This is a genomic window from Antribacter gilvus (genome assembly GCF_003946865.1).
GTDB classification, from domain to species: domain Bacteria; phylum Actinomycetota; class Actinomycetes; order Actinomycetales; family Cellulomonadaceae; genus Antribacter; species Antribacter gilvus.
In genome coordinates, this window is sequence record NZ_QXTH01000003.1 from 113,585 (window position 1) to 171,255 (window position 57,671).

The following is a 57,671-nucleotide window of genomic DNA, read 5'->3' on the forward strand; positions in this document are numbered from 1 at the left end:
GTCGAACGTGCGCGGCTCGTCCAGCACGCCGCGGAACAGGTCGTCCAGGCTGCCGAGGTTCTTCGCCGACTGCGTCCGGTGGAGAAGCACCAGGGCGTTCTCACCCTCGATCCCGAGCGCCTGCGTGAACGCGGCCGCGAACGACCGGTGCCGGTCCGTCACGCCCGCTCCGGGCCACCGCGAGGCGATCCCCGCGGCGTCCAGCCCGGACCGGGCGAACGGCTCGAGGTCGAGCAGGCCCAGGTCGTCGGCGAGCAGGACGTGCAGCTGCTCGACCTCCGTCGCCGTGCGACCGACGCGGAAGAGGGTCACGAGCGTGACCACGCCCGTGCCGTCCTCGCCCGCAGGCGTGCCCTGCTCGTAGCGGAGCAGGACGCCGCTCCAGGTGGAGCCGGGGCGGAGGTGGTCGGCCACGACCTCGCCGGTGGCCTCGTCGGTCCGGTGCCGCCATGCGCCGCGGACGTACCCGAGCACGTCGCGGTCGGCAGCCTTCGCCTCACCGCCCGCAGCCCCGCCGGCGCCCGCCGCGGCCGCGTTGAACCGCAGGCGGGCCGGGGGAGTGAGCACCGCCGCGACGGCGTCCACCAGCGACGACTTGCCCGAGCCCGAGTGGCCCGTGACCAGGAACCCCTCGCGGGCGACGTCGACCCGGTGGTGGCCGGAGAACGTTCCCCAGTTGACGACCTCGACCCGTGCGAGCCGCCACTGTCCCGGGTGCGTCGTGGTGGTCATGCGCCCTCCTTGGCAAGTCGTGCGTACTCGGCCTGGACGGCCGCCACCTCGTCGGCACCGAACAGCACGCGCAGCACCGGCGAGACCTCGTAGCGGTCCGCGCCGGACGGTTCGAGCAGCCCCCGCTCGACCAGCCGCGACCAGGAGGCGTCGAGCAGCCCCACGAAGTCGGTGGCATCGACGCCCGAGCGTTTCCGCAGGCCGGCGAGCGCGTCGCCCACGTCCGCGCGCGACACGACGGCGCGCTCGCCCGCCGTGTCCAGCAGGCAGCCGCGCAGGTGGAGGAGCACCGCCGTGTCGAGGAAGGTCAGCGGCTGCTCGCGCACCGCAGACACGGCGCCACCACGGGCCGTCCGGACGAACGCCACCTGGGTGTCGACGTCGAGCACCAGGTCGAGGTACAGGTCCGCGAGCCGCGACCGGACCTGGTCCTCGTCGGCCAGCAGCGCACGCCAGGCGGCAGCATCGCGGTCGGCGGAGAGGTAGGGCCCGCGCACCAGCAGAGCGAGCGCGCTCCGGGTCGGGGCCCGGAGCGTCCCGGTGTCACCGGTCCAGAGGGCGGTCACCTCGTCGTGGCCAGACGCCGGCGGCTCGGCCCCCGCGTCCGGCCCGCCGGAGGTGGTGGCCGCCCAGGCGCCGCCCCCCGCAGGAGGTGGGGCGCTCGCGGAAGGTGAGCGACCGGCGTCGGGCACCGGCGGGAAGGTGCCTGTGCGGACCGTGGCGAGGCGGCCGGTGGGCGGGCTGCCCGGGCGCTGGGCGCTGAGTGGGGCCTCCCGCGAGGGTCCTGTGGACCCGTCGCCGGCGGAAGCCAGATGGACACCGAGTGGGGCCTCCCGCGAGGGTCCTGTGGAACCATCGCCGGCGGAAGCCAGATTGGCGAGTTCGGTCATGGGACGAGCTCCTCGAAGAGGTGGCGGGGCACGGTGGCGCGACGAGGTCCGGCGGGCGTCTTCCAGGTGACGTCCTCGTTGCCGGCGGCGCGACGGCCGTGCCGCTCGGCGAGCACGAGGAGGCCCACCACGCTGGCGAGCCCCTGGCTGGGCGGGTGCTGGGCGAGGACCTGGGCGACGGAGACCTCCCCGGAGCGCGTGACCGCGTCGTTGACATGGGCACGCAGCTCGGTCACGTCGATCTCGGAGGCGCGGGCCAGCTCGCGCAGGACGGCGGGGTCGACGCCGGTGCCACGCCCGGCGTGGCTCACGACCGGCGGCGCAGGCTCGGCGTCCTCCGGGTGATGGAGCGCGAGCCCGGCGGGGGTCGACGGGTCGGCGGCGCCGAGGGAGAGCGTGAGCGCCGTGGGGGTTCCGAGCGGGATCGTCTCCGCCGTGCCGAGGGAGGCCTGCACCGTGTCCCGGAGGAGGCCGTGCAGGGCCTGCTCGGCCGCGGGAGCGTCGGCCCGGAGGCGTCGGACCAGCCCTCGCCGGAGGGCGGCCAGAGTAGCGGCGGCGTCGTCCGTGGCGGCCTCGAGGGCGGGGACGAGGCGGCGCAGGGCTGCCGACTCTGCGGGGGAGAGGCCGACGCGTCCGGCGTCGAGCAGCGGCGTCGGGTCCAGGTCGGCGGCACGTTCGCGCAGGGCCTTGCCGACCGCGGCCACCGCCTTGCCGGCCGCCGACTCCGCAAGGTGGTCCACGCCGCGGAACAGGTCGTCGAGTACGGCGTCGCGGCGGACGGCTTCCGTTGCGGCGCCCGACTGGGCCTCGGTGAGGCGACTGCGGAGGTCGTCGTCGGCGCGCTCCAGCTCGGCGACGGCACGGGCAAGGCCGGCGGGGACCTCGGCCGCGACGGCGAGCAGCTCGCGCACCTGCTGGGCGGCCTCCTCGGGCGTCAGCATCGGGGCGTCGCCGTCGCGCACGCGGGCGATCTCGGCGTCGATACGTCCGCGCTCCGCCTGCAGGACGGCGAGCCGGGCGTCCCGGTCCGGCTCGGTGCCCGCGAGCACGCGCCGCAGCCCGTCGGCGACGAGGGCGACGCGCGTCGGCGTCGCACGTGGTGGAGGGGCGTCCAGGGCGGCGGCGAACCTCAGGGCCACCAGGGCGCCCTCCGACGGCTCGACCACCTCAGCGGCTCCGCCGCGGGTGCCCCGCGTGACCGTGCGTCGCACCAGGACGCCGTCGGTCAACCACTCGTGGACCAGCTCGCCGGCGCTGGGGAGGTCGGCGTCCTGGTGCCGAAGCTGGTCGAGCTCGTCGTCCAGGAGGGCGACAAGCTCGCGCTCGGGCAGGCGCCGCGCCTGGTCGTCGAGGCAGCGCGCCAGCAGCGTGACCGCCACCGGTGCGTGGCGCGACCGCAGGAGCACCCAGGCGGGGTGCTCCTGTGCCAGGCGTCGTGCGTCGCGCGCCGCGGTCAGCGTGCTCATGACCGCAGAGAGTATCGGCCCCGGATGGACGTTCTTGACCGCATCCTGGACTCGGGCGGGCCGGGAGCGGGTGAACCGGGGCATTCGGGGCGGGCTTTCGGCGTGTCGAGGATGCCCCAGGGCTACGATCACTCACCCATCCGGCCGGGTGCGGCGAGTGGACGAACCCTGGAGGCGATGTGTCGCAGGCGCCGGACAACCTGCTTGCACGGCTGGTCAGACACCTGTCCCGGCGTGGCTGGAGCGAGGTGCTGCAGTTCGCAGGCGTCCTGGTGCTCTTCGTCGCCGGGGTGCTCGGGTACAGCGGGTACGCCGACCAGCGTGACATCGGGACGGCCCACAGATTGAAGGCCACCGGTATCTCCGCCGTCGCGTACGACGCGGAGCTGACGACGACGCGGAAGGCGCCTCGCACCATGCATGTCAGGCCGAGGGAAGACATCGCCCGCGATGCCCAGCGGGACGTGAGCGAGGTGAGCGCGACCGTCTACCTCAGGGACGGCACGCACGAGGAGATCCACCTGACACATCCGCAGCTCCATGGGAGGGACGACGCCGAGGACCGTGCGCTGCGCGCCAACTACGACGGCACCTTCGACGTGCTCTTCGACCCCGAGGACGAGAACATGGTCATGGCCGAGGCTGACGTCGAGCGGCTGCTCGCGGGCTCCCCGGCAGCGACCGGGAAGTTCGTTACCGGCGTGGTCGGCATCGTGGTCGGCGTCGGGATCTTTGCGTTGGGCAGGGCGACGCGCAGGTCGCAAGGGCGTCGATGAGGCAGGCTGGTTGCCCTGGCCCGGGCAGCTGCCGCCCGGATGGTCGTGGCCCTGAGCAGGGCGGATGCCCGACCCTTCCGGTGGACGCGCGGATCTCCTCCTAGAGGAATAGAGTGCTAGCCATTACAGGGTCTGCCGGGATAACGCCCACCCGGCGGGCCCTGTTGTGCGCTCAGGACCTCTTCGGACGGAGCCCTACGTGTCCAAGACCGCTCTCTCCCGTCAGCCCGTCGGCCCACCAGGGACCACCGGCGAGCTCATCACCCGTCTGCGCCTCTCGCGCGGGCTCAGCATGAGCACGCTCGCCCGCAACGCGGGCGTGCCCACCTCCACGATCAGCCGCATCGAGACCGGACGCATGCAGCCCAGCCTCGCGATGCTGCGCCGGATCGCTGCGGCGGCAGGCTTCCGGCTCGTGGTCCGCGTGACCGACGTGCCCGACGGCAACCACTGGGAGGTGTGCCTGTGACGTCCCTGCGTGTCCGGACGAGGGCCCAGGGTGCGCTAACTTGTCGAAGCATGCGCCACCCACACGCGATCCCGGGCCGGGTGAATGTTCGCCCCGCCCAGGGATCCGGGCTCCTGGCGAGCGGTCACGTACGTCCCCTCGTGCCAGCCAGTGCTTTGAGCCGTATGGTCCCCATATGCCGACCGTCATGATCCCTGGCGAGGTGCGGGCCGAGGTCGAGGTGCTGTGGGACTACCACGACCTCGGTCACGAGCCGCGGCCCGTCGACGTCTGCATCGGCCTCGGCGGACACGACCTCGGCGTCGCGGAACGCGCGGCCGAGCTGTTTCACCGGGGCTACTTCCCGCGGATCGTGTTCACCGGAGCGAACGCCCCCACCACTCTCGACGCCTTCCCGTCGGGGGAGGCCGTGGGGTACCGGGACCACGCGGTGGCCCACGGGGTCCCCGCGGGCGCCGTGATCGTCGAGCCCCGGGCGCGGAACACGAGCGAGAACCTCGAGTACAGCCGCAAGAAGCTGGCCGAGGAGCAGATCGAGGTGGGCTCGGTGCTCCTCGTGACGCGGCCGTACCAGCAGCGCCGCGCCTATGCCACGTGCCGCATGGTGTGGCCCGAGGTGGAGGTCTTCTGCGCCTCCCAACGGTTGCCGCTCGACCAGTACGTGGCCTACATCGGGGACGTCACGCGCGTCATCGACATGATCGTGGGCGACACCCAGCGGCTCAGCCTCTACGCCGAGAAGGGCTTCATCGCGCAACCCGAGGAAGAGGTGCCGGACCGCGTGCTGCTGGCGTTCGACCGCCTCGTCGCCGCCGGCTACACGAGCCGGCTGGTCCCCGAGGCGTGCGACACGGTCGCTGTCTGACCTCGGGGCTCCTGGCGGGGCATCGAGGTATCGGATAGTTTCACGTCATGGCACAGGACCCGGCGACGCGCGGCAAGTCCCCGCTGTCGTGGAAGCAGGTCGTGACGCTCGTCGGGTCGCTCGGCTATGTGGCCAGCCCCGTCGACCTGATCCCGGACGTCCTCGCCCCCTTCGGTCTCGGCGACGACGCCGTGGCGGTGGTGATCGCCTCCATCACGCTCGTGACCGCCGTGCGACGGTTCCGGGCGGGCCGGCCCAAGCGGGTCGCCGGGGGCACGCAGGCGCCGCAGGTGACGGCGAAGCCGCGGTCCAAGCGGTAGCGCCACCACATCTGCCCTGATCACAGCGCCGGGCGATTTCACCCGGCCGACCCGGGCGTACCACGGTCGTGTTATCGCCTCACTCGCGAAAGCCCCATAACCTCTGAGCGTCCCTGCTCATCGCTCCGGAGGTTCTCTGTGCCCGCATCCCCTGGTCCCCACCCGACCCGTGACGGCACGACGGACGAGACGTCGACGGGGAAGCACGATCCTGGCCGGCCAGGACGCTCGGCTGTCGTGGTCCAGGTCGTCGCGGTGGTGATCTCGCTCGGGATCCTCATCGGGATCCTGCTGTACGTGTTCTGACCGCCCTCCGCGGGTCTTCGCGGGGTCCCGCCCGGCCGCGTCACCAGAGGTCAGGTCGGGCGGGTTCCCGCACTTCACCGTCACCGGTGGCGGGGAGCAGGATGCGCTGCGAATCTGCCCCTATGGGACAGAACGCGACAGACGAGCACGTCGAGACGTTGACCCTCCCGGCCGGCGGGATCCCCGCGCTCCGGCCCTTCGGCAGGACCGTCCCGGCTGCGCCGGCCGCTGCGGCTGCGCCGGCCGCGTCCGCGTCGACCCGTTCGGCTCCTGCGGCCGCTCCTGCCGCACCTGTTTCCGGGCTCGCGATCCCGAAGGTTCCCGCGACGGTGCTCCCGGCGCCGCGCCGCGGACGGCACTTCGCGGACACCGGGCCCGCACCCGCGACCGGGCCCGCACCTGGACCCGCACCCGCGCTTCCGCGCCGGGGCGGCACGGGGCAGGCACCCGGACGCGTGGTGGCGCGGGTGGCTCTGCCCGACGACGGACGCTGGGGTCGCCTCGGGCGCGCACCGCTGACCGCCCGCGAGGCCGAGGAGGCCTGCCGGTACCGGGTCGCCGTCATGTACGGCACCGACGGCACCGTGCTGGAGCTGCGCGCGGTGCGGACCGCGACCGGTCAGGCCACCGTGCACCTTGCGGAGCCGGACGGCACGGCCGAGTACCACATGCTCGCGGAACAGGTGCCGGGCGGCGTGCGCATCACGCGCTGCAGCCAGGTCTTCGCCTGAAGGGTCAGGGCGCTAGAAAGCGCCCTTGAGATTGCCGCGTCTGCGCCAGCTGCGGACCACGAGGATGATGCACGCCACGAGGCCGAGCAGCAGCGGGATGACGAGGATGGGCAGCAGGACGGCGAGGAACGACATGCCGACCGAGCCCACGTCCTCCGCCGTGCTGACGAAGGGCGCTGCGGTGCCGCCGGTGGCGGTGTTCGCAAGGACCCGTGCCCCGGACTTGGTGGCATGGACGCCCAGCGCGAGGACGATGCCGAGCACGACCGGCATCCACTGCCCTGACTGGAGGAACGACTGGGGGTCGGTGACCGTGACGGTCTCCGAGCCGGCGCCCGCCCCGAACGCGATGCCGCCCGCAGTAGGCCGGATCACGGTCTGGATCACGTCGTTGACGGTGTCGACCACGGGGATCTTGTCGGCGACGAACTCGACCACGAGCAGGACCACGAGGATGCCCAGCACCCACGGGTTCTCCAGCCACGCCCACGAGCCGGGCAGCTCCAGCAGGTCGGTGAACCGCGAGAGAAGTCCCAGCAGGATGAGCGGGATCCAGGCGTTGAGGCCGGCAGCCAGGGCGAGGCCGCTGCCAGTGGCAAGCTCGAGCATGCCCACAGTGTGGCACGCACCACCCACACTCCCGGTGAAGCCTCCACCGCCGTCTCCGAACCGTGACGTGCGACGGGACCGCCTTACCGCAGCGGCGTGTGCTCCGCCTCGACGACCTCGCCCGGCCGGACCGGGCCGGGCGGTGTGCCGTCGCCGAACGGGCGCCCGCCGAGCTCCTCGCGGCCGTGGGGCGTGACCCAGCCCGCCAGGTCAGGGCCCCGCGGGATGATCTGCGTGGGGTTGAGGTCCGTGTGGACCACGTAGTAGTGCTGCTTGATCTGCCGGAAGTCCACGGTGTCGCCGAACCCCGGGGTCTGGAACAGGTCCCGTGCGTAGCCCCACAGGGCCGGCATCTCCGTCAGGCGGTTCCGGTTGCACTTGAAGTGCCCGTGGTAGACAGGGTCGAACCGCACCAGCGTGGTGAACAGCCGTACGTCGGCCTCGGTGATCGTGTCGCCGACGAGGTACCGCCGCTCGGACAGCCGCTCCTCGAGCCAGTCCAGGGCGGTCCACAGCCGGTCGTAGGCCTTCTCGTACGCCGCCTGCGAACCCGCGAAACCGCAGCGGTACACGCCGTTGTTCACCTCGGTGAAGACGCGGCGCATCACGGAGTCGAGCTCGTCGCGGTGGGCAGCGGGCAGCAGGTCCGGCGCGCCCTCCCGGTGGTGGGAGCGCCACTCCGTGGACAGGTCCAGCGTGATCTGCGCGAAGTCGTTCGTCACGACCGCCCCGTCCCCGGTGTCCACGATCGCCGGCACCGTGATGCCGCGCGGGTAGTCCGGGTCGCGCGCGAAGTAGGCCTCCTGAAGCCGCTCGATCCCCAGCACAGGGTCCCGGCCGCCCGGGTCGAGGTCGAACGTCCACGACCGCGCATCGTGCGTAGGTCCCGGCAGGCCGAGCGAGATCGCGTCCTCCAGGCCCAGCAGCCGGCGCACGATGATCGACCGGTTCGCCCACGGGCACGCCCGTGCCGCGACGAGCCGGTACCGGCCCGGCTCCACGGCGTAGCCGTCCCGCCCGTCCGCCGTGATCCTCGTGGAGATGTAGTTCTGGTCGCGCGTGTACTCCTTGCCGGGCACCGAGTATGTGCCCCCGACCGAGTGCTCGGGGTTCTCCGGGTTCGACGTCGACTCGCTCATGGGTCCGAGCCTAGGCCGAGCTGCTGACAGGGCGACCGGCGCGCCCGAGGCGAGCGACCGGCGTCGGGCAGCAGACTGGGCGCAGGAGGTGGCGAGATGTTCGATGTGCTGGCGGTCCTTTCCGCCGTGATGCTCGGCCTGTCGGCCGGGGTGTTCTACGGGTTCTCCGCGTTCGTGATCCGTGGGCTGCGCCGCGCCGAGGACGGCGAGGCAGGAGCCGTGATGAACGGGATCAACGCCGAGGCGGTACGGCCGCCGTTCATGGTGGTGTTCATGGGCGCGCTGCTGCTGCCGCTCATCACCAGCGTGTGGGCGTTCGCGGCGGGCCTGCCCGGCGCGGGCTGGTTCCTCGCCGCGACGATCGTCTACGCCGTCGGGACGTTCGGTGTGACCGTCGGGCTCAACGTGCCGCTGAACAACGGGCTGCTCGCCGCGCCCGACCTCGCCGAGGGCTGGCGCGACTACCACGGGCCCTGGACACGGTGGAACCACGTGCGCGCGGCGTCGGCCGCGGTGGCCTCGGCGCTCGCGGTGGTGGGGCTGCTCTGACCGGGACAGGCCCGTCCCGGAGGACCGGGGGTCAGGGGCCGAGCAGGGCGAGCGGAACGGCTGCGACGCCGTCCCGTCGGCGGTAAGCATGCTCGCCCGAGTAGACGACGACGACGTCGATCAGGTCACCCGCGATCTTGTTCCTCAGCCAGCCAAGATGCTTCACATCTGCGTCTCCTACCCGGTCCGCGAGCTTGACCTCGATGGCCAGGACGCGACCGTCTGCACGGGATCTACTCTACTGATCGCAGGGGTTCTAGTCTTCTGATCGCAGCGCTTGTGGTCTTCCGATCGCAGGGTCTCGATCGGGGCGGACCTCCCCGGTGCGGGGCTCGCTCAGCAGGGTGGAACTGCTCTGACCTGACTGCTCACTGTCGCACCGCGCTTTCCGGTTCGACCAGGGCCGACGGCGCGGTCGGGTACCAGCCTCGGACGAGGAGCAGCAGGCCGAAGGTGATCTCGAACAGTCCGCCCGGGACGGCGAGCGCGACGCTCGCTCCCGCGAGGACGGGTTCGAGGAGGACGCCGACGGCGAGCAGTGCATACCCCGCCGCGCCCCACAGCCCGAACCACCGGGGTGCCGTCCCCGCGGCGGGCAGCGCCAGGCAGAACGGGATGCTGCCCAGGCCGAGGAGGACCATCGCGGCCGTGTACGCGACGTGGTGTGCCGAGGCGTTCCCGCCCGCGAGGAGCAGGACGCCTCCAGCGAGGACGACGGCCTCCGTGATCCTGGTGAGGAGGTAGACCAGCGCCGCCCGTGGGGCAGCGACCCGCAGGGGGTGGTACAGGAGAACGCCGATGACAACGACGGCGGCCGAGTTCAGGAGCACCAGGACCAGGCCCGCAGGTCGCGGTGCGAGCGCGTCGCCGACGCCGTAGAGGACGAACACCGCGAGGAAGAGGGCGCCGGCGAGCCTGCCGGCCAGACGATGGGACATGATGCCTCCAGTCGTACAAAGTAAGGGTACTTAGTACGGTAGCACTGCCTGGTAACCCGTCGAGCAACCGAGAGGATGTCTTCGTGACCCATCACGACTCCGCAGGCGTCGAGCCCAAGCTGCCCCTCTCGCGTGAGCGAGTCCTCCGTGCGGCCGTCGCGCTCGCTGACGCCCGCGGGCTCGCCGCCGTGACCATCCGGTCGCTGGCGGACTCCCTCGGCCTCAAGCCGATGTCCCTGTACCACTACGTCCGAGGCAAGGACGACGTGCTGCACGGCATGACTGACCAGGTCTTCGCCGAGATCGACCTGCCCGATCCCAGCGCGCCGTGGCGGGACGCGCTCCGCGCCCGTGCCGTGTCCGCGCGCACCGTCCTGTCTCGCCATCCGTGGGCGCTGACGATCCTCGACCTCCAGCCGGCGACCGGGGCAGCGACGCTCCGGCACCACGACGCCGTGCTCGGCGTCCTACTCAGGGCAGGGTTCTCGCTGCGGGTGACCGCGCGCGCCTATACCCTCCTCGACGCGTACGTCTACGGCTTCGTGCTCCAGGAGGCCGTGCTGCCGACCGACGCCGGGCCGCCGGGCGACGCGGCCGCAGCCACCCTCGACGCCGACAGGTATCCCCACCTGGCTGCATTCGCCGCCGGGCTCGTCGGGCAGCCCGGCTACTCGTTCGGTGACGAGTTCGAGCCGGTGCTCGACCGCGTGCTGGACGCGATCGGCGCGCTGCGAGAGGACGGTTGACCACGGCCGTGTCGCCGTGACGCCAGAGGCCGTAAGGGTGCCGGGGGAGGCGCTTCCCCGGTAGGTGAACGACCAGAGCGGGGGCGGGGGCGCCCGGGCCCCTGGCGTGCGGCCTTGTTATCGCAAACATCCACCCTTGACCCGCTGGTCGGCTGGGAACATAATGGATATGTTAGCGCTCACATCGCGCCCCTGAGCGGGTGCAAAGTCGCGCCCTGCTGTCCCTCGATCGCAAAGGAGCGAACGTGCACAGCCGTCACACCCTGAGCAAGAGCAGTTCCGGTTTCGGTGACGCCGTGGGTCGCGCCACCACCCGTACCGCGCGCCGCCTCGCGGCGCTGCTCGCCCTGGTGCTCCTGCCGGTCGTCCTGGTGGCGCCGGCGGAGGCAGCACCCACCACCGTCACCCTCGGGCGTGCGTCGTTCGAGCCGGTCAACTATGCCGGGCGGTTCGTCCGGCACCAGGACTACCTGGGCCGGATCGACCCGGTCACGTCGTCCAGCGCGGCGCAGCTCAAGAGCGACGCGACGTTCACGGTGGTGCCGGGCCTGGCGTCGTCGTCGTGCTACTCGTTCCAGGCCACGAACGGCCGGTTCCTGCGGCACAAGGACTACCGCGTGCGGCTCGACACGAACGACGGGTCGGCCACGTTCCGGGCCGACGCGACGTTCTGCGCGCAGACGGGCTCGGTCACCGGCTCGGTGTCCTTCACGTCGTACAACTTCCCGTCGCGCACGCTGCGGCACAAGCGCTCCGAGCTGTGGATCGACCCGACCCAGGACACCGCGCAGTTCCGGGCCGACAGCTCGTTCTACCGGCGCACGCCGTGGACCCCGCGGACGACCGCCAACCCGGTGCTGCCGGGCCTGTTCGCCGACCCGCACCTGACGTACCTGAACGGGCGGTACTACCTGTACCCGACCACCGACGGGTACGCGGGCTGGTCCGGTCCCGCCTACTCGGCGTGGTCGTCGGCGGACCTGACGACCTGGACGTTCTACGGGAACGTCCTCGACCTGGGACCCGACGTGTCCTGGGCGGACAACTCGGCCTGGGCGCCCGCCGTCGTCGCGAAGAACGGGAGGTACTACCTGTACTTCAGCGGCGGGGCCGCGTCCGGGAACACGGCCAAGCAGCTCGGGGTCGCGGTCGCGGACTCGCCCACCGGCCCGTTCCGCGACGCGCTCGGCCGGCCGCTGGTCGCCGCCGGGGCGTACTCGGGCCAGGCCATCGACCCGATGGTCTTCACGGACGACGACGGCACGTCGTACCTCTACTGGGGTCAGGGTGCGCTGCGGGTCGTGCCGCTGAACGCGGACCTGACGTCGTTCGACCCCGCGCGGGTGCGGACCATCACGCCGTCGGGCTACAACGAGGCGCCGTTCCTGTTCGAGCGGAACGGGACCTACTACCTGATGTGGTCGGAGAACGACACCCGCAGCGAGGACTACCGCGTCGCGTACGCGACGGCGTCGTCGCCCACCGGGCCGTTCACGAACCGTGGCGTGGTCCTGAGCAAGAACACCGGCCTCGGCATCCTCGGGACCGGCCACCACTCCGTGGTGAGGTCGCCCACCGGCGACACCTGGTACATCGCCTACCACCGGTTCGCGGTGCCCGCCGGCAACGGCACCAACCGCGAGGTGGCGATCGACCGCCTCACCTTCCGCGCCGACGGCACCATCGCGCCCGTCGTGCCGACCCCCTGACCCCATCCACGACACGAAGGAGTGCTCGGATGAACACCACCGCACCTTCTCGGCGGGCCGCTGCCCTCGTCGCCATGACTGCCGCCCTGGCGCTCGTGGTCTCGACCTGGATCGTCGCGACGGCAGAACGCGCCGCCGCGCTCGACCCCTTCACCGGCTACCTCATGGCCCACTTCACGGGGGAGTCGTCGAACAACGGCGAGCAGATCTACCTCGCGCACAGCGACGACGGCCTGCGCTGGACCGACCTGAACGGCAGCGCCGTCGTGCTGCGCAGCAACGTCGGAACCGGCGGGGTCCGCGACCCCGCGCTCGTGCGCTCCCCGAACGGGGACAAGTACTGGATGATCGCCACCGACCTGTGCATCGGCTGCGGCACCAGCTGGTCGACGGCGATCAACAACGGCAGCCGCAACCTCGTCGTCTGGGAGTCCAGCGACCTCGTGAACTGGTCGGCGCCACGCCTGCTGAACGTGGCCGGCGCGATCCCCGACGGCCGCAACGCGTGGGCGCCGGAGGCCATCTGGAACCCGGCGACGAACGACTACGTCCTGTACTGGGCCACGAACGTGCCGCAGAACGGGACCACCAAGCACCGCATCTACTACGCGCGCACGTCGGACTTCCGGACCATCACCACGCCCCAGCCGTACATCACGCCGTCGGGCACCAACGAGATCATCGACACCCAGATCATCGAGGTGGCCAACAGCCTGGGTGGATACCGGTACTACCGGGCCAACGTGACGGGCAAGCACATCACCGTCGACGCGAGCAACAGCATCCTCGGCACGTGGACCAACCTCGGGAACCTGTCCGGCCTCAATATCTCGAACGGGGCCGTCGCAGGCAGCACGGTCGTCGAGGGTCCCATGTGGATGCAGTTCAACGGCCGCAACGAGTGGGCCATGTGGCTCGACCAGTTCGCCACCGGCCGCGGGTACATGCCCATCACGTCCACGAACCTCGGGAGCGTCGCGAACTTCCGCACCAGGGCGACGTCGGAGTACAACCTCGGGACCAACCGCAAACGGCACGGCTCGATCCTCAACCTCACCCAGGCCGAGGAGAACCGCGTCCTGGCGAAGTGGGGCACGGCCGCCCCCGCGCAGCGCCTCCAGTCGTACTACTTCCAGGACCGGTACGTGCGGCACGTCAACCACGTGGTCCAGATCGACGCGAACGTCACCCCGGCCCAGGACGCCCAGTGGCGCATCGTCCCAGGCCTCGCCGGGAACGGGACGGTCTCGTTCCAGTCCGTGAACTACCCCGGCTACTACCTGCGGCATCAGGACTACGTCGTCGTCCTGGCCCAGGACGACGGTTCCGCCGGCTTCAAGGCCGACGCGTCGTTCACGCCGGTCGCGGGACTCGCGTCGTCGTCCTGGACGTCCTACCGGTCCTCCAACTACCCCGACCGCTACCTGCGGCACTACGCCTACAAGCTCCGCATCGACCCGATCTCCACCGCGACCGAGCGCGCCGACGCGACCTTCCGGCCGGTGAACTGACATGGGGCGCCCGGTTCGCAGTGCCCCACGCGTCGTCGCGGCCCTGGCCGCGCTCGCCACGGCGGTGTCCACCCTCGTCGTGGCCGTGGCCGCGGCCGTCCAGCCCGCAGCAGCGGCCACCTGCGCCACGTCAGCTACGAGGTGCGGCTCGTGAGGAACGACGGGACGGCGACCTTCACGGCCGACGCGACGTTCACGAAGGTCGCGGGTCTCGCCGACGGCGCCTGGACGTCGTTCCGCTCGTACAACTTCCCCGACCGCTACCTGCGGCACTCCGGCTACGTGCTGCGCATCGACCCGATCACGTCCAGCTCGTCGACCACGGACAAGCAGGACGCCACGTTCCGCCTCACCTACTGAGCAACCCCACCTTCGCAAAGGAGCGAACCATGAACCTTCCCCTGTCCTCCTGGCGGCGCCGCGTCGTCGGCGCTCTCGCGGCTCTCGCGGCTGCCGCGATCGCCGTGCCGCTCGCCGCGGCCCCTGCCGGGGCCATCTTCGTCGACGTGCCGAACCCGGTCGTGGAGCAGCGGGCCGACACCGCGATCTACAAGCACACCGACGGCTACTACTACATGACCGCCTCCGTCCCGGACTACAAGCGGGTCGAGCTGCGGCGGTCCCAGACGATCGGTGGCCTCGGCTCGGCCACCCCGGTCACGGCCTTCACCGCACCGTCCGGCGGCGACCTCTCAGGCTGGATCTGGGCGCCGGACATCCAGTACATCGACGGCGCGTGGTATCTGTACTTCTCCGCATCGCCGAGCGGCAACAGGTTCTCCCAGCGGCTCTTCTGGATGCGCAACACCTCGGCCAACCCCACCACCGGCACGTGGTCGGCCCCCGCGCGGCTCAACACCGGCTGGGAGTCGTTCCAGCTCGACCCGGCCTCCTTCGTCCACAACGGCACCCGCTACTTCGCATGGGCGCAGGACAGCCCTGACACCGACTTCAACAGCCACATGTACCTGGCACGGATGACCTCGCCCACCGCGATCGACACCGGCTCGCGGATCGAGATCGCTCGCCCGACGCACGCCTGGGAGAAGGAGGGGGTCGCGGGAGTCGTCGAGGGCCCGTCGCCGATCATCAAGAACGGCCGCGTGATCATCGCCTACTCGGCCTCGGCGACGGACTCCCGGTACAAGCTCGGCTACGTGTACGCGTCGGCCTCCGCCAACCTGCTGTCGGCGTCGTCCTGGACCAAGAAGTCCACGCCGGTCTTCCAGACGGCGAACGGTGTCTACGGCCCAGGTCACGGCAGCTTCACGACCGCCTCGGACGGCACCGACCTGCTGGTCTTCCACGCCCGCAACTACGCCACGCCGAACCCGGATGCTCTGACCGACCCCAACCGGCACACCCGTGTCCAGCAGCTCTACTGGGACGCGGACGGGTTCCCGTTCTTCGGCCAGCCGGTCGCGACGGGCACGCGCGAGCCGGGGATCAGGGGCCGGCACAGTGACAAGTGCGTCGACGACTACGACTGGAACACGGCGAACGGAGCCCTCGTCCGGCTCTACACCTGCGGGACTGCCGCGGTCCAGAAGTGGGAGTTCCAGTACACCGGCGGGTACTACCGGATCAAGAACAAGCACGCGAACACGTGCCTGGACCACCTGAACGGGTCCACGGCCAACAACTCGGACGTCGGCCTGTGGGACTGCAACGGCAACCCCAACCAGGACTGGTCGGTCATCGACCGCGGCAACGGCTGGTTCTCCCTGCGCAACCGGACCACCGGACTGTGCCTCGACAACTACGAGTGGGACACCGCCAACGGTGCCCGGCTGTCGATGTACACGTGTAACACGTCCAACGCGCAGCAGTTCCGGCGCGGCTGACGCCCCACGCTCCGACTCCTGAGGAGAACGAAGACATGAATCAGCATCGCCAACGGCGGCGTGCTCTGCGGCTGCTCCTGGTCGCACTGGCTGCGCTCGTCCTGCTTCCCTTCGCGGTGCCGAGCACGGTTGCTACCGCCGCGCCCGGCACGACCTTCCAGAACCCGATCGTCGGCACGCCCAACAGCGCTGACCCGTGGCTGGGCTACCACAACGGCTCCTACTACTACGCCGCGACCACGTGGACCGGCAGCATCTACCTCCGTAAGTCGTCCACGCTGGCGGGTCTCAAGACCGCGGCTGAGACCAGGGTGTTCCAGATGTCGCAGACGAACGCGACGTCGAACATGTGGGCTCCGAGCCTGCACCTGCTGAACGGCCGCTGGTACCTCTACTACTCGGCCGGTCCGAGCTCGTGCTGCGGTGGCCAGCGTCAGCACGTGCTCGAGAGCGCAGGGTCGGACCCGATGGGTCCGTACACCTACAAGGCCAAGCTCAACCTCATGCCGAACGACGGCTGGGCGATCGACGGCAGCGTCATGACCGTGGGCGGTGCGAACTACTTCGTGTTCTCGGCCTTCACCAACAACGGCAGCTTCGAGTCGGGAGCCACCCAGAACCTGTACATCTCCCGGATGACGAACCCGTGGACGGTCGCCGCCCACGGGACGCTGATCTCCCAGCCGACGCTCGCGTGGGAACGGCAGGGCAACCCGGTCAACGAGGGTCCGTACGTGCTGCAGCGGGGTGGCCGCACCTTCCTCACCTACTCGGCGAGCTACTGCCAGACCCCCGACTACAAGATCGGCGCGCTGGAGCTCACCGGGTCCGACCCGATGGTCCGTAGCCACTGGACCAAGATGGCCAACCCCCTCTTCCAGCGCAGCGATGCGAACGGGGTGTACGGGCCGGCCCACCACACGTTCTTCACGTCCCCGGACGGGACCGAGGACTGGATCGTCTACCACGCCAACTCCTCGGCCTCGCAGGGGTGCGGCACCACGCGGACCAGCCGGGCGCAGCGGATCTCGTGGAACCCGGACGGCACGCCCAACCTGGGGGTCCCGGTCTCGACCTCGACGGTCCTGGCCGGTCCGTCCGGTGAGAACAGCAACCCCGGTGCGGTCTCGGTGCGGCGTCTGCAGTCCTACAACTTCCAGGACCGCTACGTCCGTCACGCGGACTTCACCGTGCGGATCGACCCGAACGTCAGCCCGGCCCTCGACGGCCAGTTCCGCGTCGTGGCCGGTCTGGCCGACGGCGGCGCGGGTTACGTCTCGTTCGAGTCGGTGAACTACCCGGGCTACTACCTGCGGCACGACAACTACGTGCTCAAGCTCGCGCCGAACGACGGGTCGTCCACCTTCCGGGCCGACGCGACGTTCCGCCAGGTGGCCGGGCTGGCCAGCTCCTCGTGGTCGTCGTACCGGTCCTACAACTTCCCCGACCGGTACATCCGCCACTCCGACTACGTGCTGCGGATCGACCCGATCAGCACCGACACCGCCCGCCAGGACGCGACGTTCAGGCTGGTCAGCTGATGGCCTCCGCACAGCGCCGCGTGCTGGCGCTCTTCGCCGCGATCGTGCTCGTCCTGACCGCGGTCCAGGTCACCGACGCGCCCCTGGCCCAGGCCGCGACGGCGTACATCTACACCACGTTCAAGGGTGACGGTGCGGCGGACCAGGAGCTGTGGGTCTACACCTCCTCCAACGCCACCAGCTTCAGCACCCTCGCGGACACGAACTACCGCGGGCCCTCGGGCGCGCTGCGCGACCCGAGCATCATCAAGTCGGGCAGCACCTACTACATCGCCTACACGGTGCAGTCGTGGACGACGCAGTCGACCCACTTCAACATCGCGCGCAGCACCGACCTGCGAACCTGGACGCACGTCACCTCGGTCCAGGCCGGGGTCAGCGGCACGGCCTACACCTGGGCGCCGGAGTTCTACGTGGAGGGCAGCACCATCCGCGTGGTCGTGAGCCTCGGCACCTCGGACCACCAGTTCACGCCGCACGTGTACACCGCGCAGAACAGCGGGCTCTCCTCGTGGAGCGGTCCGGCGCGGCTCGGGATCCCGGCCAACCACATCGACACGTACATCGTGAAGCGTGGGACCACGTACCACGCGTTCGTGAAGAACGAGACGTCGAAGTGGATCGAGCGGTGGACCTCGACCAACTTCACCACCTGGACGAACCAGGGGAACCTCTGGCAGCAGTACCACGAGGGCCCCTCGGTCGTGCAGCTGGCGGACGGGTCGTACCGCGCGTACATCGACAGGTACACCAACGGCGGCATGTGGACGTCCACGAGCTCCGACCTGGTCTCCTGGAGCGGCATCTCCCAGGTCGGCTGCTCAGGCTGCCGGCACGGGACCGTCATCCTCGACACCAGCTACACCGGCGGCGGCGTGGGGGCCGGTGAGCGGGTGACCAACCGGCACAGCGGTCTCGCGATGGATGTCCAGAACCCCAACACGGACAACAACGCCCGGATCGGCCAGTACGCGTGGAACGGCGAGAACTGGCAGCGCTGGCTGTTCGAGGACGCGGGGTCGGGCTACGTGCGGATCCGGTCGGTGCACTCGAACAAGTGCCTGGACGTGTCGGGGAGCCAGGACGGTGCCGAGGTCCAGCAGTACGACTGCTACAACGGCACCAACCAGCAGTTCACGCTGCGCAACACGACCAACGGATACGTCGAGATCGTCGACCGACGCAGCGGCAAGTGCGTGGACGTCCCCGGCTTCTCCACGTCCAACGGCACGATCCTGAAGATCTACCCGTGCAACGGCGGCAACAACCAGCAGTGGCTGCGCGCGAGCGCCTGACCTGCCGGATGCTGTCCTGAACGTCGCGTCGCCGTCCCCGGAGCCCCGGGGGCGGCTACGCGGCCGTTCTCAGGCTCGGTCAGCCCGCGGCCTTGGCCGCTGCCTTCTTCGCCTTCTTGAAGTCGCGGACCTTCTGCAGGGTCTCGGGGCTGGTCACGTCGGCGACGGAGCGGTAGCCCTCGAGGGCGTAGTCGCCCGCGACCTTCTCCCACCCGTCGGGCCGGACGCCGAGCTGCTTCGCGACCAGGGCGACGAAGATCTTCGCCTTCTGCTCGCCGAAGCCGGGCAGCGCCTTGACGCGCTTCAGGAGGTCGGCCCCGGACGTGGCCTCGGTCCAGATGCGGGAGGCGTCGCCGTCGTACTCGTCGACGACGACCCGGGCGAGCTCCTGCAGGCGGGCGGCCATGGCGCGGCCGTAGCGGTGGATCGCCGGTGGTGTGGTGGCGAGGGCGACGAAATCCTCGGGGTCGGCGTCGGCGATCGCCGCGGGGTCGAAGGTGCCGAAACGCTCGACGACCTTCCACGGCCCGCGGAACGCATGCTCCATCGGGTACTGCTGATCCAGCATCATCGCGGCGAGGACGGCGAACGGTTGCTCGTCGAGCACGGCGTCGGCCTCGGGGAGGCCGGTGATCTGAAACGACATCCTTGAAGCATGGCAGGAGCGAGCCGCGGCCGCGAGCGCCGGAATTCACCCCCGACGGCGCTGGAAGGGCATTGACGGGCCCCATACCCGGGAGGATCGTCAAAAGTGTCCTAAGGAGAACGCCATGCGTCGTCTACTCATCACCTGGATGTCCGTCCTCTCGCTGCTCCTGGCCGGCGCCGTGCTCACGGCTCCTGCGGCCGCGGCCCATCCGTACTGCGGGCAGGTGTGGGGCTCGACCGCCCGCGGCGTGCCGGGTATGTCCGCGGGCCAGCTCACCGACGTTCGCGCCGGACGCCACGCCTGCTTCGACCGGCTCGTGCTGGACGTCAACGCGCCGCTCACGGGTTGGTCGGTGCGCTACGTCTCCCAGGTCACCAGCGACGGCTCCGGATTCGTCGTACCGGTCAACGGCGGGGCGCGACTGGAGGTCGTCGCGCGGGTCGGCGTCGTCCCGACCGACTCGTTCTTCACCGGCTCGGGTGCGCTGGTCGACACCAGGGGATACAGCACGTTCCGGCACGTCGCCTGGGCCGGCAGCTTCGAGGGTGTGACGACGGTCGGGCTCGGCGTGCGGGCGAGGCTGCCGTTCCGCGCGTTCGTCCTGGCCGGGCCGGGTTCGGGGTCCCGGCTCGTGGTCGACGTCGGGCACCAGTGGTGCGCGACGGGGCACACCGACTGCTGAGCTGACGGAAGGCTGACGGGGGGCTCAGACCATCGGCGCGCGGTGCAGCCGTCCGGCCAGGAACTGCCCGATCCCGAGCCCCGTGGCGAGCATCCGGGGGGCCGGGGCGAGCAGGGCGCCCGCCTCGTCGGCGTCGAGCACGCGGACCCTGTCCACCTGGTACTCGTGGCCACCGCGCGTGAGCCGGAAGGACCCGGCCGCCCGCAGGTTCCGCACCCAGTCCGTGTCCTGGCCCCAGGGGAGCGGGGTCAGGACCAGCACCTCGTCGGCCGCCTCGTCGCGGGCGGCGAACGCCACCACCGGCGTGGCGTACTGCTTGCCGCTGCGCCGCCCCACGTGATGCACCGTCGCGAACGGCGGCGCCTTCGACGACGCCTTGAGGGCAACGGGGTTGAACGCTTTCGCGGCACGGGCGACGACCTCGGGAGCAGCCATCCCCCCATCATGCTCCGCGGGGCCGGGCTCGCCACCGGCGTCGGGCGGAGGCCGCCCCGCGTGATCGGTAGTTCGTAGCGTGATCGGCAGCTCGAACTGCCGATCAGGCTACGAACTACCGATCACCCGGGGTCCCCGAACACCAGGACCGGCCGTCCCGTGCGCGGGTGCGTCAGCACGTCGCACCGCACCCCGTACACGGGCTCGATCACCTCGGGGACCAGCACCTCGCCGATCGGTCCCGCCGCCGACACCCGGCCGTCCGCCAGCAGCACCACGTGGTCGCACGTCGCGGCCGCGAGGTTGAGGTCGTGCAGCGCGGCGAGGACGGTGACGCCGTCGTCGGCGAGCCGGCGCAGCACCCGCATGGCGTGGAGCTGCGCGGCGATGTCGAGGTGGTTGGTCGGCTCGTCGAGGAGCAGGAGGCGCGGCTCCTGGGCGAGGGCCCGGGCCATGTGCACGCGCTGGCGCTCGCCGCCCGACAGCGTGGCCACCTCGCGGTCCGCCAGCCCGTCGGCGCCGGCGGTGCGGAGCGCGGCCCAGGCCGCCGTCCGGTCGGCGTCGGAGTCGCCCGCGAGGAGCGAGCGGTGCGGGATCCGGCCGAGCAGGACGGCGTCGAGCACGGTGACGGGCAGGTCGGTCGTCGCGTCCTGCTCCACGAGGGCGAGGGTCTGCGCCCGACGACGGCGCGGCAGCGCCCCCAGGTCGTCGCCCCCGAACTGGACGCCGCCCTCCTGACCGGGCGCTGCGCCCGACACCGCTGCCCCTGCCTGCTGCACCCCGGCGATGACCCGCAGGAGCGTCGACTTGCCCGACCCGTTCGGGCCGAGCAGCCCCGTGACGGCCCCGGGCGGAGCGGTGCAGTCCACGCCGTCGAGGAGGAGGCGGCCGTCGACGGCCCACGACACGCGGGAGGCGTCGAGCCCGCCCGCCTGCGGGCCCTGGGTTGAAGCCCGGGGCGAGGTCGCCATGTCCCGGTGCGACGTCGTCGTCATGCCCTCCCTCTCCCTCGCCACAGCAGCAGCGCGAACACCGGCGCGCCCACGGCGGCCGTGACGATCCCGACGGGCAGCTCGCGCGGCTCGAACACCGTGCGGGCCAGCGTGTCGGCCCAGACGAGGAACGAGGCGCCGAGCAGCGCCGACAACGGGAGCAGGAGGCGGTGCCGTGCTCCGGTGAGCATCCGCACGGCGTGCGGCAGGATCAGCCCCACGAACCCGATGGACCCGCTCTGCGACACGAGCGTTCCGGTGAGCAGGGCCACCCCGACGAGCAGCACCCATCGCACCCGGTTCACCGGCAGCCCCAGGGCGGCCGCGGACGTGTCGCCGAAGGTGAACGCGTCGAGCACCGACCCGGACAGGGAGAGCGCCGTCCCCAGCACCAGCACGGCCACCCCGGTGATCGCCACGGAGGTCCAGGTCGCCGACGCGACGGACCCCATGAGCCACGACAGCACCTCGCGGAACGCATCCCCCTTTGCCGACCAGAAGATCACGAACGACACGGCAGCCGCGCAGAGCTGGCTCACCGCGAGACCCGCCAGCACCGTGCGGGTGGGCGTGATCACGCCGAGGGACCCGGCGAGCCCCAGGGCGGCGACCAGCGCGAGCACCGCCCCGGCGAACGCCGCGACCGGCAGCAGCAGCGGGATGCCGACGAGCAGCACGAGGACCGCCCCGAGCGACGCGCCGGAGGAGAGCCCCAGGAGGTACGGGTCGGCCAGCGGGTTGCGGGTCAGCGACTGCATCACCACGCCGCACACCGCGAGACCGCCCCCCACGGCCGCCGCGGTGAGGATCCGGGGGAGGCGGAGCTGCCACACCATGCCGTCGCGGATGCGCGACAGCGGTTCGAGGTCCAGCAGCCCGCCCAGCCCGAGGTGCCCGGCGATCGACCGCCACACCTCGGACACGGCGAGGTCGGCCGGGCCGATCGTCACGGAGACCAGCACCGTCACGACCAGCGCCACCGCCGACACGCACAGCCACGCGACGCCCCGCACCCCCGTCCCCGTCCTGTTCACAGGCCGAGCGCCTCCAGCTGCGCAGCCAGGTCCACGACCGCGTCGACGTTGCGGACGCCCGCCTCGGAGGCCGGGAACGGCAGCACGAGGTAGCGGCCCTCGCGGACGGCTGTCATCTCGGCGGTTGCCGGGTTGCCCTCGAGCCGCTCGATCTTGGAGTCGGCGGTGTTCCACGCGGCGTCGACCAGCACGATGACGTCCGGGTCGGCCTCGACGGCCTTCTCCCACGAGTAGGAGGTCCAGGTGTCGTGCACGTCGGCGGCGACGTTCTCCAGGCCCACCGCGTCGAGGATCATCTGCGGCGCACCGATCCCGGCGCCCACGTACGGGTTGTCCGTGCCGGACGAGTACCAGAGGGCGGTGAGCCCGCGCTCGTCGGGCGTGACGGCCTCGAGCGTGGCGCGCTGCTCGGCGATCAGGTCCTCGGCAGCGTCCGCCGCGTCGAAGATGGCGCCCACCTGGCCGATCTCGGAGAACACGTCCGCGAACGACAGCGGGTCGGGCATGTACCCAGGCTCCTTGCACGCGGCCGGGGAGACGAAGGTGGCCACGCCCAGGCCCGCGAGCGTCTCGCGGTCTCCGGCCGTCTCGGCCGTGAGGTTCGACTCCCAGCCCGCGTAGACGAGGTCGGGCTCGAGCTCGAGGACCGCCTCGGCCCCGGGGGCCTCGTCCGACAGCGGCTCCGCCACCGCCGGGGCCTCCGCCGCCGCGTCGGCGAGCGACTCGGGCACCGGCCCGTCGAGGAACGCCGACGCCACGATGCGGTCACCCAGCCCGAGCGCGAGCAGCATCTCGGTCGTGGACGACTTGATCGTCACCACCCGCTCGGGCGCCTTCTCGAACGTGGTCTGGAAGCCGCAGCTGTCCACGGTCAGGGGATACCCCGTGGCCGACGCCGGAGCGGTCGCCTCCCCGGTGGTCTCACCGGCGGCACCGGTCGAGCAGGCGGCCAGGCCGGCGACGAGCGCACCGGCCCCCGCGACGGCGAGGGCGCGACGGAGCGCGTGGTCGGAACGATACGAAGGACGAAGCACGAAGAGCTCCTGGGGATCGGGTGCGCCCACGGCAGCACGTGGCCGTGCGGGCGCGTTCAGGTGATGTGACGCGTCAGCTCGCGTCGCAGGACCCGCGGCCCCAAGACAGAGGCCGCCCCGACGAGCCATCCAGGGGCTCGCGATCCGCCCAGAACGATACAGCGTTCGGCAGACCCCCGACCAGGGCCGTCACGGGATAACCTCGCCGGAGCAGACGTCGCACCGCACGAGAGGCACCACCATGACCAACAGCACCGAGCACGCTGAGGCGACCCCCGCACCGGCGAGGAGGCGTGCCCTGGTGACCGGGGCGTCGTCGGGCATCGGGGCGGCGACCGTACGCCGGCTGCGCGCCGACGGCTGGGACGTCGTGGCCGCCGCCCGCCGCAAGGAGCGCCTCGACGCGCTCGCGGAGGAGACCGGGGCGGAGGCGTTCCCGGTCGACGTGACCGACGCCGCCCAGGTCGCCGCCCTCGCCGAGCACCTCGCCGCGACCGGCGGCCTCGACGCCGTGGTCAACAACGCGGGCGGAGCGTTCGGGCTCGACCCGGTGGAGTCGTCCAGCATCGACGAGTGGCGCGAGATGTACGAGCTCAACGTGCTCGGCACCCTCCGCGTGACCCAGGCGGTGCTGCCGCTCGTCCGGGCCGCGGAGGGCGACATCGTCTTCGTGACGTCCACGGCGGCGCACGGCGCCTACGAGGGCGGTGCCGGGTACACCGCGGCGAAGCACGCCGAGCGGATGCTGTCGACGACCCTGCGCTGGGAGATCGTGGGCGAGCCCGTGCGCGTCATCGAGGTGGCGCCCGGTGCCGTCGCGACCGAGGAGTTCTCGCTCGTGCGGTTCGGCGGCGACGCGGAGCGCGCGTCCAAGGTCTACGACGGCTACCAGCCGCTCGTCGCCGAGGACATCGCCGGGACCATCGCCTGGACCCTGGCCCAGCCGCCGCACGTCAACGTCGACCTCGTCGTGGTGCGCCCCCGCGCCCAGGCGCACAACACGAAGACGGCGCGCACCGGCGTCTGACGATCACCTGACGAGGGCGCCCCCGGCGTAGGCGCCGACGTCCCGGAGTGGGACCCTGGCTGAGTGAAGCAGCTTCCCTGGTGGGCGGTCCTCGCAGGCGTCGTGACGGCGGGCGCCGGCCTCGCCGTCGCCGAGCTCGTCGCCGCGGTCATGGCGCAGGGCTCCAGCCCCCTGTTCGCGGCGGGCGCCGCCGTGATCGACGGCGTACCGGGCTGGCTCAAGGACCTCGCGATCGCCTGGTTCGGCACCGCCGACAAGGCGGTGCTCCTCGGGACCATGGGCGTCGTCCTCGCGGCGGGAGCGGCGCTCGCGGGCGTCCTCGAGCTCCGTCGCCCGCCCCTCGGCGCTGGTCTCGTCGTGGTCGTGGGTCTCGTCGCCGCGGTGGTCGCGGCGCTGCGCCCCGGGGCCACGGTCCTGTGGGCAGTCCCGAGCCTCCTGGGGGCGGCGGTCGCCGCGGCTCTGCTGCGCGCGGCGTCGGCGAGGCTGCGCGACTGGGTGGGCGAGGCGCCGTCGGGCACGAGCGGCACGACGCCGGACCCCCGCCCGGGTGCACCGGCTCGCCCGGGAGCGGCGCTGGACCGGCGGCGGTTCCTCATGGTGACGGGGCTGTCGGCCGCGGCGGCGGTCGTGGCGCTGGGCGCCTCGCGAGCGGTGTCGATCGCGGCGCGCACCGTGGACGCCGTGCGCGGGACGCTGCGCCTGCCCGTCCCGGCGACCTCCGCGCCACCGGTCCCGGTGACGGCCGACCTCGCGTCGGCGGCCACGTCCGGAGCCGTCGACCTGGAGCCCGCCGCGCTCGACGGCCTCGCCCCCTACGTGACGCCCAACGCCGAGTTCTACCGGATCGACACGGCCCTGCGCGTGCCGCAGGTGGACCCGGCGGAGTGGTCGCTGACCGTGACGGGCCTCGTGGACGCACCCTTCACCCTCACCTGGGACGAGCTGCTCGCCCTGCCGCTCGAGGAGCACCACGTCACCCTGGCGTGCGTGTCGAACGAGGTCGGCGGGAACCTCATCGGCAACGCCCTGTGGCTCGGTTATCCGGTGCGCGAGCTGCTGGCGCGGGCCCGGCCGCAGGCCGGTGCCGACATGGTGCTGTCCCGGTCCGTCGACGGCTTCACGGCGGGCACGCCGATCGGGACGCTCACGGACCCGGACCGGGCCTCGCTCCTGGCGGTGGGCATGAACGGCGAGCCGCTGCCCGTGGACCACGGTTTCCCCGCGCGGCTCGTGGTGCCCGGGCTGTTCGGGTACGTGTCCGCGACGAAGTGGGTCACCGAGCTGCGTGTCACCCGCTTCGCCGTCGACCAGGGCTACTGGACCCCGCGTGGCTGGTCGGCGCTGGGGCCGGTGAAGCTGCAGTCGCGGATCGACGTGCCGCGCCCGGGCGGCGTGGCGCGCGACGGCGTGGTGGCGGGCGTCGCCTGGGCGCAGCACATCGGGATCTCCGCGGTAGAGGTGCGGGTCGACGACGGGCCGTGGCGCCCGGCCGAGCTCGCCGCGACGGTGGGCCCGGACACCTGGCGCCAGTGGTGGGTGGCGCTCGACGACGTCGGTGCCGGTGACCACGTGGTGCAGGTGCGCGCCATCGACCCCGACGGCCGCGTCCAGACGGCCCACGAGGCACCCCCCGCTCCGGACGGCGCGTCGGGGCACCACACGGTGACGATCACGATCGCCTGACGGCGATTGACCTCGACCGCTGTTGAGGTTCTAACGTCGTGGGGAGGCGCCCGGCGGCGCGGCGGCGATGAGTTCCGGACGGCCGCGTCGTCGTACCCGGTACAGGACGCACCACCCCGAACGGAGCCACCCCTATGTCAGACCACGACCAGCCGGAGCTGCCCACCCCGGCCGACCGGTTCACCTCGACCGCCGTCGTGCCGGAGGACGCCGGCACTGAAGGTGCCGCGCCGGAACCGCCCCGCCTCCGGTTCGCCGACCCCGAGGTCCGCACGTTCGTCCAGCTCCTCGTCAACGTGCTGCTCGTGTCGGTGATCAACTACACCGTCTGGTTCGCCATCACGTTCTACGTGTACCTGGAGACCGGGTCGGTCTTCGCGACGGGCATCATCTCGGGGATCTTCCTGCTCAGCACCGTCTTGACGGGCATCTGGTTCGGCAGCCTCGTGGACCACCACCGCAAGAAGGTGGTGATGCAGGTGTCGGCGGCCGTGTCCCTGACGGCGTACGTGGCGTCCTTCGCGCTGTACCTCACCACGCCCGCGAGCGAGTGGCAGGACCCCGCGAGCCCCCGCCTGTGGCTGTTCGTGGTGCTGCTGATGGTGGGGGTCATCGCCGGCAACATCCGGAACATCGCGCTGCCCACGGTGGTGACCGCGCTGTTCGACGAGACCCGCCGCGACCGCGCCAACGGCCTGGTCGGCACCGTCATGGGGATCTCGTTCCTGGTGACGTCCGTGATCAGCGGTCTGCTCGTGGGCTCGAGCGGGATGCTGTGGGTGCTGATCCTGGCGGTCGGGATCCTCGCGGTGGCGATCGTGCACCTGCAGCTGGTCCGCGTGCCCGAGGTGCTGTCCCACGCGGCCGACGAGGGGAAGGGGAAGAAGGTCGACCTGCGCGGCACCATCCAGGTGGTGCGGGTCATCCCCGGCATGGTGGCGCTCATCGGCTTCGCCGCCGTGAACAACCTGCTGGGCGGCGTGTTCATGGCGCTGATGGACGCGTACGGCCTGTCGATGATGTCCGTGCAGGCGTGGGGCCTGGTCTGGGGCGGACTGAGCGCGCTGATGATCGTGGGCGGCCTGATGATCGCCCGTACCGGCCTGGGGTCCAACCCGGTGCGCACGATCCTGGTGGTCAACCTGATCCTGTGGGGCGTCACGGTGGTGTTCCCGCTCCGCGACTCCGTCATCTGGCTCGTCGCGGGCCTCGCGGCGTACATGGTGGCGATGCCGTACGTCGAGGCCTCGGAGCAGACGGTGCTGCAGAAGGTGGTGCCCTACGAGCGGCAGGGGCGCGTCTTCGGCTTCGCGCAGAGCGTGGAGCAGGCGGCGTCGCCGCTGACGGCGTTCCTCATCAGCCCGCTGACGCAGTTCTTCTTCATCCCGTTCATGTCCGACGGCGCGGGCGCCCGCTGGATCGGCAGCTGGTTCGGCACAGGCCAGGAGCGGGGGATCGCGCTGGTCTTCGTGATCACCGCGGTGCTCGGCCTGGTGCTGACGACGTACGCGCTGTCGAGCAAGTACTACCGGCTGCTGAGCAAGCGGTACCAGGAGGGTTAGGGCTACGCGGTCCACTCGCTCGGCGGGCCCAGCACCAGCAGCACGCCCACCACGACCATGACGGCCACCACCATCGCGGCGCCGAGCAGCACCGGGTGGGCGAGGAAGAAGCGCAGGGCGGCGCTGACCCACGTCGCGTCGCCGGGGTGGTCGGTCTGCTCCCGGCGCCAGCCGCCCTCGAGCAGGCCACGGCGCTCGAGGCGGCGGTCGAACGGGATCGTGGCGAACGGGACGACGGCGGTCGCCACCGCGGCCGCCGTCTGCACGGCGCCCCAGCGCTGGTTGACCCCGACGAGGGCCGCCGTGAAGGCGTACGCGACGAACACGGTGCCGTGGACCGGGCCGGCGAGCTGGACCGGCCAGTCACCCACCTGCACCAGGTACTTGAGCACCATCCCGAGGATCAGGAGCGTCCACGTGACGGTCTCGGCGACGGCGAGCACCCGGTAGAGGCGGCGCGGGGTGAGGGTGGTGGCGGGGGTGGCGGTGAGGGACACGCCCCCATCCTCGCAAGCCGGGAGCCCTGCGCTGAAACCGGGTTGCGCCGGTCGGTACCATGGACGCACAGGCTTCGACCCGGCTATCACCGGTGAGTCTCCGGAAGAACAGGACCGAAGACCAGGGCGACGCGACCTCGCGAGGCGAGCGACCGGCGTCGGGCGGAGGTCCCCAGTAGAACCGGACGGGAAGGCCCGTCACAGCCGTCAACGAGAGGCGGGCGCGAGCCCGCAAGCGGGGTGGTACCGCGGCGCGCTCCGGCGTGTCGTCCTCGCAGCAGAGCACCACCGAGTCGTCCACCTGCTGCTTCAGGAGCCACCCGCACATGGCGCACTATCCGCTGCACCGCGACGCCGACGGCGTCCCCGCCTCGCCCGACCTGCCCGCGCTCGAGCGCGAGGTCCTCTCCTTTTGGGACGAGGACGGCACGTTCCAGGCCTCGATCGACCAGCGCGAGGCCGGCGCGGACGGCGCCAACGAGTTCGTCTTCTACGACGGCCCGCCCTTCGCCAACGGCCTGCCGCACTACGGCCACCTGCTCACCGGTTACGCCAAGGACGTGGTGCCGCGCTACCGCACCATGCGCGGGCAGCGGGTCGAGCGCCGCTTCGGCTGGGACACGCACGGCCTGCCCGCCGAGCTCGAGGCGATGAGCCAGCTGGGCATCAAGACCAAGGACGAGATCGTCTCCCTCGGCATCGAGAAGTTCAACGCGGCCTGCCGGTCGTCGGTGCTGAAGTACACGGACGAGTGGCGCACCTACGTGACGCGCCAGGCCCGCTGGGTCGACTTCGAGAACGACTACAAGACGCTCAACCCCTCGTACATGGAGTCGGTGATCTGGGCGTTCAAGTCGTTGTACGAGAAGGGCCTCGTCTACGAGGGCTTCCGCGTGCTGCCCTACTGCTGGAACGACCAGACGCCGCTGTCGAACCACGAGCTGCGCATGGACGACGACGTCTACCAGATGCGCCAGGACCCGGCCGTGACGGTCGGCTTCGGCGTGACGGGCGCCGCCGAGGGCGGTCCTCTGACCGACGGCGACCTGCTGCTCGTCTGGACCACGACGCCGTGGACGCTCCCGTCCAACCTGCTGGTCATGGTGGGGCCGGACGTGGACTACGTGGTGGTGGAGTCGTCGTTCACGGGCACGCCGCGCCGGTACGTCCTGGGCGAGGCCCGGGTGGACGCGTACGCGCGGGAACTTGGAGTCGAGGGCCCAGACGGTGAGCGAGTGGCGCCGCGGGTCGTGGCGCGCCTGAAGGGCTCCGACCTGGTGGGCGTGCGCTACACGCCGCCGTTCGCCTACTTCGAGGGCCACGAGGGCGCGCACCGCGTCGTCGAGGCCGACTTCGTCACCACCACCGACGGCACCGGCCTGGTCCACAACGCCGGCGCGTTCGGTGAGGAGGACAAGCAGGTCAGCGACCGCGAGGGCGTCGAGCCCGTCATCCCGGTGGGTGCCGACGGCCGGTTCGTCTTCCCGGTGAGCGACTACGCCGGCGTGCAGGTCTTCGACGCGAACGTGCTGATCATCGACCACCTCAAGGCGCGCACCCGGGGCGCGGACGCCGGTGAGGCGGCCGCGACGACGTCGGGCACGGTGCTGCTTCGCCGCGAGCAGTACGCCCACTCGTACCCGCACTGCTGGCGCTGCCGGCAGCCGCTCATGTACATGGGTGTGTCGTCGTGGTTCGTCGAGGTCTCGAAGTTCAAGGACCGCATGCTCGAGCTCAACGAGCAGATCACCTGGGTGCCCGACCACATCAAGCAGGGCTCGTTCGGCAAGTGGCTCGAGAACGCCCGCGACTGGTCGATCACGCGCAACCGGTTCTGGGGCTCTCCCGTGCCGGTCTGGAAGAGCGACGACCCGGAGTTCCCGCGCGTCGACGTGTACGGGTCGTTCGAGGACCTGGAGCGCGACTTCGGCACGCTCCCGCGCGACGCCGACGGCAACCCTGACCTGCACCGGCCCTACGTGGACGACCTGACGCGGCCCAACCCGGACGACCCGTCCGGGAAGTCGACGATGCGTCGCGTCGAGGACGTCCTCGACGTCTGGTTCGACTCCGGCTCCATGCCGTACGCCCAGGTGCACTACCCGTTCGAGAACCGGGAGTGGTTCGAGCACCACTACCCGGGCGACTTCATCGTCGAGTACATCGGCCAGACGCGCGGCTGGTTCTACACGCTGCACGTCCTCGCCACGGCGCTGTTCGACCGGCCGGCGTTCGACACGGCCGTGTCCCACGGCATCGTGCTGGGCTCGGACGGTCGCAAGATGTCCAAGTCGCTCCGCAACTACCCGGACGTCAACGAGGTCTTCGACCGCGACGGCTCCGACGCCATGCGCTGGTTCCTCATGGCGTCGCCGATCCTGCGCGGCGGCAACCTCGTCGTCACCGAGGAGGGCATCCGCGACGCGGTGCGTCAGGTGCTGCTGCCGCTGTGGAGCACCTATTACTTCTTCACGCTGTACGCCAACGCGGCGTCGGGCCCCTCGGCGGTAGCAGCGGGGGCCGACGGCGGCGCGCGGCTCGGGCAGCGGGTCACGCCCGAGCGGGCGGCCGGGCTGCCGGTCATGGACCGGTACCTCCTGGCCCGCACGCGCGGCCTGGTCGCCACGGTGACGGAGCAGCTCGACGTCTACGACATCGCCGGTGCGTGCGAGACCGTGCGTCAGTACCTGGACGCGCTCACCAACTGGTACGTGCGCACGCAGCGCGACCGCTTCTGGGCCGAGGACGCCGACGCGTTCGACACCCTGCACACGGCGCTCGAGGTCCTCACCCGCGTCATGGCCCCGCTGGCCCCGCTCCTCACCGAGGAGGTCTGGCGCGGGCTCACGGGCGGCCGTTCGGTGCACCTGACCGACTGGCCGACGCTCGTGGACGGTCCTGGGTTCGTCGGCGACGTGCTCCTGGCCGACGACGCGCTCGTGGACGCCGTCGAGTCCGCCCGCGCCGTCGTGTCGCAGACGCTCGCGCTGCGCAAGGCCAACAAGCTGCGCGTGCGCCAGCCGCTGCGGTCCCTCACGGTGGCCGTGCACGACCCGGAGGGCGTCGCGCCGTTCGCGGACCTGCTGGCCTCGGAGCTGAACGTCACGGACGTCCAGCTGGTGAAGTTCTCGCCCGACGTCGCCGCCGAGTTCGGCGTGACCGAGCGGCTCGCCGTGAACGCCCGCGCCGCGGGGCCGCGCCTCGGGCGGGGTGTGCAGACCGTGATCAAGGCCGCGAAGGCGGGGGCGTGGACCAAGTCCGCCACGGGGGCCGTCGTCGTGCAGACGGACGACGGCGACGTGCCGCTCGAGGAGAGCGAGTACGAGCTGGCCACCGTGGTGGCCTCCGGCGACTCGGCCGAGGTGGCCGCGGCGGTGCTGACCGTCGGGGGGTTCGTGGTGCTGGACCTGGCGCTCGACGACGCGCTGCGCGCCGAGGGCTACGCCCGCGACACCGTCCGCGACGTGCAGGACGCGCGCAAGGCGGCGGGCCTCCAGGTGTCGGACAGGATCGCGCTGGCGCTGACCGTGCCGGCCGAGTGGGTCGGGGCCGTCGAGGCGCACCGCGACCTGGTGATGCGGGAGACGCTGGCTGTGTCGCTGGAGGTCACGGGCGGGGCGGCGCGTGAGGTGACGGTGACGAAGGTCTGATCCGGCCGCGCCGGACAGGGGTTGTGCCGCTGGCGTTGTCACTCCCGGTGACATTGTCGACCGAGAGTGACAACGCCAGTGCGCGTCAGGTGGACGCCTGAGGGGAAATGCGCGCTTTGTTTTGCCCCGTCCGAAGTGCGCCGATAGTCTCCGACCACGCTTTTTCAGGCGCCACGGTGAGGGGACACGCTCGATGGTTGACGAACCGGTCCGGCAGCGGGGCGCCGGTCGTCACGGCGTGATGCGCGTCGTGAGGATCGCTGCACCCGTTCTCGGCGCGATAGCCGGTGCGTTCGGCAGCGTGGCGATCGACCAGATCCCCGAAGGCGCGACCTTCTGGGACGTGGCCGTGAACCCGGGCCTGTGGTTGTGCATCGTCGGAGCGTTGTTGGTCAGTGTCGCGTTCGAGCCGTGGTCGGGTCAGAGGCGTGCGCGCGAGCGAGCCGCGCACGAGGTCGAGAAGCCCGCCGAGGGCGCGGGCTCGGGACCCGGGACGGACCAGCAGACCGGACCGGCGACGTCGCGCGGGCCCGCCGCGGAGAACCCGGTGTCCCCGTCCCCGCCCCCGTCCGGGGACCGCGAGCGGCTCACCCTCCTCGAGGTCTTCGGGCTGGCCGTCGGTGGTGTGATCGGCTCCGGGTGGCTCCTTGCCGCACCCCAGGTGCAACAGGACCTGGGGCGGTACGCGCTGCCCGGCTGGCTGGTGGGCGGCGCGCTGATGGCGGTCGTGGCGGTCGTGATGGTCGAGTTCGGGCTGGCGTCCCGTCGGACAGGAGGTCTGCTCTTTCACCCGCAGGACGCGTTCGGGCCGCTGGTCGTCGTCGTGCTCGCGGGGGCGCTGTGGATCTCGTACGCCGTCAACCCCGCCGCGCAGGCCGCGGCAGCCGTACGGAGCACGGCGACGTGGCTGCCCGACGCAGGCCTGACCTCCGGCCAGAACGCGCTGACACAGGGCGGCGGCCTGCTCGCCGTCGTGGTCATGGCGGCGATCGTCGCGTCGAACCTGCTGCCACGCAAGGCTCTGCTGCGGTCGAGCGTGGCGATCATGGGGACCAAGGTCGTGGTCCTCGTGATGGTCGTGGTCCTGCTCTGGCTTGCGCTGGGTGACGGCAGGACGTCGTCGGCCAGCGAGGGGACTCCGAGCAACCTGATGGGAGGGCTCCTGGCGAGCGGGATCATCTACGCCTACATCGGGTTCCAGGCCCCCCTGGACGTGACGGACGAGGTGCGTCGGGGCGGCATGGGGGTGCGGGCGCGGGTGCGCTGGGCGGTGTACGGGACGGTGGCCGGCTCGTACGTGCTGTACTCCCTGCTGCAGCATGTCCACGACGCTCACGATGCTCAGGGCACTGTCGAGCCAGGGCGGTCGACGGGTACGCCCTATGCGGTGCTCGCCGATCACGCGACGATCGGCGACCTCTCGCTCGCCTGGCTCGCTCCAGCGGTCCACCTGGTGGGTGTGCTCGCGCCGATCGGCTCCGGGATCGTGTTCACCTACGCCCTCGCGCGGGAGGTCTTCGCCCTGAGCGGCGAGCGCTACGCCCCGAGCGCGCTCCAGGCGCGCTGGGCGTCACGGCTTCCTGGACGCACCGAGGACACGTTCTGGTTGATCCTCGTGGTGAACTTCGTCCTCGGGCTGGTGCTCCTTGCGACAGTGGCCGGAGACTGGCGGCTGCTGACGGCTCTCAACACCACGCCCATCCTCGTGGTGTACGCCGTCTTCTGCGTCGTCTATGTGGTGCGAGCACCGGAGCTGCCGCCGAGCGTCTGGCGGAACGTGCTCTCCGTGGCGGCGGTCCTCGGCTTCGTGGGGATCGCGTTCGTCGTGGCGGAGTCCGAGTGGGCCCATGTGTGGCGAGGCATGGCGGTGGTCGGGGGCGGCACGGTCGTTCTCCTGGTCCTGCCCTGGCTGGCCGCGCTGGGCGTCCGGGGATTCGGCTGGTTCGACGCCAAGGACCGGATGGTGCACTTCCGTAGCCGGCGGGGCCGGCTCGACGACGCATTGCCCCCCTTTCTCGCGCTGGTCGGATACCTGATGGCGCTCACGGCGCTGTGCGCCGTCCGGGCGGCGGACGTGTGCCGATACCAGCCGGGCTGGACGTGCGACCACCCGGTGCCGCTGTCCCCGGGCATGGAGACGCTGCTGCGGCTCGCGACGGCCGGTGTGGCTCTGGTCGCGTTCGGGCTCCTGGTCGTGCTGGGCCGGCGCCACCTCGCCTCTCAAGCCGGCCCGAGTCAGCCCACCGACGGTTTGAGCCAGCCGGCCTCGAGGTCCTGACCCGCCGCCTCGAGCGCCCGGATCACACGCTCCTTGCGGGTCCGGTCCACCCACCGGCCCACGGAGTCCTGGATCACCTGCCTGCGGTTCGGCTCGGGATAGGCGCGGAGCCGAAGCCTGGTCGTCACGTCGACGACGGCCGTCGGGGTGACGCTCTGGGACTGGTTGAGGAACCGGACGAGGAGCTTGTCGGCGTCGGCGGCGAGGGCCCGATGGGCGCGTCCTGCCGGCTGTTCGGCGGTCTCGCCGCCTCCTGAGTGCCGCATCCGGACGGCAACCTCGGCAACCGTCGAGGCGACGACGGGGTGCTCGCCCGCCAGGTCAGCCACCCTGTGCCAGGCCGCCGTCGACGCGTCCGTGAGATCATCGGCCGCCAGCGCCGCGAGGCACTCCGAGAACCAGCCCGCGGCGGCGTCAGAGTTGTCTGCGAGCAGGGCCGCTGCGAGCTGCTCGCCCACGACGTTCGCCGCCTTCCGACGATGGCGACCTGCGGGGATGGCACGCAGGAGCTCGACGACCTCGTCCGCGTCGCGCCCCTCGACGAGGGCGATCGCTTCCCGGCGGAGGCCCTCGGCGAGCGGCCCGGACCGGCCGGAGGCCAGGAGGTCCGCGACGCCCAGGACGGTCCTGGCGGGCAGGGGCTGGTCGCCGAACGGGGTCAGCACGAGCTGGAGGAGCCGCTTCGTCCTCACGTCCGGCTGACGCTCACGCGGCCAGCGTTCGAGGAACTCGCTGATGCGTTCCTCGTGGAGCGTGGCCGCGACGCTGCTCGCCAGGTCGACGGCCTCCTCAGGTTCCTCGCGGGAGTCCGGGGCAAGGAGCAGCTCGTAGATCAGGGCAAGGTTCCACGGTGAGGCGGTCGTCGCAAGATGGGCGAGAAACTCGGACCGGCCGGCCCCGCTGCTGTTCCGCAGCAACCAGGCGACCTGCTTGCGGGCCTCCGCGTCGTTGACCTTGCCCTGGAGCCGCCCGGCGAACCACTCCTCGAGGACCGCACCGTCCGGGCTGAGGTGGGCGAAGGCAGCGAGAAGATCCTTCTGCTGGTCGGGGAGGTCCCGGTCCGTCTGGGCCACGGCGGCTGCCAGCGTCTGGCGCAGCAGGTCCTCGGCGTGGGGACGCAGGTGCGGGTTGGCGTCGAGGGCGACGTGCAGCAGGGCCTTGTCGAGGTTCGACCGACCGGACTCTCGGGCGGCGACCAGCCTGACGGTGTCCTCGATCAGGTGGGCGGCGCCGAGGGCGTGGAGCGCCCGCAGGAACCGGGCGACGTCGGGGACGGTGCGCTGCTGTGAGACGTCGTGCAGGATCGTCGGCGTGATGATGTCGTCCGCGTCCTGGGGGCGCTGGTGGCTCACTGCGAGACGCGCCGCATCCTCCGGCGTCCGGTTCAGGGAGGCCGCGGCGAGCAGGATGAGCCGGTCCTCGGCGTCTCGGAGCCGGCCCGCGAGGCCGCTGAGGTCCGCCTCGTCGAGACGCCCGTACGCGTGGAGAGCCTGGATGGCGAGGGCGGACCTTCCGGCAGCCCGCAGCGCGGTCAGGTACGCGAGAAAGTGGTCCGGTCCCCGAGCGGCGACCTGCTCGCACACCCGGTCGAGCAACGGGGGCGTGTCGAGGATCGGGGTGTCATGGACGTCGTCGAGGGCCACCACGTACTGGACGAGCCGGTCCTGGTCCTCCAGGGCTGCTGCCGTGCACCGCTCGTGCAGCGCGGCTGCCGACCGGGGGTCGTCGTCGGCCAGGTACCGCCGGACGGCCGCCGCGGCGGCCGTGGGTGAGTCATCAGGTGTGCTGACCTGGTGGGACGTGCTGCCGTGGCCCATCGTCGGGAGCTCCCATCCTCGTCGTCGCCGGCTCTGGCAGGAAAGTGTGGCACCGCACGCTGGGCTGTGGCGCGCGACCTGGCCGCGTGTCGTCCCGCCGGCACGTCAGGCCGGCTGCGCCCGTGGTGACGGGTGATTTCGCTCGTCCGGCGGGTCGGTGCCGACACGCCGGTCGTACCGTCATGAGGTAGGGACGGGCTGGGTTCGATCGGCCTACCCGGACGTCCTTCCCACGAGGAGGTGGGCAGATGAGGCGCGTGATCATGACGTGCGCCGTCGCCGCGGGACTGACGCTGGGCGGCGGCATGTCGGCACAGGCGGGAGAGACCAACGGGAACGGTGACCCCATTCCGGGTGCGTTCATGGCCAGCTCGGCCTGCGCGTTCTCCGGGCAGGACCTGCCGGACGCGATGGAGCCCCAGCCGCCGGAGTTCGACGACGACTTCGTCACCGACGGACGTGTTCAGAGCTACGGGCGGTGGGTCAGCCACGGGTTCAAGGAGTTCCTGCCGAGCCCCGGCGAGGCGTGCCGCGGCAACCTCGAGTTCGAGGAGTAGCAGGCTGCCCGACGGCGGGCCGGGTCGCCTCGCGGGAGTCTCCGCGGGAGGCGGGCGGGGCCGCCGTCGGGCGATCCACCCTGGTGCTATATATCGGTGACCGATATGTTAAACCCTATGGCGACCCCGTTCCGCATGACCGAACAGGCGTACCTCGTCCTGCTTGCCCTCACGGCCGAGCCCCTGCACGGCTACGCGGTGATCCAGGTCGTCCGCGAGCTGTCCGGCGGTCGGACCGTCCTCGCCGCAGCCACCCTCTACGGCGCGCTCGACCGGCTGGGCGCCGCGGGACTGGTTGAGCCAGCGGGGGAGTCCGTCGTCGACGGCCGGCTCCGAAGGTACTACCGCATCACGAGCGACGGCCGCGCCGCCGCCGAGGCAGAGACCGAGCGGCTGAGGGCGCTCGCGGCGCGGGCGCAGGAAGCGCTGCGGCGCCGGCCGGTGGCGCAGGAGGCGCGGCGGCGGCCGGCCGCTGGCGGGTTCGCCGCTCCCGCTGGTGGTGTGGCATGAGCCGGGCCTCGGAGCGGTCGCGCGAGAAGGGCGCCTTCTCGCGCTCCGCGCGCTTCTGGATGCGGGCCTACCCGCGCCGCTGGCGCGACGCCCACGGCGACGAGCTGCTGGCTGTCCTTGACGAGCTCTATGTGCCCGACGCCGGGCCGGTCGCCTCCCGCCTGCCCCGCCCGGAGGTCATCGGGTTGCTTCGAGCGGGCTGGGGGCTGCGCTGGCGGGAACGCCCGCCGCTCGGCTGGTGGCTCGCCTACCGGATGCTCGAGATGCGTCTGCCGGCGAGGTACTGGTGGTGGGTGGTCGACGACATCCGTGGGTCGCTGTACGTCCTGCGGCGGATGGGGCTTTCGTTTGTGGTCGTTGGCGCACTCTGGGTGTGGCCGGAGCTGATCCAGCGGCCGATGGGGCTGCCCGTTCAGAGCCCGGACCTAGCGATGCGGGTTATGTTCCCGACCGTGTTTGTTGGTATCACGCTGCTGCTGCGGCGCGGGCATGTCCGGAACGCCTGGCGGCGTCATGTCGTGAACGGGAAGGTCCCGCCGTCGGAGCGGCCGGAGGCGGTGAGCCGAGGGAGGGCGGGGCGCTGAGGCGGCCTACCGCCGTCGGAGCTGCTCCGCGTAGTTGTCGAGGACCGCGAGAATCCCACCGTGCTGCCACACGCGGTTGCGCTGTAGCCCCGTCCGTTCCTCGAGAACGCCGGCGTCGGTGAGCTGGGTGAGGGCGCGCTGGGCCGTCATCTCGCTCAAGCCCACGTGTTGCGAAAGGAACCGTGCGTTGACAACAGGGTGGGCGACGAGGTGCGGAAGCACCTTCCACCCGGCGGCCTGCGGGCGCAGCCCGGCGAGCTTGGCGCGGGAGTCGTCAACCTGTGCCGCCAGGTCGTCCACGAGGCGCGCGCCGGATGCTGCCGCGAATCGGCTCGCTGCGGTGAACCGCTCGACGATGGGCCGGGCGTCCCCTGCGCGGTATGCGCCCAGAGCGTCGAAGTAGGCCTCGGTCTCCTTGAGGAGCCCCGCTGAGACGGGCGCGGTGGTGCTGGTCAGTACACCCTTGGCCTTGAGCAGGGCATGGACGAGCGCCCGTCCGGTGCGTCCGTTGCCGTCCGCGAACGGGTGGATGGTCTCGAACTGGGCGTGGGCGACTGCTGCCTGAACGAGCACGGGCAAGTCGTCCCGGCGGAGGAACTGGATCAGGTCGTCCATCGCGGGGCGGACACGCTCAGGCTGAGGGCCCACATGGGTCGCCCTCCGGGGGCCGATGCTGCTGCTGCCGACCCAGACAAGCCCGTCGCGATATCGGCCGGCGTGTTCTTCCCAGCCGCGCTGGCGGGAGAGGAGCTCTGCCTGCATGGCGAGGATCGCGTCGTTGTCGAGGCGGTCGGCCAGGGTGAGCGCAGCCTCCATCGCACGCACGTTGGCGACGACGACCTTAGCGTTCTCGCTGGTGGACTGATCAATCTCGGCGAGAGCGAGCTGCCGAGCGCCTACCGTCAGGTTCTCGATCTGCGACGACGACGTCGACTCTGTGCGAAGGAGGATGGAGCCCATCGGACCGAGCGTCGGGCTGGTCGCTCCTAGGAGGCCACGCGCGTACGAGTCGAATCGGGCGAGAGCCGCAGCGGCTTCCTCGACGTCGGCGGCGAGGTCGGCCGGCAGGCTGGGCTGGTAGCGCTCGATCTGAGCCGGGACCGTCGATTGGTACGGACCGGACGCAGCGCTGAGCTGGGCGCGGGTGACCATGCCATTGGTCTCGGCGGTCCAGTGGTGGTCCTCGTGCCCGACCGGTTCGATCGCGAGGGGTGCGGAGGGGCTCAGATCTGTTGCCACGAGATAACAGTACTAACAGTTTGGTCGAAAGTGTTAGTAAGCGCTCACTCGTCATCGTTGATCGGTGTGCCGAACCCCGGCGGCCTACCAATGGCGTCGAGGTACGTCTCGCGCTCACCCGCAGGAAGGGCTTCACTGAGCAGATCGTTGATTTCGGCAGGTGACGGGCTTTGTCGCTGGGGCTCCAGCAGGCACTCGGCCTCGGTGCCCCAGAGGTGGTAGAGACCGACTCCAAGACGGCGGCACTCGCCCAGAACCCCCTGCGGGGGAGTGCTGCTCTCGTCCATCGGGTGCTCGATCACGAGGCTCGCAAAGTGAGCGCGCCGTTGGTGTGCTGACGCCTCGTACACGCCCTGGAGGTTCGCCGAATGCTGATACGGCTTGATCTCGTAGCTGTGCAGGGCGACGTCGATGTTTGGCAGGTACTCGAAGTTCGTCACGACGACAGACATGATGTCTGGCTTGCTCCATTGACCTGTGGCGCGGCGCTGCCCGCTGCCGTTCGCGACGACGCCGTGCCAGGCAAACCTCTCCCCGGGCTGTTGCTCCTGGTCGGCGAGCCATGCCCGAAAGGGTTCGTAGAGCTCCTTCTCGCTCCCGACGGCCCCCTCCCGCGCATACTCGTCGACGTCGGCCTCCCTGCGGATCGAACCGCTGAATCCCCGGCCCCGACCGATCTCGCCCGTTCGGAGCAACAGTGCTCGCGCGGACTCGTACCGACGGTCCGTGAGGCCTGACTTCTCCTGGGCCACCCGGTTGCTCAACGAGACCCCGCTCACTGGCAGAACGTCGAAGAGGACGAAGGCGTCCTGCGACGCGCGTGTGCGTTCTACGCGGCCGCCGGATCGCCGCAGGTGCCCAGTCCGGATGAGTTCCTCGAAGGCCACGGTGCTCCTCAGCTTGCTGATGAGCGGGCCCTGGTTGCTCGCCTTGCCGGCGGGAAGGTCCGCAAGCACGTTCCAGACACGTGTCGCTAGGGGCACGGCGTTCTCCTTTTCGGCGGGGATGGGCTTTATCCAACCGGCTACGCCGAGATGAGGAGGCTCTTCCGCGGAGTATTCACCCGTAAGTCATCGATCCGACGGCTGCGTCCTGCACAGACCTGCCAGGTCGCAGGCGTCGCAAACTCCGGACCAGACCGGGAGGCGGGCAAGGTCGTTCTTTCGTAGGGCCTCACCAGCCTCACGGATGCGGCCACGGACGTCCTCAAGCAGGGTGTCCTGGACCTCTTCGCGCACGTTCTTGCCGTCGGGGTCGAGGTTCAGCACCTCGACGAGGTCGGCGTCGGTCCCGGTCAGCTCGGCGTACCCGACCGCGTAGACGTGCAGCTGGTCCCGGGTGACGTCCTCCGCCTGCGCGCGCTCCGAGGACTTGAAGTCCACGATCGAGACCTCGTCCGTCTCGATCCGCTTCACCAGGTCGATGCGTCCGTCGACGGTGATGCCCGGCGCGATGTGCACCTGGATCTGCTTCTCGGAGTGGATCGTCCGCTCGAGGTCCCCGCCGTGCTTGTCGAGGTAGCGGCGGAGCGACTTCTTGGCGGCGTCCTGGAGCTGCTCGCGCAGCGCCGGGTAGGCGTACGGCGTGTGCAGGTGCCGGCTCACGAGCTGGTCGACGTCGTCGGCGGTGGCGATGTCGCCTGCCAGCGCGCGCTTGTGCATCTCGGCGAGGGCGTCGTGCAGTCCCTTGCCGTACCCGAGCGCCTCGTGGATCGGCGGGTTGAAGCCGTAGAGGAAGCGGAGCTTGAACTGGTAAGGGCACTCGAAGAGGAACTTCAGCTCCGAGAACGAGAGCGTGACCTGCGGCGTCTCGATCTTGGCCTGTGGCGCCAGACGGGGGACGTCCGCGGGGAGTCCGGCACTGGCCGTCGACACGTGTGCCACGGCCGTGACGTCTTTGAGGAACTCCGACGGCTTCCGGTACATCGTGCTCTCGCCCGGCGAGTACGAGAGGTACAGGTACTTCTGCGCGCGGGTCACGGCCACATAGAAGAGCCGGCGCTCGTCCTCGTTCGTGCCCTTGTACCGGTCGGGGTCGTGCACGGCTGTGTCGGGGATGACGTGGAAGACACCCAACCCGCCCTGACGCTTGCTCGGGAAGCGGTTCCTCCGGAGGCAGGGAACGAACACCGCCGGCCACTGCATGCCCTTGGCTCGGTGCACGGTGGAGATCGTCACAGCGTCGGGCGTCGCGTAGCCCGCGTCGGCATCCGCGTCGTCGTAGTAGCCCGGCGCCTGGTGCTCCAGCCAGTCCACGAAGCCCCGGTACTTCTGCTCGGGGGACGACGCGAAGTGGATGGTCTCGAAGTCGGAGATGACCTGGCTGAACTTGCCGAGCTGGTAGAAGACCAGCTCGCCACGCACGGGGTCTCCGGGGATCGTGTCCTCTCGGACACCGACCGCCTCCAGCGCCGCCAGGTAGACACGCTGGATGTTGTAGTTGCTCCACCGCTCACCCTGGTCGAACTGCCCGCCCTCGTCGAGGACCGCGAACAGAGGAGCGAGCGAGCGCTCGGGCGGCGTGAGGCGCCCCTGCGTCCAGATGTGCTCGAACTCGGTGCGACCCATGTCCCCGACCAGGTACCGGAACATCGCCGCGGCGGCCTTGACCTCGGGGGCGTCGAAGAGTCTGGTGAGCCCCTTGACCATGTAGGGGATGCCGCGGCGTTCCAGCTCCGCAACCACTGGCCCGGCGTCGCGGGCCACGGAGCGCAGCAGGATCGCCATGTCCGACCACGACATGCCGCGCGGCGCCGAGTCGGGGTCGTCCTGGAACGTGACACCGCGAAGGGCCTGGATGCGGTCGCAGATCCAGCGGGCCTCGTCGTCTGCCGTCGCGTGCTCGAGCGCCAGGATGTCTCCGCGGCTCCACGTCTGGTGGGAGGCGTACTGCATCGACTTGGCGAGCCGGTGCGCGGGGGAGATGCTCTCGGCGATCGCCTTGCCGACGGCCACGACACCGTCCGTGGAGCGGAAGTTGTCGGCCAGGGTGACCTGGCGGACGCCGTCGTACCGGTCGGCGAACGAGATGATGTTGGCGACCTCGCTGCCGCGCCACTGGTAGATCGTCTGGTCGTCGTCGCCCACCACGCAGAGGTTGGCGCCGTACCGGACCAGGGAGCGGACCAGTCGCTCCTGGAGCGGGTTCACGTCCTGGTACTCGTCCACCACCACGTATCGGACGTCCTGCTGGACGTGCTTGAGGAGGGCGTCGGCGTGGGCGTCGCCCTCGTCGGACTCGAGAAGCTGGACGGCGAGCTCCAGCATCGTCGTGTAGTCGAAGAAGGCGCCGTTGCGCAGGAGCGTCTTGTAGGCGTACTGCGACTGGATCACGCCGGCGGGGATCAGCGCGGGGTCAACCTCGTCCTCCGCGAGGACGGACAGCACCTGCATGTACAACCGGGAGTGGATGTAGCGCCGGAGCTTCGGGGTGCCCGACGACGTGGTGGGGCACTCGGTCAGCCCCGACCGCTTGCTGTTGCGGTCGATGAACAGCCGCTGCGTGATCTCGGAGAGCACGGAGTACTTGAACGTCTCTGGCACGTACGTCTGGAGCAGGTTCAGGCAGTAGGCGTGCATGGTGCCCACGAACATCTCGGCGAGCCCCGTGGTGCTGCCCTGCTGCTCGGCGACGAGGCCCAGGACGCGGTCCTTGAGCTCCGCCGCCGCCTTTTCCGTGAAGGTGAAGGCCACGATGTTCGCCGGCGTCACGCCGGGCAGCGCGAGGAGGTCGGCGATCCGCTGGGAGATCACCTGCGTCTTGCCGGAGCCCGCGCAGGCGATGATCTGCAGGGGCTCGTCGAGGCACTCGATCGCCTCGCGCTGTGCCGGGGTGTAGGTCGTCATGTCATTCCACCGTGAAGACCTTCATGACCTCGTCGCCGTAGTCGTTGATGACCTTGACGGCGATCTTGCCCGTGGCGGGCTTGTCGAACGGGCGCGACGTCGTGTCGTAGAGCGTGGCCCACGCATCGGCGTGAATCTCCGCCTTGAGCGCGGTCTTGAGCCGCTTGAACGGGTCGTTGCCGCCGGTGAAGTAGCAGTGCCGGACGAAGAACGACTCCTCGTTGTAGTTCGTGTCGATCATCCAGAGGGCGATCTTGCCAGTGTCGTCGCTGCGGACCTCGCCGGTGGTGGGGTCGTAGACGTCGACGCCGCGCAGCTCGACCGTCAGCGTGCCGTCGCCGTTGTCCTTCAGCTCGATGTCGGGCTCGCCGAACACCGTGAACAGGTTGCCTGCGCCCGTCTTCTTGAGCGCCTCGCCCATGAGCAGGTCCACGTTCATGCGGACCAGCAGCGCCTTGACCCGGCCGAGCGACCGCTCGCCCGCGATGTCGAACCCGTCCCTCGACGCCTCGACCGTGACGTTGTCGTCCTCGGTCACGCCCGTGGCCTGCGGGTCGAACGCGAAGCCGAGCACGCACAGCAGGTCCGCCTCGCCGCGGATCGCCTCGCGCGCGGCGTCCTTGATGAACTGGGTGCTCACGGTCCCGTACTGCGGCCCGACGGCGATCGCGACCCGCCCGGGCGCGTTCGTCACCTCGGTCTGCTCATCTGTTCCGCTGTCCGACGGCGTCCGTGGCGTCCCCACTGCCTGGACGTACAGGCCGGGGAAGCGGTCGACGGACGCGAACTCGATGCGTTCCGCGCGACGCCCGTTCTGGATGCCGGCCTTGGCGAGGTTGTCGAGGACGGTCTGCTCGAACGTCGGGGCGTCAGCGTCCTCGGCGGCCGCGCGCTCCGACGCCGTCTCCTGGGCCTCGCCGCCCGCGAACGCGAGCGAGCGGTGCGGGCTGAGCGACTCGACGGTGAACGGGCCAGATACCCGGGCGACGTTCTTGTCGAGGTACGGCTTGTCGTAGAGCAGCTCGTACTCGGCGTGCCGCTTGATCGCCGCATCGATCTCGGCGCGGGACATCCCCTCCTTGATGTCGGGGTTGTTCGCGATCGACTTGAGCGTGATGTGCTGGACCCGCTCGTAGACGAAGCCGTGCCGCAGGTCGTTGGTAGTGGCGGCAGGGGGCATCGGCTTGCCCGACGCGCGCATCTCCGCCTCGCGGCCCTTCTCGCTGTCCGCGAGCAGGTAGTACGGGTAGGTCGCGCCCATGAGCCGCTGGCGGGCGAGGGTCAGCGCGACGCGGGAGGTGTCGATCGTGATCCAGCGACGGCCCCGCTGCTCAGCGACGTAGGCAGTGGTGCCGGAGCCGCAGGTGGGGTCGAGGACGAGGTCGCCGGGATCGGTGCACATGAGCATGCAGCGCTCGATGACCTTGGCGTTCGTCTGGACGACATAAAGCTTGTCGCTTGCGAAACCAGCGGTCGTCGTATCGTCCCATCCGTTCGCGATGGGAAATGCAGCGAAGTCGTCGAGGTATCGAACGTACCGGAGAGTGTTTCCTGACGCAGTCAGTCTCCTGGCGGCGGACAAGCGCCGCATGCCTTCCCGGTTCGTCTTCCACCCGCCATTCTTAGGATTGAAGACGGCACCGTCATACTCGACAGGAAACACCGTGGTCTGCCCTGTGCGAGTAGTCTGCGAGACGAGATTGTCTGGGGTGTATATCTTGCCGCCAGCCGGGACCGAGGCAATTTCGGCGGTGGTCGCCGTCCGGCGAGTTCCGTCACTCAACTCAATCTTATTGTAGCCCGAACTCCCGGCGGCGCCTGACCCTTTTGAAAGATAAATCTGATGATATCGGACGGCGGCGATGTCTTTTGCGAACCAGACGATGTAGTCACTAGTCGACGCAAGCACCTTTGTTCCGCCTGCGAAACTACCCGCGCCGCTAGTTGTCTTAAATGCGACCTGGCTGACGAAGTTTTCGCTCCCGAACACCTCGTCCATCAGCGACCGCACCAGGTGTACGTTCTCGTCACCGATCTGGACGAAGCAGGATCCGCTCTCCGTCAGAAGCTCTCGCGCGACGATCAGCCGGTCCCGCAGGTACGCCAGGTAGGAATGGATCCCCAGCTGCCACGTGTCGCGGAACGCCTTGATCTGCTCGGCCTCGCGGGCGGCGTCCTCGACCTTCCCGTCCTTGACGTCGCGCTTGCGCGCCGACGCCTGCCAGTTCGACCCGAACTTGATCCCGTACGGCGGGTCCAGGTACACCATCTGAACCTTGCCGCGCAGGTCATCCCGCTCGGAGAGCGACGCCATGACCTGCAACGAGTCGCCCAGGATCATGCGGTTCGACCAGTTGGCCTGGTGGCGGTAGAAGTCGACCGCATCGAGCTCGTCGAGCCCGTCGAACGTGTCGAACAGCGTCAGCTCGGGTTCCTCCGCGCGCGTCGCGGCGGTAGCGCGAAGGTTCTCGACCAGCACGCGAGGGTCGATCTTCTCCTGGATGTAGATCGGCGGGGCGTCTGCGACGAGCTCGGTCGCGTCGTCGTCGTACTTGCCGCGCCACACGAGCTGCGGGTCGAGCGACGGGTCTCGCTCGAACACGACCGAGCGAGGCTTCATCAGTTCGTCGGGTACCCATTCCTGCGCTTCTGCTGTCGGGTTGTTTACCCGCTTTTCTGCGTGCACGAACGAGCCCACTGCCTTGGGTCCCGTCGGCTTGCTGCTACGCGCCACGGCGCGCCTCCCGTTCCACGATGTCGAGCAGGTCTGGGTCGCCGACGATCGGCCGGTCGGCGTAGTGCAGGTCGATGGCCTGGCGCACGCGGTTGAAGAACAGGGCCTTGTGCAGGCCCACCTCGAGGTAGCCCCAGCGGCCGAAGCCGCCGTGGTTGTTCACCGCGGCGCACCACGAGTCGCGGGCGGTCGTGGCCTTGATCTGCGTAGGCCCCGGAGCCTTCTGCCCGCCGGAGACCTCGACGATGAGGAACCGCTGGACGTCGTCGTCCCGCTGCCGGAGCTTGAGGACGAAGTCAGGCAGATAGTCGTGCGAGCGGCCCTTGTGGATGTAGGGGATGGTGAGCCCGAGGTGGTCGTTCTTGACGTACGCCTCGACGTCGGCGATCGACTCGCAGACGTTCGCGAGCTCGTCCTCCCACGTGTTGCCGTCCTTGCCGTCGAGCACCACGTGCGAGACCTCGGACTTGACCGTGTCGCGGGACTTCTTACGCGTCTCGAACGACACCTCGCCGGTGTGGCCCACAGGGTCGAACGTGCGCAGGACCGGCCTGAGCACCGGACGCCGGTTCTCCGTCTGGCTCGTCAGAGACGCGTTGATCTGGTCGGCGAGCTCGGCCTGGGCTTCGACCAATCTCAGCGCGTTGAACGAGTAGCCGTTCTCGACGCGGACGTTGCGCTCGATCCACTCCCGGCAGAGTCCCGCGAGGCGCGGGAAGAGCCACGGCCTCCGGTCGCCGTCGTCGCCCTCCTGGGTCCGCAGGTGCGTGTCGATGAGACGCTTCGCGACCAGATAGGCGAGCTCTTGCGCCCGCAGGTCCGTCAGGTCGCCGTCCTCCAGCTCGGCTGTCCCGACGATGCCCGCGCTCTCCGTCCAGCGCGGGACCGTCGACGCGCCGACGATGAACGGCCGGGCCAGGGCGTCGTCGAGCCACACGTCCTCGTCGGGGATCTCCAGCCGGTACCCGTCCAGCTTGGGGAACTGGATCCGCAGGTCCTCGCGGCCCTCCACGGAGTGCACCCAGACCGCGGGCCGTTTCGGGGTGACGTCGGGCGTCTCTCCCGTCGTGGGGATGAATGAGAACGGGATCCCGTAGATGCTGGCGTACTCCGGCTCGAACCGGCCCTCGTCGTTGAGCGCGTACGAGCGGCGGCGCAGGCCGCGCCCCACCACCTGCTCGCAGAGCAGCTGCGACCCGAAAGCCCGCACGCCGAGGATGTGCGTCACGGTGTTGGCGTCCCAGCCTTCGGTGAGCATCGACACCGACACCACGCAGCGCACCTGCTCGCCGAGCATGCCCTTCTTGCCGACGGTGTTCATGACCTCGCGGAGGAGGTCGGCGTCGGTGATCGACTCGACGTCGCCCCCGGGGTTGCGGCGCCGAAACTCCGCCTTGAACGCCTCGATCTCCGCGGCGGCGTCGGCCTTGAAGTCGCCCGACAGGGTCTCCCCGGACTCGAGCTGCTTGGAGTCGACGATGATCGCGGGCGGCCGGGGCGCGGGGGCGCCGTCGACCACGTTGCTGAACAGCGGCAGGTTGCCGGTCCGGTGCACCACGGAGCCGTCGGCATGCAGCACCGGGCTGCCGTCCTTGTCGAGCACGGGTCCACCGGCGACCCAGTCGTAGATCAACTTGGAGACGATCGTGTTGTTGGCGACCACGATGTACACGGGCGGCGGCTCGCCCAGGTCGCGCAGGTGCGTCACCCACTGCTCATAGGCGCGCTCGTAGCTGCGGTACAGGCTTCGCAGGGCTCCCTCGAGCTCCTTGGGCGGCACCCATCCGGACGGGTCGAGGGCCGCCGCGGTCTTGCGCTTCGGCAGGAGCCGGCCGACGTGGTCCCAGAGGTGCAGGTACGTGACCCGCTTGTCCGCAGCGTCGTCGTCCACCGGGGTGCGGGGCACCTTGACGAGTCCCGACTCGATGGCGTCCATGAGCGAGAAGTCGCTCACCACCCAGGGAAAGATGTAGCCCTCGGTGTAGCCGGAAGCCTTGAGGTAGAAGGGTGTGGCCGACAGGTCGTAGACCGCCTTGATCCCGACCCGCTTGGCTACCCACTGCAGGCCGGTGAACCAGACACCCGCCTCCCGGTTGGCCTCCCGCTCCTCCTTGGTGAGGTCTTCCGAGAGTTCCGGGTTGTACCGGTAGCAGTGGTGGGCCTCGTCGTTGAACACGACGATCTCGCTCGCCGCTGAGGTCACTCGGCCGGACGGCAGCGTGAACCCACGCAGCACGCGCGAGACGACGGCGTCGGGCGACTCCCGGAACGGGTCGTCCGGCGAGTTCGCCGCGTCCCCGAGGAGGATCTGCCTCGTCGTCCTGCTGACGCCTTGGATCTCTTTGGCGTCCCGCGGGAGGAAGGAGTGGTAGTTGGTGATGACGACCTGCGCCTCGCGGAGCGCCGCCTGGTGCTGCGGCGGGATCAGGTCGCGTACGTCGTAGTAGTTGCCCGGCTCGCCCGGGATGAGGACCCGCAGGCGGTCGCGGATCGTGATGCCCGGCGTGACGACGAGGAACCGCTTCGAGAAGCGGGAGTCGCGCGGGCTCTGGACCTTGTTGATGGTCTGCCAGGCGATGAGCATCGCCATGACGACGGTCTTGCCCGAGCCGGTCGCCATCTTCAGGGCGACGCGCGGCAGACCCGCGTTGTGGACGTCGTTCTCGCCGTCGAGCCGACGGCGCCAGTCCGTGTTCCCTGCGCGGCCGGCGGCTTCGGCGAGGTAGATCGCCGTCTCGACCGCCTCGCGCTGGCCGAACAGGACGCGGTTCTCGCGTGCGGGATCCGCCCAGTGCTCCAGGAGCGTGCGCGTCAGCGGGGTGACGTTCGAGTAACCGCGCACCCGCCAGAGCTCGACCTCGCGCCGGAGGTCGTTGATGAGCAAGTTCTTCTCACGGCGCTCGCCCGTCACGTCGAAGTCGAGCTCGTCCTGGGCAGTGGCGACCCTCGCGGCGGCCTGGCGAGACTTCCTCGCCTGCGCGATGGGGATCAGCGACTCGCTCGGGCGCCGGCCCTCGACGACCCGCCCGGTGGGGCCACCGAGCCCCATCTCGAAGTGCCGCGCAGGCGGGTCGTACGGGCCGTTGAGGATCGGGTTCGCCAGTACGGCCACAGCGTCGTCGCCCACTACCACCTGTCTTCTGCCCCCGGACGGTTCGCGCTTCGTAGGCCCGGTGTTGCTGCCATGCAAACAAGGCCATGTATACATGGCAGACACTAGCTGACCTCGGCGGCGACGGTTGCGTGGTGTCCCGTGAACGCCCGCTCGAGAAGCACCTCGCGCTGGCGCTCGCCATGCGGTTGAGGGATCGCCGGGAGGCGGTGGGCCTGACCCAGGAGCGGGTCGCCGAGCTCGCGGGGATGAGCCGGAACCACTACCAATTGCTGGAGTCAGGGCTCTCGGACCGGGCGAAGAAGACACCGGCGAACCCACGGCTCTCGACCCTGGCGGACTTGTCGAAGGCCCTCGACTGCCCGGTGCCTGAGTTGGTCGACATCTTTCACCCTGGACCTGGCGAGCCCGGGTTCGAGTACGAGGGCCACGCGCCGTCGTCGGCCGACGACGCTTAGCGCCCCGGTGAAGACCGCATACGTCGGCGTGACCGACAACGGCTGGGCCTCGTTCCTCGCGGACCGTCCGCACCTCGACGAGGTCAACTTCTGGCTGCCGTCGCCGTCGGCCACGTTCAAGCGGATCGGGTACGGGGACCCCTTCCTGTTCAAGACGCACGCGCCGCACAACCGGCTCGTCGGCGGGGGCTTCCTCACCGAGTACCGCGTGCTGACCGTCAGTGAGGCGTGGCGGTTCTTCGGCGAGGGCAACGGGGTCGCGTCCGAGGCGGCATTGCGTGAGGCGATCGTGCGCTTCCGGTCGCGGTCGGAGCGCCCGGTCGCGCCGGGGGAGGACCCGTTCATCGGCTGCACCCTGCTCGACGGTGTGTTCTTCGTCGCCGAGGCGCTCACGCTGGCGGCGCCGCCGGACTTCGCGGGCAACATCGTGCGCGGCAAGGGCTACCCGCTCGAGGCCGGCTCCTACGTGGAGCAGGCGCTATGGAGCCTCCTCGAGCACAGCAGCGGGGTGCGGCTGCCCGACGCCGGCACCGGACTTCCGACCGTCATCCCCGGGCCGATGTTCCGCGACCACCGTCAGCTGGTGGATGCGCGTGCGGGTCAGCAAGCGTTCCGCGCTGCGGTGACCGCCGCCTACCACCGCCGCTGCGCGATCACCGGGTCACGTCTGCTGCCCACTCTCGAGGCCGCGCACATTCGCCCGGTGGCGGCCGACGGCCAGAACTGGGTGAACAACGGGCTCCTCCTGAAGTCGGACGCCCACAAGCTGTACGACCTGGGGTACCTCGGCGTCGGCCCGGACCATCGCCTGCATGTGAGCCCGGCGCTCCGACGCGACACCGGCAACGGCGACGAGTTCTACCGGCGCGCGGGGGAGTCGCTGGTCTCGCTGCCGGACAACGAGGCCGACCGGCCGAACCGCGAGGCACTGGAGTGGCACATGGACTCGGTCTTCCGCGCAGCGTGATCCCGTGGCTGGCGCGGACCCGCGGAGCGGGGCTAGAGTGGACCGTGCGAGGGGCAGTAGTCCTGAGAAGTGAACCCGAGACCCGTCCGGACGGTCGTGGCGCTCGGGTTTCGCGCTGTCTACAGGTCGATGACGGCTTCGACCAGCGGGATTGCGCGTTGCCGCCAGCCCCCGCCTCGGGCCCAGGCCCAGCCGATGGCATCGGGGATGGCGACCAGCGGTTCGGCCGCTGCACGCTCGTGGAAGTACACCAGGTCCTGGCAGCCGTGAGTCCTTGTGAGCAAGGCCAGAGCGCGACGGTCGCGCGCATCCATGGATTCGTCCGACTCGAGGCAGAGCCGGGTGTGTCCGCATCGTGCGATGTCGGCGACGAGGGCATCCAGACATGCGCGCCGCCGCATGATGTCGTTCTTGAAGTTGGTGTCGGCGCGGTAGATCCGCACGGTGAAGCCTGCGTGGTCGAACGTCGACAAGATCTGCCTCCGCCGAACATCGCTCTCGGTCTTCATGTGGAGCCTGCGTTGTCCAGGGAGCACCAGAGACCGCACGGTCTTGCGTGCGGTGGCGAGACGGGTGGGACTGATCGCAACAGCGACGAGCAGATATGCACCCGACTTCGATTCGTCGACGTAGACCTGCCCATGGTGGAGCTCGGAGGACGGATCGGTCCGGTTCGTCATGGGGCTCCAGATCATCGAACGAGGCCTGTCAACTCTATGTGAGTCGACTTCGGCCGTCCTGTTGAACTCTCTCTTCCGCGCGGCCTGACCCGCTGCTGCGCTCCACGCGGCAGACTGGACCAGTGACGACTCCCACGATCACCCTGAACAACGGCGTCCAGATCCCGCAGCTCGGCTTCGGCACGTACAAGCTGCCCCCCGAGTCCACCCGCGACGCCGTCCTGTGGGCGTTCGAGGTGGGTTACCGGCACGTCGACACCGCGCAGATGTACCGCAACGAGGCGGCGGTCGGGCGGGCGGTGCGGGAGTCGGGCCTGGCCCGCGACGAGCTGTTCGTGACGAGCAAGCTGAACAACGCGTACCACCCGCACTACGAGGCGCACGCCGCGTTCGACCGCACCCTCGATGACCTCGACACGGACTACGTCGACCTGTTCCTCATCCACTGGCCGCTGCCTGCGCTCGGCCGGTTCGTCGAGGCGTGGGGCGCGCTGGAGGAGATCCTCGCGTCGGGTCGCGCCCGGGCGATCGGGGTCTCGAACTTCCAGCCGCACCACCTGGACCGGATCCTGACCGAGGGCAGCGTGGTCCCGGCGGTGAACCAGGTCGAGATCCACCCGTGGTTCGTGCAGCAGGAGGTCCGGGCCTACGACGCCGCGCACGGCATCGTCACCGAGGCGTGGTCACCGCTGGGCCGCGGACGGGTGCTCGAGGACCCGGCGATCGTCCGGCTCGCTGACGACCTGGGGCGCACGCTCGCTCAGGTGGTTCTGCGCTGGCACGTCCAGCGGGGTGACGTGGTGATCCCCAAGTCCGCGACGCCGGAGCGGATCGTGGAGAACGCGGGCATCTTCGCCTTCGAGCTGGACGCCGGAGCCATGGACGCCGTCACGGCCCTGGACCGCGGCGAGCGGACGGGCTCCAGCCCGGACGAGGAGAACCGCACGGACCGGTAGGCCGGTCGCGACCAGGACCCTGTTCCCCGTCTGAGAGCCAAACGGGGAACAGCTACCGGCTCGCCCCGCCCTGCCGCCCACACGGCCCCCGCAGCCACGACCACCCTCACCGCACCATCCGCACCGCCGCGATCCCCCCGAACGACTCCCCGGAGTCCGTGGCCCCGTCCGTGCGGAAGCCGTTCCGCTCGTAGAACGCCCGCGAGCGCGGGTTGTGCTCGGCAGCCCACAGCTGGGCGGGCGTCCCGGGTGGCACTACGGCGTCGAGCAGCGCCTGCCCGATCCCGGTCCCGTGGTACGCCCGCAGCACGTACAGCGTGTAGAGCTCGAGGTCCCGAACGGGCGCGAAGCCGTAGTTCTCGCGGCTCGCCCGGGCGAACGCCAGCCCCACGACGACGCCGTCCACCTCGGCGATGGTTGCGTCGAGCCCGTTGTCGCGCCCGTCGTCGAGCCACTGCCGCCAGTTCTCGATGCTGCGTTCGGCGGAGGCCCGTTCCCAGAACGCGTCGTTCGCCATCCCGGTGTACGTCTCGACCCAGGACTCGTAGTGCACGCGCCCGCACGCGTCGGCGTCGGCCGGCCCGGCTTTCCGGAGGATGAAGTCCACGCCCGGAGGCTATCGGCTGGATCGGGGGGACACGGTAGGTTTCTACCGACGGGCACTTTGCCTGTCCTGTCGATGGCCCGGCGCCGCCGCTGAAAGGCGCCTTCTCATGATGACCCTTCCAGGGGACCTCCCTCCGCTCCGGTGAGCGACACCAAGACCACGCCCGCCGAGCTTCGACGCCGGCGCCGCGCCCGCCAGCACGGATGCTGGGGGCATCTCGTGGTCGCACCGCTCTGGGTCGCGTACGACGCCAATCTCGGCACTCTCCTTCGGACCTGCGACGCGGTGGGCGCCTGTCTGGCAGTGCCCCGCACCCCGCACTATCGCGAAGCTCTCGCCCGAGGAGACACCCTCCGGTCCCGGCGCCCGTGCCTCCACTGGGTGGCGCCGTCCAAGGAAGCGTGGCTCGCCGAGCAGCGGGCCGGTGGCGCCAGGCTGGTAGCAGTGGAGCTTGCCGACGGCGCTACCCTGCTGCCGCGGCTTGAACCAGCCCGCGACCCGACGGTCCTGCTCCTCGGCCACGAGCACAACGGCGTCCCCGACGACGTGCTGGCCTACGTCGACGAGTGTGTCGAGATCCCGATGACCGGGTGGGGCGCGAGCCTGAACGTCGCGGTGGCGGGCAGCCTCGTCCTCTACCGGCTCGCGGGCCTGTCCTGACGTGATCGACGCCGGTCCGGTCGCCTCAGCGGGAGGCGACCGGACCGGCGTCGGGCAGCACGGCGCGCCGCCCTGGCGCGGCGTTGAGCGCCCGCGTACGTTCCGCACATGGCGGTCGCCGCAGATCCCGCAGGCCTTCGTCGCCCGACGGCGGAGCTCACCTCGCGTTCCTTGCCCACCTTCGCGTGGGCTCCGGTGGTGAGCGCGGTGCTCGTGGTGGGCGCGGTCCTCACCTTGCTCAGCGACGAGTACGGGTACCACCGGGACGAGCTCTACTTCCGCATGCTGGAGCCGGCCTGGGGTTACATCGACCAGCCGCCGCTCACCCCGTTGCTGGCGCGGGCGTCGACCTTCCTGTTCGGGGAGAGCGCGGCCGCGCTCCGGGTGCCCGCGACGCTCAGCCTGCTGGCGGCGATCGTGGTGGTCGCGCTCCTGGCGCGTGAGCTGGGCGGCGGGCGTGGGGCTCAGACTCTCGCTGCCTGGGGTTTCGGCACGGCGGCGTCGCCGCTGATCTTCGGGCACACGCTGCTCACGGCGAGCCTCGACATGGTGGTGTGGCCCACGGTCGTGCTGCTCGTGCTGCGGGCTCTGCTGCGTGACGAGCCGCGGTGGTGGATCGTCGCGGGCGTGGTGACGGGTCTGTCCCTCTACAACAAGCTGCTGATCGTCGTGCTGCTCGGGGCGATCGTGGTGGGGCTCCTCGTCGTCGGGCCGCGTCGCTCGCTCGCCACCCGCTGGCCGTGGCTGGCCGCGGCGGTCGCCGTGCTGGTCGGCCTGCCCAACCTGGTCTACCAGGCGACGAACGGCTGGCCGCAGCTCGCGATGGGCAGCGCGCTGTCCGAGAACAACGCCGCCGATGTGCGCGTCGACATGTGGCTCTTCCAGCTCCTGACGCTGGGCCCGCCGCTCGCCGTCATCTGGATCATCGGCTTCGTGGCGCTGTGGCGACGGCCCGCCTGGCGCTCGCTGCGCTTCCTGGTGGTGGCCTACCCCGTGGTGGTGCTGTTCGTCTTCGTCGGCGGGTCGCAGATCTACTACGCGTTCGGCCTGGTGACGGTGTTGTTCGCGGCCGGTTGCGTCGTGATCGGGGACTGGCTCGCGGCGCCGCCGGGCGGAGGCCCGCGCCTCCGCCGACGGATCGCAGTGATCGCGCTCGTGGTGGTCAACGCCGTGCCGTCTGCGTTCATCGGGCTGCCGCTCGTGCCCGTGGCCGAGTTGGGCACCACCCCGATCGGGGACATCAACCAGACGGCGCGTGACGCCGTCGGCTGGGAGACCTACGTGCGGCAGGTCGCCGATGTGTACGACGCGCTCCCTGCCGAGGACCGAGCCTCGGCCGTGGTCGTCGCCCAGAACTACGGGGAGGCGGGCGCGATCGCCGTACTCGGCCCCGAGCACGGGCTGCCGTGGCCGTACTCCGGCCACAACGAGCTCCACCGGTCCGGCCCGCCGCCCGAGGACGCCCGCGTGGCCGTCGTGGTCGGCGGCACCGAGGCCGGCTGGTCGAGGTTCTTCGCGTCCTGCACCACGGAGGGCGTGCTCGACAACGGCGTCGGCCTCGACAACGAGGAGCAGGGCCAGGCCGTCCTCGTCTGCCGGGACCCGGCCGGCGGCTGGGACGCGGTGTGGCCGGAGCTGGCGCACCTGGACTGAGCCTGACGACGGTCAGGTATTGCCGTTGGCTGAATCAGCGGACCCGTATGTTTCGGGATCCGCTGCAACGGCGCGAGACGTAGGTTGATCGTCGACTCGATACGCGGTGTCAGTCGGTGCATCGAGCCATTCGAGCAACTCGCCCACGAACGCCTGAGTGCCGACGGCGAGGCACCCACCGTGATCCAGCGTCTGGGGCAGTACCTCGCTAACGGTGGGCAGCGACCCGTACAGCCGCTGAGCGACGTCGAAGCGAAGGTATTCGCTCGCCCGCACCGGGATGACCGTAGTGAAGGCCGAGAGTTCGGCGAAGCACGCCTCGACGTCTTTCGTATCCGGAAAGCACGCGATCACGGTGTCCAACGCTCCTCGCCAGGTGAGGTACTCGTCCACGGCTGCACGCACACCTGCTGGTGAGATCGCGCCGTCGAGCATCACGTCGGCAACGCCAGGGGCACCGTCGACGGTGTGTCGGCTGCAACGGCCCGGCGCCGAGGCAGTGGCGAGCGTCGTCTCCAGAGAGTCGACTGACACCGTCCAGCCCAGTAGTTCCGCGAGCATCCGGCCCGCCACCGCTCCGGCCAGTGCGTTGCGTCGGCCAAGGTGCGGGAGGTCCGCGCGCACAGGGGCGGCGACGTTGTCGTCGGCCACGACGACGCTGGCGCCGTGTGCCGCGGCGACCTCCTCGATCACCGCCATGACCTCGCCCGACTGGGGGAGCGTCACCACGACCTGCGTCGAGTCCTTCACGACGCCGAGAAGGTCGCGCGCGATCTCGGCGACGGTCTCCCCGAGCAAACCCGCATGCTCGAGGAAAACTTCCGTGACGAGCACGACCGTCGGATCGAAGAGGCTCACCTCGTCCGACGCGCCACCGAGTCCCTCCTCGAGGACGAGTACTTCGGCTCCACGGCGAGCGACCCATCCAGCGCCGGAGATGGTGAACGCGCCCGTGGGGGAGAGGTATGTGCTTGGAACGGCCGGTGCCGAGCCTCGGGCGATCCGCAGGTCGCCTGCCAAGGCGTCGTAGTCGGATTCCGAGATGGCTCCACCGTCGATGCGGATGCGTTCCCTGTTCGTCCGCAGACCGGGGGAGGTGATGAGGCCGACCGACGGTCTGCGTGAGTTAGCCGTTCGCGCGGCGGAGAGCGTGGCAGCCGCATGTATCGCCGCGGTTCCCTTGCCCTTGGAGCCCACCACTGTCAGCACAGCAGGCCGATAGGGCCACAGCCCAAGTTCTCCAACGACGGCCCGGGCGCGGTCGAGGGAGCGGCGTGCCTCCGGTGGGCGGTGCGCCCACTCGTCGAAGAAGGCGTCGTCCCCGGGCAGGTGGCGTGCGGTCATGGCGACATCTTCGCGGAGGGTTCCCCGTCCCCAGCAAGCGTCTCCTGCCACTCCCGGTCGACCCTCATCTCGGCCCGCGGCCGAGGGATCCTCAACTTGGCCAGGGCGAAGACAGACATCGCAAGAGTGCCGGCATTGATCAGCCACCAGTTCGGATCTTCGAGCGCTGCGCCTGCGAGCACTAGGCTCGCCAGCGGGATGACGAGCGTGTAAAGGTTCCCGACCAGGATCGGACGCATCCGTCGGCGCACGGACACCACGGTTGCCACCGGGGCGTCGAGTGCGAGCCTTAACGACGACGACAGTCGCGCGACGACGTGCGGTGCTACGCCGTCGGGCAGGTCGGGCGTCAATCGGTTCACTCGCTGGACCTTGCGCGCTCCTTCGGGCGGAGCACCTACTGATGGGGGATCGTGATCCTCCACCGCGACCGCCACGACTTCGTTCGGCCCCCATCTCACCAGCACCTGCTGACCTGGCTCCAGGCCGATTCGGTCGAACACCGCCGGATGTAGAGCGACGATTGCCTGACCGTCGTCTCCAGGGTGCGCCTGAATCACCCGGACGGCCGCCGTGGGAGCACGAAAGAGGAAGCGGAGGACGACCTCGGTCGCCTGGTCGAGGCCCAGATGCAACAAGCGCCAAGCCGCTCGCACCTGCCCCCATGCGGAGAGGGCGCGGCGCGACGCCGAACGGACCGATCCAGCCGCGACGAGCGTGAAGTCGCCCGCCTCGTCGGCGCCCTCTGTCTCGGTGAGGAGCCGCAGCTGATACCCGGCGCGGACGGTCCCAGGGCGTACGTGGGCGCGAGGCACGGCTGTGACCCAGGCGGTCACGCCGCCGCGTACCAGGAGATACCGGCGTGGCGGCCCCGGGAACTCGTCCGGACTCACCTGCACCTCGTCTCCGGCGGGAAGGTCGTCGACGAGTGCGGCGAGCGGCTTGAGCTGGGCCGTCCCAGGGAAGGTCACAGTCACGGGTCGTACTGCGTCCTGGCCGCCGGACGAGGTCTCCAGGGACGCTGTCAGGCGACGCGTCAACCCGAAATGCCCCGGTGGGAGGACCTGGACCGCCTCGGGCATCCCGGGCGTCGACGAGGCCCAAGCCCACGCGTGCACCGTCGCGCCGTCGACCGCCACGGACACGGGAATCGGCCCTGTCGTTCCAGGCAGCAGGTCCGGAGGAACCACGACTGACGGCACGCCCGACGGGATCCGCACTGCTGTGGCCGGGCGGGAGATCTGGACTGCCCCCGGTACGGCCGCCTCCGGTACGAGGGCTTCTGAGGCATTGATGGCCCCGGCAATCAGGAGCGCCAACCGTCCCAGGTCGGCGGACTCGCCCATCGGTGGCCGTAGGTGCGCGCCGATCTCCGCCTGCACCGCACGGATTCCGAGGTCCTGGGAGAACGCGGTCACGGTAGTTGGCCGCATCGCATCGAAAACTTCGTTCACGGTCACGAGAACCTGGCTCGAGGCGCGCAACGCACTGACGAATGCGTCGGGCACCAACCCGTCACCCGCACCGAGATCGACATCCGACCCTGGGCGACGGCGCATGCCGTGCAGGTCGATTACGAGTGCTGGACGCAGCTCCGCCAGCCGGACCTTCAAAGGATGTTCGACGTCGAAGTTTGCATCGCCCGTGGAGTGAAGTGCGATGAGCGCGGTCGCGCCGGTGAGCTCTGCGAGCAGCAAGGCGAGGCCGCCGGTCCCACGGTCGGCCACCTTCATCGCCCCGGCACGTACATGGTTGGTCGCATGTGGGGCGGTGATGACCACGTGCGGACGCGTCCCGGGCAGGGACTCGAGCAAACCCGATGTGCTCTCGACCACACGGTTCGCGACCTCAACAGGCCAGGGCGGGCGTCCGCCGTCGTACCGTTCCTCGCTGAAGACCTGCTCCAAGGCCAGCCACCGGGCCGCGACGTCCGTGACAGAAGGTGTACTGGTCTGATGCGCTGCCACCTGATAAGCCCCCGTGGAATCG

General features: G+C 70.5%; 51 protein-coding genes (1 of these 51 cut by a window edge). 28 read left to right on the forward strand and 23 right to left on the reverse strand.

The features are described 5' to 3' along the window. From D1350_RS06290 to D1350_RS06300, 3 genes are all read right to left on the reverse strand, one after another. Nucleotides 1-732, reverse strand: partial view of an ATP-binding protein gene (locus D1350_RS06290; RefSeq protein ID WP_125775046.1) — the 5' portion only. 2,691 nt of this gene lie to the left of the window's left edge; 732 of the gene's 3,423 nt are visible here — the first part of the coding sequence; the start codon lies at nucleotides 730-732; the stop codon falls past the left edge of the window. Continuing rightward, the gene (locus tag D1350_RS06295) at nucleotides 729-1,424 is read right to left on the reverse strand and encodes a DUF4194 domain-containing protein (RefSeq protein WP_240643919.1); all 696 of its coding nucleotides are present in this window, start codon (nucleotides 1,422-1,424) and stop codon (nucleotides 729-731) included. The genes D1350_RS06290 and D1350_RS06295 overlap by 4 nt, the downstream gene beginning before the upstream one ends. 194 nt (nucleotides 1,425-1,618) lie before the next feature. Further along, nucleotides 1,619-3,088, reverse strand: coding sequence for a DUF3375 family protein (locus D1350_RS06300; protein WP_164545049.1), 1,470 nt, complete (start codon nucleotides 3,086-3,088; stop codon nucleotides 1,619-1,621). A gap of 272 nt (nucleotides 3,089-3,360) precedes the next feature. On the opposite strand from D1350_RS06300, the gene D1350_RS06305 reads away from it, so the two are divergent. The 6 genes from D1350_RS06305 (at nucleotide 3,361) to D1350_RS06325 (ending at nucleotide 6,555) form a co-directional block, all read left to right on the forward strand. Further along, entirely contained in the window at nucleotides 3,361-3,864 is a 504-nt protein-coding gene (locus D1350_RS06305; RefSeq protein WP_125775052.1) for a hypothetical protein, read from the forward strand. A 199-nt stretch (nucleotides 3,865-4,063) separates the two neighbouring features. Continuing rightward, a complete protein-coding gene (locus D1350_RS06310; protein ID WP_206074440.1) occupies nucleotides 4,064-4,333 on the forward strand; it encodes a helix-turn-helix domain-containing protein in 270 nt (89 codons plus the stop codon). 175 nt (nucleotides 4,334-4,508) lie between these two features. Continuing rightward, nucleotides 4,509-5,198, forward strand: coding sequence for a YdcF family protein (locus D1350_RS06315; protein WP_125775054.1), 690 nt, complete (start codon nucleotides 4,509-4,511; stop codon nucleotides 5,196-5,198). A 47-nt stretch (nucleotides 5,199-5,245) separates the two neighbouring features. Continuing rightward, nucleotides 5,246-5,518 carry a YkvA family protein gene (locus tag D1350_RS06320; RefSeq protein ID WP_125775056.1) on the forward strand — a complete coding sequence of 91 codons (273 nt, stop codon included), beginning with the start codon at nucleotides 5,246-5,248 and terminating at the stop codon, nucleotides 5,516-5,518. 138 nt (nucleotides 5,519-5,656) lie between these two features. Beyond that, nucleotides 5,657-5,824 carry a hypothetical protein gene (locus D1350_RS23605; RefSeq protein WP_164545050.1) on the forward strand — a complete coding sequence of 56 codons (168 nt, stop codon included), beginning with the start codon at nucleotides 5,657-5,659 and terminating at the stop codon, nucleotides 5,822-5,824. Between the two features lie 122 nt (nucleotides 5,825-5,946). Beyond that, complete coding sequence (locus tag D1350_RS06325) at nucleotides 5,947-6,555, forward strand: hypothetical protein (RefSeq protein ID WP_125775058.1); 609 nt, start codon at nucleotides 5,947-5,949, stop codon at nucleotides 6,553-6,555. 12 nt (nucleotides 6,556-6,567) lie between these two features. On the opposite strand, the gene D1350_RS06330 is transcribed toward D1350_RS06325, so the two are convergent. Next, nucleotides 6,568-7,164 (reverse strand): DUF4126 domain-containing protein, encoded by a 597-nt coding sequence (locus tag D1350_RS06330; protein WP_125775060.1) that lies wholly within the window; start codon nucleotides 7,162-7,164, stop codon nucleotides 6,568-6,570. A gap of 83 nt (nucleotides 7,165-7,247) precedes the next feature. Beyond that, complete coding sequence (locus D1350_RS06335; protein ID WP_125775062.1) at nucleotides 7,248-8,303, reverse strand: glutathione S-transferase family protein; 1,056 nt, start codon at nucleotides 8,301-8,303, stop codon at nucleotides 7,248-7,250. 96 nt (nucleotides 8,304-8,399) lie between these two features. Here D1350_RS06335 and D1350_RS06340 point away from each other — a divergent pair, with 96 nt between their 5' ends. Continuing rightward, on the forward strand, nucleotides 8,400-8,852 hold the full coding sequence (locus tag D1350_RS06340; protein ID WP_125775064.1) for an anthrone oxygenase family protein: 453 nt from the start codon (nucleotides 8,400-8,402) through the stop codon (nucleotides 8,850-8,852). Between the two features lie 31 nt (nucleotides 8,853-8,883). Here D1350_RS06340 and D1350_RS24715 read toward each other — a convergent pair whose 3' ends face one another. Further along, on the reverse strand, nucleotides 8,884-9,018 hold the full coding sequence (locus D1350_RS24715; RefSeq protein WP_276313714.1) for a hypothetical protein: 135 nt from the start codon (nucleotides 9,016-9,018) through the stop codon (nucleotides 8,884-8,886). Nucleotides 9,019-9,220: 202 nt separating this feature from the next. Next, nucleotides 9,221-9,790 carry a DUF4386 domain-containing protein gene (locus tag D1350_RS06350; RefSeq protein WP_125775066.1) on the reverse strand — a complete coding sequence of 190 codons (570 nt, stop codon included), beginning with the start codon at nucleotides 9,788-9,790 and terminating at the stop codon, nucleotides 9,221-9,223. Nucleotides 9,791-9,873: 83 nt separating this feature from the next. Here D1350_RS06350 and D1350_RS06355 point away from each other — a divergent pair, with 83 nt between their 5' ends. From D1350_RS06355 to D1350_RS06385, 7 genes are all read left to right on the forward strand, one after another. Then, the gene (locus tag D1350_RS06355) at nucleotides 9,874-10,536 is read left to right on the forward strand and encodes a TetR/AcrR family transcriptional regulator (RefSeq protein ID WP_125775068.1); all 663 of its coding nucleotides are present in this window, start codon (nucleotides 9,874-9,876) and stop codon (nucleotides 10,534-10,536) included. 245 nt (nucleotides 10,537-10,781) lie between these two features. Next, entirely contained in the window at nucleotides 10,782-12,245 is a 1,464-nt protein-coding gene (locus D1350_RS06360; protein ID WP_206074441.1) for a family 43 glycosylhydrolase, read from the forward strand. 29 nt (nucleotides 12,246-12,274) lie between these two features. After that, nucleotides 12,275-13,756 (forward strand): glycoside hydrolase family 43 protein, encoded by a 1,482-nt coding sequence (locus D1350_RS06365; RefSeq protein WP_125775072.1) that lies wholly within the window; start codon nucleotides 12,275-12,277, stop codon nucleotides 13,754-13,756. A gap of 120 nt (nucleotides 13,757-13,876) precedes the next feature. Beyond that, nucleotides 13,877-14,116, forward strand: coding sequence for an AbfB domain-containing protein (locus tag D1350_RS06370; RefSeq protein WP_125775074.1), 240 nt, complete (start codon nucleotides 13,877-13,879; stop codon nucleotides 14,114-14,116). A gap of 29 nt (nucleotides 14,117-14,145) precedes the next feature. Then, nucleotides 14,146-15,600: a family 43 glycosylhydrolase gene (locus D1350_RS06375; RefSeq protein ID WP_125775076.1), complete on the forward strand. Its 1,455-nt coding sequence runs from the start codon at nucleotides 14,146-14,148 to the stop codon at nucleotides 15,598-15,600. Between the two features lie 35 nt (nucleotides 15,601-15,635). Beyond that, the gene (locus tag D1350_RS06380) at nucleotides 15,636-17,141 is read left to right on the forward strand and encodes a family 43 glycosylhydrolase (RefSeq protein WP_164545051.1); all 1,506 of its coding nucleotides are present in this window, start codon (nucleotides 15,636-15,638) and stop codon (nucleotides 17,139-17,141) included. Continuing rightward, nucleotides 17,141-18,436, forward strand: a complete 1,296-nt coding sequence (locus D1350_RS06385; RefSeq protein ID WP_164545052.1) for an RICIN domain-containing protein — start codon at nucleotides 17,141-17,143, stop codon at nucleotides 18,434-18,436. The genes D1350_RS06380 and D1350_RS06385 overlap by 1 nt, the downstream gene beginning before the upstream one ends. Before the next feature lie 79 nt (nucleotides 18,437-18,515). Here D1350_RS06385 and D1350_RS06390 read toward each other — a convergent pair whose 3' ends face one another. Continuing rightward, nucleotides 18,516-19,082 (reverse strand): HhH-GPD-type base excision DNA repair protein, encoded by a 567-nt coding sequence (locus D1350_RS06390; protein ID WP_125775078.1) that lies wholly within the window; start codon nucleotides 19,080-19,082, stop codon nucleotides 18,516-18,518. A gap of 124 nt (nucleotides 19,083-19,206) precedes the next feature. Between D1350_RS06390 and D1350_RS06395 the strand changes: the two genes are divergently transcribed. Beyond that, nucleotides 19,207-19,767, forward strand: coding sequence for an AMIN-like domain-containing (lipo)protein (locus D1350_RS06395; protein WP_125775080.1), 561 nt, complete (start codon nucleotides 19,207-19,209; stop codon nucleotides 19,765-19,767). A gap of 24 nt (nucleotides 19,768-19,791) precedes the next feature. Here the strand turns inward: D1350_RS06395 and D1350_RS06400 are convergent, their stop codons facing one another. From D1350_RS06400 to D1350_RS06415, 4 genes are all read right to left on the reverse strand, one after another. Further along, a complete protein-coding gene (locus D1350_RS06400; RefSeq protein ID WP_125775082.1) occupies nucleotides 19,792-20,202 on the reverse strand; it encodes a nitroreductase family deazaflavin-dependent oxidoreductase in 411 nt (136 codons plus the stop codon). 122 nt (nucleotides 20,203-20,324) lie between these two features. Continuing rightward, on the reverse strand, nucleotides 20,325-21,197 hold the full coding sequence (locus D1350_RS06405; RefSeq protein WP_338068143.1) for an ABC transporter ATP-binding protein: 873 nt from the start codon (nucleotides 21,195-21,197) through the stop codon (nucleotides 20,325-20,327). Further along, nucleotides 21,194-22,228, reverse strand: coding sequence for a putative F420-0 ABC transporter permease subunit (locus tag D1350_RS06410; protein ID WP_206074443.1), 1,035 nt, complete (start codon nucleotides 22,226-22,228; stop codon nucleotides 21,194-21,196). The genes D1350_RS06405 and D1350_RS06410 overlap by 4 nt, the downstream gene beginning before the upstream one ends. Next, entirely contained in the window at nucleotides 22,225-23,262 is a 1,038-nt protein-coding gene (locus D1350_RS06415; protein ID WP_420807800.1) for a putative F420-0 ABC transporter substrate-binding protein, read from the reverse strand. The genes D1350_RS06410 and D1350_RS06415 overlap by 4 nt, the downstream gene beginning before the upstream one ends. 241 nt (nucleotides 23,263-23,503) lie before the next feature. Between D1350_RS06415 and D1350_RS06420 the strand changes: the two genes are divergently transcribed. The 3 genes from D1350_RS06420 (at nucleotide 23,504) to D1350_RS06430 (ending at nucleotide 27,534) form a co-directional block, all read left to right on the forward strand. Beyond that, the gene (locus D1350_RS06420; RefSeq protein ID WP_125775084.1) at nucleotides 23,504-24,289 is read left to right on the forward strand and encodes an SDR family oxidoreductase; all 786 of its coding nucleotides are present in this window, start codon (nucleotides 23,504-23,506) and stop codon (nucleotides 24,287-24,289) included. Between the two features lie 63 nt (nucleotides 24,290-24,352). Further along, nucleotides 24,353-25,972 carry a molybdopterin-dependent oxidoreductase gene (locus tag D1350_RS06425; protein WP_240643920.1) on the forward strand — a complete coding sequence of 540 codons (1,620 nt, stop codon included), beginning with the start codon at nucleotides 24,353-24,355 and terminating at the stop codon, nucleotides 25,970-25,972. A gap of 134 nt (nucleotides 25,973-26,106) precedes the next feature. After that, complete coding sequence (locus D1350_RS06430) at nucleotides 26,107-27,534, forward strand: MFS transporter (RefSeq protein WP_125775086.1); 1,428 nt, start codon at nucleotides 26,107-26,109, stop codon at nucleotides 27,532-27,534. Nucleotides 27,535-27,536: 2 nt separating this feature from the next. On the opposite strand, the gene D1350_RS06435 is transcribed toward D1350_RS06430, so the two are convergent. After that, entirely contained in the window at nucleotides 27,537-28,031 is a 495-nt protein-coding gene (locus D1350_RS06435; RefSeq protein ID WP_125775088.1) for a DUF3817 domain-containing protein, read from the reverse strand. Between the two features lie 326 nt (nucleotides 28,032-28,357). On the opposite strand from D1350_RS06435, the gene ileS reads away from it, so the two are divergent. Next, nucleotides 28,358-31,681 carry an isoleucine--tRNA ligase gene (ileS, locus tag D1350_RS06440; RefSeq protein WP_125775090.1) on the forward strand — a complete coding sequence of 1,108 codons (3,324 nt, stop codon included), beginning with the start codon at nucleotides 28,358-28,360 and terminating at the stop codon, nucleotides 31,679-31,681. Nucleotides 31,682-31,931: 250 nt separating this feature from the next. Beyond that, nucleotides 31,932-33,959, forward strand: a complete 2,028-nt coding sequence (locus D1350_RS06445; protein ID WP_164545053.1) for an APC family permease — start codon at nucleotides 31,932-31,934, stop codon at nucleotides 33,957-33,959. Here the strand turns inward: D1350_RS06445 and D1350_RS06450 are convergent. After that, nucleotides 33,917-35,776, reverse strand: coding sequence for a hypothetical protein (locus D1350_RS06450; protein WP_125775094.1), 1,860 nt, complete (start codon nucleotides 35,774-35,776; stop codon nucleotides 33,917-33,919). The genes D1350_RS06445 and D1350_RS06450 overlap by 43 nt on opposite strands. A 248-nt stretch (nucleotides 35,777-36,024) precedes the next feature. Between D1350_RS06450 and D1350_RS06455 the strand changes: the two genes are divergently transcribed. From D1350_RS06455 to D1350_RS06465, 3 genes are all read left to right on the forward strand, one after another. Beyond that, on the forward strand, nucleotides 36,025-36,333 hold the full coding sequence (locus D1350_RS06455; protein ID WP_125775096.1) for a hypothetical protein: 309 nt from the start codon (nucleotides 36,025-36,027) through the stop codon (nucleotides 36,331-36,333). A gap of 117 nt (nucleotides 36,334-36,450) precedes the next feature. Next, complete coding sequence (locus tag D1350_RS06460; protein WP_240643921.1) at nucleotides 36,451-36,843, forward strand: PadR family transcriptional regulator; 393 nt, start codon at nucleotides 36,451-36,453, stop codon at nucleotides 36,841-36,843. Then, nucleotides 36,840-37,427 carry a hypothetical protein gene (locus tag D1350_RS06465; protein WP_125775098.1) on the forward strand — a complete coding sequence of 196 codons (588 nt, stop codon included), beginning with the start codon at nucleotides 36,840-36,842 and terminating at the stop codon, nucleotides 37,425-37,427. The genes D1350_RS06460 and D1350_RS06465 overlap by 4 nt, the downstream gene beginning before the upstream one ends. Before the next feature lie 6 nt (nucleotides 37,428-37,433). Here the strand turns inward: D1350_RS06465 and D1350_RS06470 are convergent, their stop codons facing one another. The 5 genes from D1350_RS06470 to D1350_RS06490 form a co-directional block, all read right to left on the reverse strand. Then, nucleotides 37,434-38,666, reverse strand: coding sequence for a Fic family protein (locus D1350_RS06470; protein WP_240643922.1), 1,233 nt, complete (start codon nucleotides 38,664-38,666; stop codon nucleotides 37,434-37,436). A 44-nt stretch (nucleotides 38,667-38,710) separates the two neighbouring features. Then, nucleotides 38,711-39,649: a hypothetical protein gene (locus tag D1350_RS06475; RefSeq protein WP_125775100.1), complete on the reverse strand. Its 939-nt coding sequence runs from the start codon at nucleotides 39,647-39,649 to the stop codon at nucleotides 38,711-38,713. Between the two features lie 87 nt (nucleotides 39,650-39,736). Further along, nucleotides 39,737-42,511, reverse strand: a complete 2,775-nt coding sequence (locus D1350_RS06480; protein ID WP_125775102.1) for an ATP-dependent helicase — start codon at nucleotides 42,509-42,511, stop codon at nucleotides 39,737-39,739. A gap of 1 nt (nucleotide 42,512) precedes the next feature. Next, on the reverse strand, nucleotides 42,513-45,131 hold the full coding sequence (locus D1350_RS06485) for a site-specific DNA-methyltransferase (protein ID WP_125775104.1): 2,619 nt from the start codon (nucleotides 45,129-45,131) through the stop codon (nucleotides 42,513-42,515). A 103-nt stretch (nucleotides 45,132-45,234) separates the two neighbouring features. Beyond that, nucleotides 45,235-48,372 (reverse strand): BPTD_3080 family restriction endonuclease, encoded by a 3,138-nt coding sequence (locus D1350_RS06490; protein WP_240643923.1) that lies wholly within the window; start codon nucleotides 48,370-48,372, stop codon nucleotides 45,235-45,237. A gap of 119 nt (nucleotides 48,373-48,491) precedes the next feature. On the opposite strand from D1350_RS06490, the gene D1350_RS06495 reads away from it, so the two are divergent. Further along, on the forward strand, nucleotides 48,492-48,815 hold the full coding sequence (locus tag D1350_RS06495; protein WP_206074445.1) for a helix-turn-helix domain-containing protein: 324 nt from the start codon (nucleotides 48,492-48,494) through the stop codon (nucleotides 48,813-48,815). Between the two features lie 7 nt (nucleotides 48,816-48,822). Then, nucleotides 48,823-49,782, forward strand: a complete 960-nt coding sequence (locus D1350_RS06500; protein WP_125775110.1) for an HNH endonuclease — start codon at nucleotides 48,823-48,825, stop codon at nucleotides 49,780-49,782. A 119-nt stretch (nucleotides 49,783-49,901) separates the two neighbouring features. Here D1350_RS06500 and D1350_RS06505 read toward each other — a convergent pair whose 3' ends face one another. Next, nucleotides 49,902-50,462 (reverse strand): hypothetical protein, encoded by a 561-nt coding sequence (locus tag D1350_RS06505; protein WP_125775112.1) that lies wholly within the window; start codon nucleotides 50,460-50,462, stop codon nucleotides 49,902-49,904. A gap of 122 nt (nucleotides 50,463-50,584) precedes the next feature. Between D1350_RS06505 and D1350_RS06510 the strand changes: the two genes are divergently transcribed. Further along, nucleotides 50,585-51,418, forward strand: a complete 834-nt coding sequence (locus tag D1350_RS06510) for an aldo/keto reductase (protein WP_206074446.1) — start codon at nucleotides 50,585-50,587, stop codon at nucleotides 51,416-51,418. Between the two features lie 106 nt (nucleotides 51,419-51,524). Here D1350_RS06510 and D1350_RS06515 read toward each other — a convergent pair whose 3' ends face one another. Continuing rightward, nucleotides 51,525-52,025 (reverse strand): GNAT family N-acetyltransferase, encoded by a 501-nt coding sequence (locus tag D1350_RS06515; RefSeq protein ID WP_240643924.1) that lies wholly within the window; start codon nucleotides 52,023-52,025, stop codon nucleotides 51,525-51,527. Nucleotides 52,026-52,166: 141 nt separating this feature from the next. On the opposite strand from D1350_RS06515, the gene D1350_RS06520 reads away from it, so the two are divergent. Beyond that, a complete protein-coding gene (locus tag D1350_RS06520) occupies nucleotides 52,167-52,685 on the forward strand; it encodes a TrmH family RNA methyltransferase (RefSeq protein WP_125775114.1) in 519 nt (172 codons plus the stop codon). A 108-nt stretch (nucleotides 52,686-52,793) separates the two neighbouring features. After that, nucleotides 52,794-54,338 (forward strand): glycosyltransferase family 39 protein, encoded by a 1,545-nt coding sequence (locus D1350_RS06525; RefSeq protein ID WP_125775116.1) that lies wholly within the window; start codon nucleotides 52,794-52,796, stop codon nucleotides 54,336-54,338. Between the two features lie 12 nt (nucleotides 54,339-54,350). On the opposite strand, the gene D1350_RS06530 is transcribed toward D1350_RS06525, so the two are convergent. After that, on the reverse strand, nucleotides 54,351-55,682 hold the full coding sequence (locus D1350_RS06530) for a folylpolyglutamate synthase/dihydrofolate synthase family protein (protein WP_125775119.1): 1,332 nt from the start codon (nucleotides 55,680-55,682) through the stop codon (nucleotides 54,351-54,353). After that, entirely contained in the window at nucleotides 55,679-57,649 is a 1,971-nt protein-coding gene (locus D1350_RS06535) for a hypothetical protein (protein ID WP_125775121.1), read from the reverse strand. The genes D1350_RS06530 and D1350_RS06535 overlap by 4 nt, the downstream gene beginning before the upstream one ends. Nucleotides 57,650-57,671 lie beyond the last annotated feature (22 nt).

Excerpts from the sequence above, each read along its gene's own strand:
- D1350_RS06300 (WP_164545049.1), bottom strand. The coding sequence starts at position 3,088 with ATGAGCACGCTGACCGCGGCGCGCGACGCACGACGCCTGGCACAGGAG.
- D1350_RS06315 (WP_125775054.1), top strand. The coding sequence starts at position 4,509 with ATGCCGACCGTCATGATCCCTGGCGAGGTGCGGGCCGAGGTCGAGGTG.
- D1350_RS06320 (WP_125775056.1), top strand. The coding sequence starts at position 5,246 with ATGGCACAGGACCCGGCGACGCGCGGCAAGTCCCCGCTGTCGTGGAAG.
- D1350_RS06325 (WP_125775058.1), top strand. The coding sequence starts at position 5,947 with ATGGGACAGAACGCGACAGACGAGCACGTCGAGACGTTGACCCTCCCG.
- D1350_RS06330 (WP_125775060.1), bottom strand. The coding sequence starts at position 7,164 with ATGCTCGAGCTTGCCACTGGCAGCGGCCTCGCCCTGGCTGCCGGCCTC.
- D1350_RS06335 (WP_125775062.1), bottom strand. The coding sequence starts at position 8,303 with ATGAGCGAGTCGACGTCGAACCCGGAGAACCCCGAGCACTCGGTCGGG.
- D1350_RS06340 (WP_125775064.1), top strand. The coding sequence starts at position 8,400 with ATGTTCGATGTGCTGGCGGTCCTTTCCGCCGTGATGCTCGGCCTGTCG.
- D1350_RS06350 (WP_125775066.1), bottom strand. The coding sequence starts at position 9,790 with ATGTCCCATCGTCTGGCCGGCAGGCTCGCCGGCGCCCTCTTCCTCGCG.
- D1350_RS06365 (WP_125775072.1), top strand. The coding sequence starts at position 12,275 with ATGAACACCACCGCACCTTCTCGGCGGGCCGCTGCCCTCGTCGCCATG.
- D1350_RS06375 (WP_125775076.1), top strand. The coding sequence starts at position 14,146 with ATGAACCTTCCCCTGTCCTCCTGGCGGCGCCGCGTCGTCGGCGCTCTC.
- D1350_RS06380 (WP_164545051.1), top strand. The coding sequence starts at position 15,636 with ATGAATCAGCATCGCCAACGGCGGCGTGCTCTGCGGCTGCTCCTGGTC.
- D1350_RS06385 (WP_164545052.1), top strand. The coding sequence starts at position 17,141 with ATGGCCTCCGCACAGCGCCGCGTGCTGGCGCTCTTCGCCGCGATCGTG.
- D1350_RS06390 (WP_125775078.1), bottom strand. The coding sequence starts at position 19,082 with ATGTCGTTTCAGATCACCGGCCTCCCCGAGGCCGACGCCGTGCTCGAC.
- D1350_RS06395 (WP_125775080.1), top strand. The coding sequence starts at position 19,207 with ATGCGTCGTCTACTCATCACCTGGATGTCCGTCCTCTCGCTGCTCCTG.
- D1350_RS06400 (WP_125775082.1), bottom strand. The coding sequence starts at position 20,202 with ATGGCTGCTCCCGAGGTCGTCGCCCGTGCCGCGAAAGCGTTCAACCCC.
- D1350_RS06405 (WP_338068143.1), bottom strand. The coding sequence starts at position 21,197 with ATGACGACGACGTCGCACCGGGACATGGCGACCTCGCCCCGGGCTTCA.
- D1350_RS06420 (WP_125775084.1), top strand. The coding sequence starts at position 23,504 with ATGACCAACAGCACCGAGCACGCTGAGGCGACCCCCGCACCGGCGAGG.
- D1350_RS06430 (WP_125775086.1), top strand. The coding sequence starts at position 26,107 with ATGTCAGACCACGACCAGCCGGAGCTGCCCACCCCGGCCGACCGGTTC.
- ileS (WP_125775090.1), top strand. The coding sequence starts at position 28,358 with ATGGCGCACTATCCGCTGCACCGCGACGCCGACGGCGTCCCCGCCTCG.
- D1350_RS06450 (WP_125775094.1), bottom strand. The coding sequence starts at position 35,776 with ATGGGCCACGGCAGCACGTCCCACCAGGTCAGCACACCTGATGACTCA.
- D1350_RS06455 (WP_125775096.1), top strand. The coding sequence starts at position 36,025 with ATGAGGCGCGTGATCATGACGTGCGCCGTCGCCGCGGGACTGACGCTG.
- D1350_RS06460 (WP_240643921.1), top strand. The coding sequence starts at position 36,451 with ATGGCGACCCCGTTCCGCATGACCGAACAGGCGTACCTCGTCCTGCTT.
- D1350_RS06465 (WP_125775098.1), top strand. The coding sequence starts at position 36,840 with ATGAGCCGGGCCTCGGAGCGGTCGCGCGAGAAGGGCGCCTTCTCGCGC.
- D1350_RS06480 (WP_125775102.1), bottom strand. The coding sequence starts at position 42,511 with ATGACGACCTACACCCCGGCACAGCGCGAGGCGATCGAGTGCCTCGAC.
- D1350_RS06485 (WP_125775104.1), bottom strand. The coding sequence starts at position 45,131 with ATGAAGCCTCGCTCGGTCGTGTTCGAGCGAGACCCGTCGCTCGACCCG.
- D1350_RS06505 (WP_125775112.1), bottom strand. The coding sequence starts at position 50,462 with ATGACGAACCGGACCGATCCGTCCTCCGAGCTCCACCATGGGCAGGTC.
- D1350_RS06525 (WP_125775116.1), top strand. The coding sequence starts at position 52,794 with ATGGCGGTCGCCGCAGATCCCGCAGGCCTTCGTCGCCCGACGGCGGAG.
- D1350_RS06530 (WP_125775119.1), bottom strand. The coding sequence starts at position 55,682 with ATGACCGCACGCCACCTGCCCGGGGACGACGCCTTCTTCGACGAGTGG.